Genomic DNA, 56621 nt, shown 5'->3' on the forward strand with positions numbered 1-56621 from the left:
AGCCCGGCGCCTCCGTCGTGCGCTCTCCGCGTCCGCTGCCTCGGGATTACTCCTCGGCCGAGCCGCGTCGTCGAGTGATGAGGAGCGCTCCGGCCGCGAGGAGCGCCGCAGCGCCGAGCGTCAGGGGCAGGGCAAGATCCGGCCCGCCCGTCTCCGCGAGCCCGCCCGTGCCCGGAGCCCCGGGCTTCGGCTTCCCGGTCCCGCCGTCCGTACTGCCGTCGGTGCTGCCGTCGGTTCCGCCGTCGGTGCTGCCGTCGGTTCCGCCGTCGCCCGGATCGACCGGGGGCAGCTTGGCGTAGCTGATGGCGCCCGCCGCAATGCCCGCAGAGCCGCCCGCCTCGGCGTGCTCGCTCGGCTCGCTGAGCGCGACCGTGAATCCGCGCGCCGCGTCTCCCGCGAAGCCCGCCGTGGTCGGCACGCGCACCTGCTGCGGCGCATCGTCGCCCGCTTCCCAGCGGAGCTCGATGTCGACCGCGGTGAAGTGCATGCCCGCTCGCGCCGTGCCGTCGACCGTGGTGACGCGCACGGTCACCGGGCCAGTCCATGCGCGCTCGGCCGCGTCGCTCCGGGTCACCTCGAAGACGGCATCGCCGCCGGCGCGGACCGCAGCCGCATCGTGCACCGCGAGCAAGGTCGGCTCGGGCGTCTCGGCCGTGATCGTTCCGGTGGCGACCGCAGGATGGCCGAACTCGCCGTGCGCCCCCGGCGAGCTGAGCTCGACGCGGAAGCTGCGATCCGGATCCCCAGCGGGAACCGCCGAGGTGGGCACGCGCACCGTCTGGGGCGCGGTGTCGCCGGCTGCCCAGGTGAGCGTGGTGAGCGGCACCTCCTCGTAGTGCTCGCCCGCCTCCGCGCTCTCGTCGACCGTGCGGACGTCGACGCTCGTCGCGCCGAGCCAGGGCAGCTCCGCCGCGTTGATCCGGGCGACCTGGAACTCGATCGTGTCTCCCGCGACCCCGTGCTGGTCGCCGTCGAGCGCGAACACTGTGAGCTCGGGATCCGGGGCGACGATCTCGCCCGTGACGGCGCCGACCTCGCCGATCGCCGTGAACCGGCTCGGATCGCTGAGCTCCACGGAGAGCGTGCGCTCGGGGCCGCCCGCATCCGTCTCGAGGGTCTCCACGGCGAACGGCTTCGGGGCGAAGTCGTCGGCCGCCCAGGTGAGCGTCTCGGTGCGGGCCACGTAGTGCTCGCCGGCGACGGCGCTCGCGTCGCGCGTGCTCGCGGTGACGCTCGCCTCGCCCGTCCAGGGATTCACCGCCGCCTGGCTGCGGGAGACCTCGAAGGTGAGCTCGGATCCGGCGAGCGCCCGCTGCGGCCCGGTGAGTTCGAACGCGTTCTCCACGGGCACGGGCGCCTGGATCGTCGCGTCGGCGGAGACGCCCGCGCCGATCTGCACGTCGTTCTGCGGCTGCGGGTCGCGGAGCTCGAGCGTGAAGTGCCGGTCCGGATCCCCCGCGGCGGTCGGCAGCGTCTGCACGGTCACGGTGCGCGGGCTCATGTCCCCCGCCGCCCACGAAAGCGTCTCCTCGTGCGCTTCATAGTGCGTGCCCGCGAGTGCAGGATCCTCGCTCCCGGCGGGGCCGTCCTGGGTCGCGACGGTCACGTCGGCGGCGCCCGAGTAGCTGCCCGGCGTCGCGGGGGCGCGGGTCACGGTGAACGTGAGCGTGTCCCCTGCGAGCCCGGTCTGGTCCTCACCAAGTTCGACGATCGAGGGGTCCGGCTGGGGCACGCTCAGGTCCATGCGCTGCCGCATCTCATTGCCGAGGGCGTCGGCGACGCGGAGCTCGAACGTCCAGCTCCCGTAACTGACGGGCGTGCCGCTCAGGAGGCCGGTCGCACGGTCAATGCTCAGCCAGTCGGGGGCGTCGCTCCCCGCGAGCGGCGCGAGCTCGTGGCTGCTGGCCGGGAAGCCCGGCGTCACGGTCGTCTGCTGTTCCCAGGGCTCCCCGTACGGAATCGTCGCGCTGTCGGCGCTCGTGATCGTGCTCCACACGATCGGGTGGAACACGGTGCCCGTGAAGCGGTCGTTGTCGAGCGCGTTCGTCTGCGAGAAGGTGTACTCGGCGGTCGGGATCGCGGAGTATATCGTGATGTCAACGAAGGGCAGCCCCGGGGAGAGCGCCGGGGCCTGATTCCCGCCGAAGCTCGGGAACGTGGAGCCGTCGCGGAGCGAGAGCTCCCCCGTGATGTCGGCGCGGAACTTCTTCGCCCCGCGGGGCACGTGGACCTCGCCGAGGCGGATCTGCTGGGCCGTGACGGCAAGGGTGCCGTCGGCGCGGTTCGCGGGCGCCTCCGGCAGTCCGACGAGCGAGGAGATCTGATTGCCCTGCGCCTGCAGGCTGCGCAGCGCCGGAAGATCCCGCAGCGGCTCAAGCGTGGTCGCGCCGATCGCATCCATGTGGATCCGGTAGAGCTGCTGCTTCCCCGCGATCGCACCGATGTCGTCGCCGAGGCCGGGGTTGTGATCGATGTCGAGCGTCTTGAGCCCGTCGGCCCCCTCGATGCCGGCCAGGCTCGTGATCTTCGCGCGCGACACCGTGAGGTGGGCGAGCTTGTCGAGCGCGGCGAGCGGCTCCAGGCTGTCGACGTCGGTGAACGACACCGTGAGCGAGGTGAGCTCGGTGAGCCCCGCGAGCGGAGCAAGACTCGAGACCCCGGTCATCTGAGCGTTGATGGAGCTCAGCTTGGTGAGCCCGCGCAGCGGCTCCAGGTCTGCGAGCTGCGTGCTCTGGCCGAGGTTCAGGTCGCGGAGCGCCGTCAACTGCGCGAGCGCGCCGAAGTCGGTGAGGCCCGGGTTCCGGGACGCGTCGAGGTTCGTCAGCTTGGTCAGCGTGGCGAGGGAGCCGAGCGAGGTGAGCGCCGGGTTCCCCGCGATGGTGAGGCGCGAGAGGCTACCCGCTCCGCTGATCGTGCCGAGCGAGTCGTCCGTGAGCCCCGCATCGGTGAGGGTGAGGCTGGAGAGCTTCGGGAGCAGGATGAGGGCATTCAGCGCGCCGGGGCCGGAGAGGTCGTGCTTGCCGCCCAGGAACGTGAGCGTGCGCATCTCGACGGCGGCTTCGAAGCCGTCGAGACTCGTCACGGCGAAGTCGCTCGAGCAGCTCAGCACGGTGACGCTCTCGATCTCGGCGCGGGAGATCGGCGCGTCGGGTGCACGGCCCGAGCCGAGCTTCTTGTTGACGCACGCCGCGAGCTCGGGATCGGCGAGCGCGATGGCGTCCGCGCGAAGCTCCGCGCCGGATCGCGGTGCGGCTCCTGCGGTGGCGCCCGTACTCCCTCCCGGCGCGCCGCTCCCTGTGGCTTCGCTCGCTGTCGCTTCGCTCGCGGTCGCCAGTGCGGGCGTCGCAACTCCTGCGAGTCCCCCGACGAGCGCGAGTGCGGCCCCCGCCGCCAGAGCCCGCTTCCCCCAGAACTTCCCCATTGGTTCTCCTGTTCCTGCACGCACTTCTGCGATTCGATACACCACGAACTCAATGCGTTCGCTCAGCAAACGCATTCCGGGCGATCCTATCGAGTGGTGGGATGCGGGGTCTAGCGGGGTGGGGTGGGGAACTGGGTGGCTTGGCGGGCAATCTCGAACTAAGTGCGGGTTTGATCCAGAATGGCGTGGCTATACCGGATCAAACTGGGCCGAACTCGGCCAACCGAGCCACAGAGGCCTGATCCTCGCCGCGCCGGGCGGCCGAAACTGGGTCGAAAGCGGTCGTCTGGGGTGGACTCTGGATCAAACTCAAACAAAGTGCGAGTTTGGTCCGGAATGGCAGGGCTATACCGGATCAAACTCGGCCCGAACTTCCCGATCCGGCCCGAGGGGGCCGGCGATACTCTGCAGCGCACGCGGCGGGGCGTTCAGGCCGCACCGGAGGCGGCGCGGCGGAGCAATCTCGAACAAAAGTCGAGTTTGGTACAGATGGGCCGGCCGTTACCGGGGCAAACTCACACCAAGTTGCGGGAGCACCGTCGGGCGCACCACCAGCGCGACCCGCACTCAGCGCGCCCCCGCCCCCTCCTCCGCGAGAAGCGCCTCCACGCCGAGCACCACCGCGCGCACGCCACGCGAGAAGGCGGCGTCGCCGTGCGACTCGGCCGCAGCCGCCGCACCGCCCTCCGCGCGGATCGCCGTGCGCACGCGCACCACCAGGAAGCCGGTCGCGAACGCGTCGGCCGTGCCGAGCACCCAGCGCGCCTCCGTGGGCGCGAGCCCGGCCGCAATGAACGCGCGCTCCGCCGACGCCAGGTGCGGGGCGACCGGCCCGTCCGCGTAGGGCGCGAGCGCGAGCAGCTCGAACGAACGCGGGAAGCGGTCCGCGAGCTCGCAGTAGGCGCCGAGCACGGCCTCGATCAGCGCACGCCAGTCCCCCGCCGCCCGGGCCACGACGCCCGGCATGTCGAGCGACACGATGAGCTGCTCCACGATTGCGGAGAGCAGATCGTCCCGTCCGCGCACGTGCGTGTAGAGGGTCATCGTCCCGGCGCCGAGCTCGCCGGCGAGCCGTCGCATCGTGAGTTCCTCGACACCGTCGCGCTCCACGAGCTCGATCGCGGCCCGGGCGATCGCGGCGCGCGTCAAGCCCGTGCGCCGGGCGCCACCGCGGGCGGATCGTTCCCCGCCACCGCGGGCGGATCGTTCGCCAAGGCTGGGGGCGCTGCGCTCTGTCATGCCTGCTAGAGTACCCTCTCGTACGCTGTACCGTACAACGTACGGACCGCCGACACCCGTTCACAAACCACGCGGAGGGGCGACTGCGATCCGCCGAATCCGACATGCGGCACGCGGCACCCGGCACCCGGCACCCAGCGCGCCACACCCAGCGCGCCACACACCGCGCCGCACACCGAACACCGAACACCGAACACCGAACACCGCAACCATCGGGATCGCGAGGACGCGATCCAGCAAAGGAGCACCGTGGACCTGCACTATCTCACCGCCACCGAGTCGATCCGTCGCTTCACGGCGGGCGAGCTCTCCCCCGTCGAACTGCTCGACGCCGTCGTCGCGCGCACCGCCGCGACCGAGCCCCGCGTCGGCGCCGTGGCCGAGGAACTCCTCGACTCCGCCTACGCCGCCGCCCGCGAGGCGGAAGCGCGCTACCTGCGCGGGGAGGCTCGCCCGCTCGACGGTGTGCCGCTCATGCTCAAGGAGGAGCAGCCGATCGCGGGCCTGCGCGCCGAGGAGGGATCGCTGCTCGAGCGCGGCACGATCGCAGACGTGACGCACCCCATCGTGGAGCGCATCTTCGACGCGGGCGCCGCGGTGCACGGGCGCACGACGACGCCCGAGTTCTGCTGCGCCCCCGTGACGCACAGCGCGCTCTGGGGCACCACCCGCAACCCGCACAACACCGAGATGACACCGGGCGGCTCCTCGGGCGGCGCGGGTGCGGTGCTCGCGGCGGGCTCGACGATCCTCGCGACGGGATCCGACATCGGCGGTTCGATCCGGATCCCGTCGTCGTACTGCGGCGTCGTCGGCTTCAAGCCGCCGTTCGCGCGCGTGCCCGGGCTCCCGCCGTTCAACAGCGACACCTACTGCGCCGACGGGCCGATGGGCCGGAGCGTCGCCGACGTCGCGCTCCTCCAGAACGTGATCTCGGGCCCGTGGGCGGGCGACCCCGCCTCGCTCCGGCCGCAGCTGCGGGTCTCTGCCGAGGCGGGAAGCCTCGCCGGTGTGCGGATCGCGCTCAGCTACACGCTCGGCGGCTATGCCCCGGATCCCGAGGTCGTGGCGAACACGCGGGCGTTCGCGGACGCGCTCCGCGCCGCGGGCGCGGTGGTCGAGGAGGTGGATCTGCCTTGGACCCCCGAGGAGGTGCTTCGCATCGCGTGGGCCCACTTCGGTTCGGTGATGGGCCCGTTCATCGAGAGCGTCGGCAGCGGGGATCCCGAGCGCCTCGCGCAGCTCATGCCCTACACGCGGGCTTTCGTCGCGGCTGCCGACGGCGCGATGGGCGCCGTCGACGGCCTCATCGCCGAGAGCGCTTTCGCACGCCCGCTCGGTGAGCTGCTCGAGCGGTACGACGCCCTGCTGTGCCCCACGATCGCGAACACGGGGATGCCCGCGGACGCGGCGTGCACCGACAGTGCCGCGGTCTTCTCCGAGCTCATGACGCTGCCCTTCAACGTCGTGGGGCGCGTGCCCGTGCTCGCGCTGCCCTCGGGCCGCGCGGCGAACGGGGTGCCGACGGGCGTCCAGATCGTCGGGCGCAGCTTCGACGACCAGACGGTGTTCCGGATCGGCGCCGCGGCCGAGGCCGAGCTCGGGCTCTGGACCGATCCGACCTGGTGGCCCGCCGAGCTCACGGGAGCCGCGGCCGACGCCCACGCCGCGCGCTAGCCCGAGTCACCCGGGCCGCGCTAGCCCGACCCCCGGGCTGCGCGCTAGCCCGACTCGCCCGTGGGGCGCAGCCGCGCGGAGATGGCGAGATGATCGCTGTCTCCGCGCGGCTCCGTGGCCATCTCCCTGGCGTCGAAGCCGCGCACGAGGATGTGGTCGAGCCGCACGACGGGGAAGCTGCTCGGCCACGAGAAGCCGAAGCCGCCCGAGCTCTGCCGCGGCTCGGTGAGGAGCGCCGAGAGCGGGGTGAAGGACCGGTCGTCGGTGCTCGCGTTGAAATCACCCAGCGCGATGATCCGCGGGCTCCCGTCGGCGCGGATCACCTCCGCGAGCTCGGCGAGCATCTCGTCGCGCTGCCCGTGCCCGTCGAGGCGCGCCGATGCTGCGTGGACGACGTAGACGGTCGTGTCGCCGCCCGGCGTCTCGACCTCCGCCCGCAGGGCACGATCCCAGCCGAGGCCGAGGTCGAGGGGCTCGGACGAGCGGATCGGGAACCGGCTCCACAGGCCGACGGTGCTCGCCGTGGCGTCATACGGGTGGCTCGCGGCGAGCTCTGCCGCGAACGTCGCGCGCTGCTCGGGCGCGATCTCCTGCACGGCGACGAGGTCGGCGCCGCTGCCGCCGAGTTCCGCGCCCGCCGTGCGGGCGGCGGCGGTGTCCCCCGCCCCCAGCCGCACGTTCTGGCTCAGCACCGAGACGGTCGGCACGTTGCCGACCGCGGCGACGGGGTCGAGCGGCAGCACGCGCGGCACGAAGACGAACGCCCAGGCGGCCACCGCGATGAGGCTCACGAGGATCCCGAGCCAGGCACGCCGGGCCAGGGCCGCGATCAGGAGCAGCCCCGCGGCGATGCCGAGCCAGGGCAGCACGGCCTCGAACGGCAGCGCGAAGCCGAACGCGTCCGGGAAGCGGCCGGGCGCGAGGAACGCCGCGGTCAGCACCGCGGAGAGTGCGGCGATCAGGATCCCGACGCGTCGCCGTCCGATCCGTCGTGCCATTGCCCCTCGCTTCCCTCCGGGGCCCGCGGCCCGCGAAGCCACCGATGCTAGCAAGCGGCGCGCGCGAGCTCCTGACGATTCCCCGTGGGCGAGCTGAACCGCGGGTGCACTCGGCCGCGTTCGCGTGGTCTCCGCCGCGGAGGGGGTAGTCTGGACGTTGGCCCGCACGCAGCGCGCACCGAGCGTGTCGGCGCGAGCCACTCCGATCCGTCCCCGACCGAAGCGAGGTGATCCTGTGCCCAGTGACAGTTGCAGTCAGCAGCCGGACGCGGTGACCGGTCCCTCTTCTCGTTCGCGGAGGTAGCGTCCCGTCCGTCGTCCGGCACCCCTCGGGTGCCCCACCGGTGCACCCGAACCGTTTTCGACGCCGCAGCTCCGCGGCGCGCACCGGCAAGGAGCGACGTTATGACCTCACCCCAGTTCCAGACCACGGATGATCTGGCCACCACCATCGAGCAGCTGTTCGCGGCGCGGGATCTCACCGCGCTCACCCGGGTCCTCGCACCCGTCGGCGCGACCGAGCTGGTCCCTCTCTTCGAGCGCCTCAGCCGGAAGCAGCGCGCGGTGATCTATCGCCTGCTCCCGAAGGACAGCGCGGCCGAGGTCTTCGAGCTGCTCGACCCGCCGCTGCAGAGCGATCTGCTCCACGGGCTCCAGGACGCGGAGGTCGCGCAGCTCTTCGTCGATCTGGATCATGACGATCGGCTGTGGCTGCTCGACGAGGTGCCCGCGGCCCTCGCCACGCGCCTCCTCCGCGGGCTTCCGGAGCACGAGCGCGTGCTCACCTCCGCGCTGCTCGGCTACCCGCAGGGCAGCATCGGCCGGCGCATGTCGCTCGAGTACGTCTCGACCCGCGCCTCCTTCACCGTCGACGAGACGATGCAGCGGGTGCGCGAGCGCCTCCAGGACGCCGAGACGGTGTACACGATCCCCGTGCTCGACGACTCCCGGCACGTCGTCGGCGTCGTCAGCCTGCGCGAGCTGCTGAGCGCTCCGGGCGAGATGCCCGTGAGCGAGCTCATGCGGCCGGTGCACACCGCGGAAGCCGCCTCGGACGAGGAGGTCGCGGCCCGACGCTGCGCCGACCTCGCGCTCCTCGCCATGCCCGTCGTCGACCGGGAGAACCGGCTCGTCGGCATGCTGACGATCGACGACGCGATCCGCATCCTCGAGCACGAGGAGAGCGAGGACGCGGCGCGTCAGGGCGGCACGGAGCCCCTGCGGCGCCCCTATCTCTCAACGCCGGTGAGCACGCTCGTGCGCTCGCGCGTGGTCTGGCTGCTCGTCCTCGCGATCGGTGCGACGCTCACGGTGCAGGTGCTCTCGGTGTTCGAGGCGACGATCGAGCAGGTCACGGTGCTCGCGCTCTTCGTCCCCCTGCTCATCGGCACGGGCGGCAACACGGGCAACCAGGCCGCGACGACCGTGACGCGCGCGCTCGCGCTCGGCGACGTCGGTGCGCGCGATTTCATGCGCGTGCTCACGCGGGAGCTGCGCACGGGCGGCCTGCTCGGCCTCCTGCTCGGATCGATCGGCTTCGGGATCGCGACGATTGCCTACTCGGTGCAGATCGGTCTCGTCATCGGGCTCACGCTGCTCTGCGTGTGCACGCTCGCGGCGGCGGTCGGCGGCTGCATGCCGCTCATCGCGCGCGCGGTGAAGGTCGATCCCGCGGTCTTCTCGAACCCGTTCATCTCGACCTTCGTCGACGCCTCGGGCCTGATCATCTACTTCCTGATCGCGCGCGCCATCCTCGGCCTGTGATCGTCGACGCTGCTCGAGCCCCGTGCCGAGCTGCGCATCGTCCGCCTCGCGCACCCGCGGGAGGCGGAGCGGTGGCTCGCGGCCCTGCCCGCGCGCACGAGGTGCGGGCGGACAGGGCTCTGGCCTACCAGCCCTCGGTGAGCACCCGATCGAGCGCGGCGACGACGACATCGGCGCTCTCAGCCGTGAGGCACAGCGGCGGCTTCACCTTGAGCACGTTCGAGCGCTCGGAGGTGGTCAGCACGATCACGCCGAGCTCGCGGAGCCGCTCGCAGATCGCCGCGGCCTCGGCGGCGGCGGGCTCCATCGTCTCACGGTCGCGCACGAGCTCGACGCCGAGGTAGAGCCCCTCGCCGTGCACCGGCCCGATGAGCGCGTGCCGCTCGGCGAGCGCGCGGAAGCCCGCCGCGAGACGAGCCCCGACGACGCGAGCGTTCTCCTGCAGCCCCTCTTCGGCCATCGCATCGAGCACGGCGATGCCCACGCGGCAGCTCAGCGGGTTGCCGCCCGCCGAGGAGAAGAACTGCCCCTGCGAGGCGAGCGCGTCGGCGATCCGCTTCGAGGTGATCACGCCGCCGATCGGGAAACCGTTCCCCATCGGCTTGGCGATCGCGATGATGTCGGGTCGCACACCGGACTGCTCGAAGCCCCAGAACGAGGAGCCCATACGGCCGAAGCCGACCTGCACCTCGTCGGCAATGCAGAGCCCACCCGCGGCGCGGACGCGCGCGTAGGTGTCGCGGAGGTAGCCCTCGGGGAGCATCACGCCCCCGGCGTTGCCGAGCACCGACTCGCAGATGAAACCGGCGACGTCGCGCCCCTCTGCCGCGAGGCCGTCGAGGTCGGCGCCCAGGTCTGCTGCGTAGCGCGCACCCACGGTCGCGTCGTCCGCGGCGCCGCGGTAGGTCCCCCGGAAGCGATTCGGCACATCGGAGACGTGCACCCAGTCGGGCCGGTTCTCGAGAGCGAAGGGGTTATCGTAGGCGCTCGTCGTGACGGCGTCCGAGGCCATCGTCCAGCCGTGGTAGGCCTCCCGCAACGCGACGACCGTGCGGCGGCCCGTCGCGGCCTGCGCGAGACGCAGGGCCAGGTCGACCGCCTCCGATCCGCTGTTCACGAGCAGCACGGTGTCGAGCTCGGAGTCCGCGGGCAGCTGGGCGAGCAGGCGCTCGCTGTACTCAGCGAGCTCGCGGAACAGGAACCGGGAGTTCGTGTTGAGCACCCGGATCTGCCGGTTCACCGCGTCGGCCACGCCGGGGTGGCCGTGGCCGAGCCCCGTGACGTTGTTCACCATGTCGATGTACGCGCGGCCCGTCGTGTCGATCAGGTGGTGCCGCCAGCCGCGCTCGATCTGCATGGGGCGCTCGTAGTAGCGCTCCTGCGCGCTCGCGAAAATCTGCTCGCGGCGCGCCAGTTCGTCGCCGGCCTCGTCGCGCTGCGCGAGTTCCGGAAGGCCAAGCAGCCCGGCGGGGTCGTGCGTGAAGCGCCGCCACGCGGCCACGCGCTCGGGGGCGACGAGCTGCGCGCGTCCCGGCGCTGGCGTCGCGACCGCGAGGATCGGGGGCTCGGCGCCCGTCGCGGCGTCCGCCCGCAAGAGCGAGACGGCGATCGGCCGTGCGGAGGAGCCCGCAGCGAGCTCGGCGAGAGGATCACCCGCGGCGACCGCGGCGCCGGGCACGAGGCTGCCGATCGGGGCGACGCCGTCGATCGAGAGCAGCCAGCCCCCGGCGACCTCGAGCACGAGGCCCCGCTCGCTCACGGTGCGGAGCACGCCGGGCGCGGGCGCTGCGACGGGCTGTGCGTCGCCCGCGGCGATCCACAGTTCGGAGCCGAGCGGCCAGCTGGGGGCGGCATCGCTCGTGTCGACGATCGTGCGGGTGAGCCGGTAGACGCCGTACGGCAGCACTGCTGCGGTCACGGCGTCCGCGGAGCCCGCCGCTCCGGCCGGGCGGCCGGCGCCGGGGGCGAGGGCCGCGTCGACGAGCGTCTGCTCGGCGTCCGCAGCAAGCCAGGCGCCCGATGCGAGCGCCTCCGACTCGACGCCCGGATCGAGCATCTCGACCGCTCCGGTGAGGCCGGGCAGCAGCGCGCGGAGCGGCGCCCCCGTCGCTCGCTCGCGCCCCGTGCCGGGGGCGGCGATCAGCTGGAGCCCTGCGCCCGCCGCGACCCCGTGGAAGCCGAGCCGCGCGAGCACCTGCTCGGTGGCCTCGGCGAGCGGCACCGCGGTCGCGGCGTCGAAGATGGCCTGCTCCCCCGCGATGCGCTCGCGGGCGTACTCGTTGCCGCCGTCGATCTCGAGCTGGCGCCACCCGCTCGCCACGAGCACTGCGGCGCGCAGCACGATCAGCGGCCACACGGCCCGCGCCTCGGCCGCGGTGAGCGGGGCGTCGCGGTGGAACGCCGCGATCAGGTCGAGCAGCCGGAGCGGGCGCTCGGGCTCGTGGTGCAGCATCGAGGACGCCGTGACCGCGAGCTCGGACACCCGCCAGCCGTAGGCGAGGTCGCCGAGGTCGAGCACCGTGTGCGGGTGCACGCGCGCGTCGTCTCCCGGCAGACCCGTGACGTTGTCGTCGGTGAGGTCGCCGTGGATCGCCTGCGTGGGCAGCGCATCGGCGACCGCGTCGAGCGCGGCCTGGGCCGCGTCCGCTGCGCGCACCACGCGCTCCCGGATCTCCGCATCGGCGATCGCCGGGGCGAGCGCGATCGTCTGCTCGTGCGCGACCGCCATGACCCACATGTGGTCGCGGTCCAGGCCGGGGTGCGTGAGCTCGGCGAGCGCGCGCACGGAGGCCGCAGCCAGCGCACCGAACTCCTCGAGCACGCGCGGCGCGAAGTAGCCAAGGTCGACCATCGGAGCGCCGGGAGCGAACTCGCTGCGCCGCACGGCGAAGCCGCTGAAGCGCTGCGTTTCCGCCCCGTCGAGGCCGGGCAGCACGGAGGCGACCGGCACGCCCGCTGCGCGGTACGCGTCGAGCGCGGCGTGCTGCGCGTCTCGCTCGGGGTCGGTGAACACGGGGTTGTCGACGCGCAGCACGCTGCGCGAGCCGTCGGGCTCCGTGAGTACGAAGTTGCGGTCCTGGTTGCTCCCGAGCTCGCTCGCGATCGCCTCGATCCCGTAGCACTCGCGCGCGATCGTGGCGGCGTCCGCCTCCGATACCTGCGGGCGAACCAAGCCGCCCGTCTGCTCTTCCGTCATCGTGAGATCTCCATCTCTGGTGTCGAAATGATGTCGTGCGTGTGTTGGGTGCCAGCGTCGCGGGTGCGGGGCACTCGGGCTCGGGCCATGGGGCCACACAAGCCAGCGTCTGTGGGGTGCTTAGAGGCGGGTACGGATCTCCTCGGCCAGGGCGGTGAAAGCGCGCGTGCGGTGGGAGTGCTGATCCTTCTCGGCCGCCGTCATCTCCGCGGCGGAACGGCAGCTGCCCTCGGGCTGGAATACGGGGTCGTAACCGAAGCCGTCCTCCCCGACCGGCGCGCGGAGCACGGAGCCCTTCCAGACGCCGAGCTCGCAGATCTCCTCCGCCGGGGCACCGTCGGCGCCGGGCACGACGAGCGCCGCCGCGCAGACGAAGCCCGCGGCGCGGTGCTCATCGCCCAGGTCGCTCAGCTGCCAGAGCAGCAGCTCGACGTTCGCCGTGTCGCTGCGCGCGGGCCCGCCCCAGCGCGCCGAGAAGACCCCGGGGCAGCCGCCGAGCACGTCGACCGCGATCCCGGAGTCGTCAGCGATCGCGGGGAGACCCGTGTGGAGCGCCGCGGCGCGCGCCTTGAGGAGCGCGTTCTCCTCGAAGCTCGTGCCCGATTCGACGGGTTCGGGCCCGTCGTAGCCGATCAGCTCGACGCCCGGGATCAGCGGTCCGAGGATGCGCTGCAGTTCGACGAGTTTGTGCGCGTTGTGGGAGGCGAGGACGAGCTGGCGGGTCATGCGCCGCGCTCCTCGGCGAGCGCCGCGCGCTGCAGCTCGGCGAGCTCGCCGGCGCTCGCGAGCGCGAGGTCGAGCAGCGCGTTGAGCTCGTCGCGGGTGAACGGGACACCCTCGGCCGTGCCCTGCACCTCGACGAAGTCGCCCGAGCCGGTCACGACGACGTTCATATCGGTCTCCGCGCGCGAGTCCTCCACGTACGCGAGGTCGCTCATGGCGGTCTCGCCGACGATCCCGACGGAGACCGCCGCGACACTGTCCGTGAGCGGCTTCGCGTTCTTCGGGATGTGCCCCTTCGCGCGCGCCCACTCGACCGCGTCGGCGAGGGCAACGTAGGCTCCCGTGATCGAGGCGGTGCGCGTGCCACCGTCGGCCTGGAGCACGTCGCAGTCGATCACGATGGTGTTCTCACCAAGCGCCTTCGTATCGATGATCGCGCGGAGGCTGCGACCGATCAGCCGGGAGATCTCGTGCGTGCGGCCGCCGATCTTCCCCTTCACGGACTCGCGCTGCATGCGCTCGTTGGTCGAGCGGGGCAGCATCGAGTACTCGGCCGTGACCCAGCCGGTGCCCTTGCCGACGAGCCAGCGCGGCACGCCGGGCGTGAACGAGGCGGTGCAGAGCACCTTCGTGTTCCCGAAGGAGATGAGCGCGCTGCCCTCGGCCTGCGCGCTCCAGCCGCGTTCGATCGTGACGGGGCGCATCTCGGCCGGGGTGCGGCCGTCTACGCGGGAGGACTCGCTCATGTGCGGGAACCTTTCTCGGGGTGGTGCGGAAGGACGGTGGAGGAGGATCGGATTCGGGAGGCGATGGGGGCGGAACTGGGGCGGGTCTGCGGCAGCCGCATCGCGGCGCTGGTCGCTCCGTCCCGCGCGCGGCTTCGGCGGCTAGCCGAGCAGCTGGATTGCGCCCGTCTGCACGCGCTCCACGCGCTCGATGCTGTTGCCGAGCATGCGCCGGGCCAGCGCGACGAACGCGTCCGTGTCGGGGCCGGTCGCCTCGTAGCGGACGGTCGCTTCGCCCGCGTCATGCGGGCGAAGCAGGCCGCGCTCCGTGAGCGTGTGGAAGACCTCGCTCGCCGTCTCGAGATCACTCGACACGAGCGCGACATCGGGGCCGACGACCTGGCGGAGGGCCCCGCGGAGGAACGGGTAGTGGGTGCAGCCGAGCACGAGGGTATCGATCCCCTCCGCGACGAGGGGCGCGAGGTACTCCTGCGCCACGGCGTGCACGCGCTCGCCACTCGTCTCCCCCGCCTCGACGAGCTCGACGAAGCGGGGCGCCGCGGCGGAGCTCAGGGTGATGTCCGGACGCATGGCGAAGAGGTCGTCGTAGGCCCGCGACTGGATCGTGCCCTGCGTTCCGATGAGCCCGACCCTGCCGTTCCGCGTGATCGCCGCTGCGCTGCGCACCGTGGGCGCGATGACCTCGATCACGGGGACGTCGTAGCGCTCTCGCGCGTCGCGAAGCACCGCGGCGGAGGCCGTGTTGCACGCGATCACGAGCATCTTCACGCCCTGCGCGACGAGGTCGTCGAGGATCTCGAGCGCGAAGCGGCGCACTTCCGCGATCGGGCGCGGCCCGTACGGCGTGCGCGCGGTGTCGCCGACGTAGATCATCGACTCCCCGGGGAGCTGATCCCGGATCGCGCGCGCCACCGTCAGGCCGCCGACGCCGGAGTCGAAGACCCCGATCGGGGCGTCGGGGCTGAGCTCACGCGTCTGCATTCCCCCAGCTTACCGGAGCGCTCAGGCGGGGGTCTTGATCCAGGTGGTGCGGTGCATCTCGGTGAGCCCGGCCGTCGAGATCCCCGCGTAGTGCGCGGCCGAGCCGTAGCCCTTGTTCGATTCCCAGGCGTACTCGGGGTGCGCTTCGTGCGCGGCGCGCATGATCGCGTCGCGCTCCACCTTGGCGCGCACGGAGGCCGCTGCCACGCTCGCACACGCCCGATCCGCTCCCACGCGGGTGCGCACGTCGAGCGGCTGCCGCAGCACCGGGCTGAGCCAGTCGTGCGAGCCGTCGAGGATGATCACGGCATCGTTCACGGGGACGCCCGCCTCGTGGAGGGTGAGCAGCGCTCGCCGCGCTGCCGCGCCGAGCATCGCGGTGATCCCGTGCTCGTCGATCTCCTCGGCACTCGCGAAGCCGACAGCGCCCGATCCCCACTCGGCGACGAGCGGAGCGATCGCGTCGCGGCGCTTCTCGCTCAGCAGCTTCGAGTCGCGGAGCCCGGCGGGGAACTCGGCGGTGCCGCGCAGCACGGCATGGGCGCCGACCGCGACGGGACCGGCGATCGCCCCGCGGCCCACCTCGTCAAGACCGATCACGAGCGGGGCACCCGCGGCGAAGTACGCCGCTTCGACCTCGAGGGTCGGGTCCTTCGACGGCTTCGCGTCGGGCTCAGTCACCCTTGGCCCGATCGACCCCGGTGAAGGTGCCCTCGGGCACGCCGAGCCAGGTGAAGCGGTCGAGCGGCCAGTTCAGCACGAATGCGCGGCCGACGATCTCGGACTCCGGCACGAAGCCCTTACCCGGCTGATCCTGGTTGTAGCGCGAGTCCTTGCTCTGGTAGCGGTTGTCGCCCATCACCCAGACGGAGTTCTCGGGGACGGTGACGTCGAAGTCGATCTTCGAGGCCCGGGTCTCCCCCGGGGGGATGACGATGTACGTCTCGTCGAGCGGTACACCGTTCACCATGACGCGCCCCTGCGCGTCGCAGCACTGCACACGGTCGCCGCCCACGCCGATCACGCGCTTGACGACGTACTCGTTGCTCGTATCCGCCGCGAGGCCGAGCGTCTGGAGCACCTTCTCGACCCCCGTCGGCGGGTTCTCCGAGCGCGGGTAGAGCCACCCGCCCGGATCCTTGAAGACGACGATGTCGCCGCGCTGCACGTCCATCACGTTCGGTACGAGCTGGTTCACGAGGATCCGGTCGTTCACCTGCAGCGTCTGCTCCATCGACTGCGACGGGATGTAGAAGCTGCGCACCAGGAACGTCTTCAGCAGGAAGGAGACCAGGAAGGCGACGATCAGGATGACGAGCAGATCGCGGATGAAGCCGAGGAACCCGCCCCGTCGGCCGCCGCCCTCCGCGGTGCTCTCAGCGTTGCTCATCGGTGCTCCTTGCTCGGTGTGCTCGGTGGCTCGGTACGCCCGCGCGGGGCCGCGCGAGCACAATCTCAGGACAGACACTTCAGGCTCCCATACCCGAGCGGGAGGGAGCCTGAAAGCGTCACGGGCGTGTCGCGAGACGCGCCCGGGGATGGGCGCGGAACTTACGCGTCGCGCTTCTCCTTGATCTTGGCCTTCTTGCCGGTGAGGCCGCGGAGGTAGTACAGCTTCGCGCGGCGCACGTCGCCGCGGGTGACGACCTCGATCTTGTCGATCGCGGGCGAGTGCACGGGGAACTTACGCTCCACGCCCACCTGGAAGCTGATCTTGCGGACCGTGAAGGTCTCGCGCACGCCCTCGCCGTGACGCGAGATCACGACGCCCTGGAACACCTGGACACGCGAGCGGTTGCCCTCGACGATGTTGACGTGCACCTTGACGGTGTCGCCGGCACGGAAGGCGGGGATGTCGCTCTTGAGCGACGAGGCGTCGACGTGGTCGAGCTTCTGCATGATGTTCTCTCTCTGCGCCCGCCGCAAGTCGGTACGCGGATGTAATTTCGAAAAGTAGGAAGTGGGCTCACGGTGTGTGCGGACCCTCGCGGCAGTGCCGCACCGTGGCACAAGGATCAATTATGCCACATCTCCCGGAGGGGCCGCGCGCCCGCGCGGGAGACGCCGCGGGTATCGCCCCGCTTTGGGGAAACCGCGCGGCGATTCGCGGTTCATTTGACCGTTTGCACAAGCCCGCCCGGGGACGCCCCCAGAATACTGGGAGCGCACGGGGCGCCCGTCCGTTCAGGGCCGGGCCCGCCTCGCGTATTCACGGCGCAGCGGTCGACGACCACGTCACGGGCGACACGCAGACCCGCGCCGACTCGGAACAGGAAGATCACGCATGTCATCGACGACTGAAACGCAGCAGGAGACGCCCCGCACCCGCGAGCGCACGTTCCTCGGCCACCCCATCGGCCTCGCCAATCTGCTGGGGGTGGAACTCTGGGAGCGCTTCTCCTTCTACGGCATGGTCACGATCCTCGCCTACTACCTCTACTACTCGGTTGCGGACGGGGGGCTCGGACTCCCCCAGGGGGTCGCCACCGGGCTCGTCGGGGCCTACGGCGGGCTCGTCTACCTCTCGACCGTGCTGGGGAGCTGGCTCGCCGATCGCGCCTTCGGCATGGAGCGGATGGTCTTCTTCGGCGGCTTCGTCGTCATGGCCGGCCACATCGCCCTCGCGCTGATCCCCGGGCTCCTGGGTGTCGGGGTCGGGCTCGTTCTCGTCGCGCTCGGCGCGGGCGCGCTCAAGGCGAACGCCTCCTCGTTGCTCGGCACGCTCTACGCGAAGGGCGACACCCGGACCGACGGTGGCTTCTCGCTGTTCTACCTCGGTATCACGATCGGCTCGTTCTTCGGCCCGCTCCTCACGGGCGTGCTCAACGACGTCGCCGGATTCCACATCGCGTTCGGCGCCGCCGCCGTGGGCATGCTGATCGGCCTCATCCAGTACGTGGTGTTCCGGCGGAACCTCGGCACGGCCGGGAAGCTGCCGAGCAACCCGCTCGCCCCCGAGGAGCGCCGCCGCGCCTGGATCGTCGGCGCGATCGGCCTCGCCGTCCTCGTGCTGCTCATCGCCACCGGGGTACTCACGATCACGAACCTCGCCCCCGCGGCGAGCCTCGTCGTTGCGGCAGCCACCATCGCGTACTTCACCGTCATGCTGCGCAGCCCGAAGGTCACCGCTGAGGAGCGCCGGGGCGTGCGGGCCTTCATTCCCATGTTCATCGCGATCACCGCGTTCTGGGCGCTCTTCCAGCAGCTGTTCACGGCGCTCGCCGTCTATTCCGATGAGCGCGTCGACTGGAACATCTTCGGCTGGACCGCTCCGTCCTCCTTCCTCTTCCTCGCGCAGACCATCTGGGCGATGCCCCTCCTCGCCGTCGCGAGCGTCGTGTGGACGAAGCTCGGCGACCGCGCGCCCTCGACGCCCGTGAAGCTCGGCATCGGCGTGATCCTCACCGGCTTCGGCTACCTGCTCTTCCTCACGATGTCCGGCAGCGCGGGACGCACGAGCCCCGCGCTCGCGGTGTGCGGGGTCCTCCTGCTCTTCGCCGTGGCCGAGCTGCTCGTCTCCCCGATCGGGCTCTCCGTGAGCACGAAGCTCGCACCCGCCGCCTTCCGCGCGCAGATGATGGCGCTGTACTTCTTCGGGCCGGCGCTCGGATCCGCGCTCTCGGGCGTCCTCGCGAACTACTACTCGCCCGCGAACGAGGTCCCGTACTTCCTCATCTCGGGCGGGATCGCGATCGCGATCGGGCTCGGCATGATCGCCGTGAGCCGGTGGAGCCTCGCCCGCATGGGCGCGGTGCGCTAAGCACCCGGTCCCGTCAGCGCTCTGCGCGCCCCCTCGCCCCGCCGGCGTGGGCGCGCAGGGCGCTGACGCGCAACTGGAGATGCGCGAGCAGCAGGCTGTCCGCATCGGAGAGCTCGAGTCCGGAGATCTCGCGGATGCGCCGGAGCCGGTAGCGCAGCGTGTTGGGGTGCACGTGCAGCGCCTGCGCGGCGGCATCGACCGACCCGGCCGCGTCGAGATACGCGGTGAGCGAGGCCGTGAGGAGGCCGTCCTCGCCCTCGTGGGCGCGGAGCCGGGCGAGTGGGCCGCTCAGCAGGGGCAGCCCGAGCTCGTCGACCGCGTCGGAGAGGTGCAGGAGCATCACGGCGAGCGCGGCCTCGTCGACCGTACGCACGGCCGGGCCGCGGTCGGCCGGGTGACGTAGCGCGCGCAGCGAGACATCGGCCTGCGCGCGCAGCTGGGCGAGCTCTCCGAGGGTCTCCGCCGGGCCGCTCACGGCGACGATGAAGTGCTTCGTGAGCGGGGTGCGGGAGAGGAATCCCTGGGCGAGGCGCGCCGTCTCCGCGACGGGGTCGCCCGTGCTCGCCGACCACCCGACGATCGCGTACACGGCCCCCGTGCCCACGACGAACGAGGAGCTCGGGTGCACCGCCGTGAGGTAGTAGTCGAGCGTCTCGGCGAAGCGCTGCAGATCGGCCACGGTCGCGGCGTCGCTCGCAGCCGTGCGCTCGCTCGCCTCGGGAAGCCGCGGGGCCGCGGCGATCACGCAGTAGGGGCCCGCCCCCAGGCGAAGGCGGCTCGCTTCGGCGTGCCCCGCGGAGCCGCTCAGGACCGCGGCGGTGAGATCTCCTCGCTGCTTCCTGGCGTAGTTACTCTCGGTGCGGAGCGCCGCGAGGCGGAGCGCGACGCTCGGCGCGAACTCCGCGAAGCGGGCCGTCTGCTCGGGCGTGAACGGGGCCGAGGTCGCTGCCCAGATGTAGCCGAGCACCTCCGTACCCGCGCGCACCGCGACCGCGACGCGGGCGAGATGGTCGGGGATGAGCGCGGGCATATAGATTGGCTCCTCTGCGGCGTGCAGGCGCTCGAACTCGCCGCGCTGCCGCTGCCCCAGAAGCGTCTCCTGATCGACCGCGCGGCCGAGGATCGTGTCGATGCGTTCGGCGTCGCTGCGCTCCTGCCCCGCAGACCAGGCGACGAGGGCGGAGAAGCGGTCCTCGATCGTCACGGGAGCGGCGAACTCGGCGTAGATGGCGTTGGCGATGGCGAAGAGCTCCGACTGCACGCCGTCGGTGCGAATGCTGGCGCGGGCGTAGTCGAGCAGTTGCTCGCGGACGGTCGTCGCGACGTGCATCCACGACGCCTCCGCCGCGACCTCCACGACTGTGGTTCGACCGAAGTCGACGCCGGCCGGTCGCGGCCCCTTGACGAGCAGGACTCCGGCGCCGCCGGCGTCGAGGCTCTGGAGCAGCGCCGACAGCTCCTCCGCAGTGTGGACCCCGAGGCCCAGCACGATCGATTCCGCGTCGACCGGCTCGGACGCCCCGGGCGCGTGCAGCACCACCTCGCTCAGCGGCGCGTCGGCGAAGCCGCCCGCGTGGACGATCCGCAGGAGCGCCGGGCCGACGCTCGCAACGAGCTGCCGGGCGGTGAGGCGCTGTGCCCCCGGCTCCGCGTTTCCCCGCTGATCCGCCATCCTGCGCCCCTTCCCGCCCGCCGGGTCTATCCCGAACGACAAGCGAGCGTACGGGAGATTGCACTTTCCGACAACTCGGCGGGGGCGTCGTCTTGGGATCATGGGAACCATGCCGCACTCCGACGTCCCCTCCGCCCCCGCACCCACGATCACGGAGGGGGTGTCCGGTGGGGGCGTCTCCCCCGCAGCCGTCCTCATCCGCGGGGCGCGCGTGATCGACGGGACCGGCGCACCGGAGTACCCCGCGGATCTCTGGATCTGTGACGGCCGGATCGCCGCGATCGCCGCGGCCGGCGAGCTGGCGGTTCCCGCGGGCGCGCGGGAGGTGGATGCGACAGGCCTCGTGGTGGCGCCGGGCTTCATCGATGTGCACTCCCACGCGGACAACGCACCGGTGCTGGCGGACGACGACCTCACGAAGCTCGCGCAGGGCGTCACGACGGAGGTCACCGGGAACTGCGGGTACTCGCTCGCTCCGGTCGCCCCCTCCCGTGAGGAGGCGTTTCTCGCCGATAGCGAGCGGCTGTTTTCGTTCCCGTACTCGGGGTGGCGCAGTTCCGCCGAGTGGTTCGCGGAGATCGACCGGCGCGGCACCGTGGTGAATGTGTGCCCGCTCGTGGGACATGGCACACTCCGCATCGCGGCGGTGGGCGCGGAGGCGCGTGCGGCGACCCCCGCCGAGCTCGACGAGATGGGGCGGCTGCTCCGAGAGGCGCTCGAGGCCGGAGCGTTCGGGTTCTCGAGCGGGCTGATCTATGCCCCGGGCTGCTACAGCGACACGGGCGAACTGGCGCATCTTGCGCGGCAGCTTCCCGCCGACCGCGTGTACGCCACACACATGCGCGATGAGAGCGGCCGACTCCTGGAGAGCATCGACGAAGCGCTCGCCGTGGGCCGGGCGAGCGGCTGCCGCGTGCAGGTGTCGCACCTGAAGGCAGCGGGCCGGCAGAACTGGGGCGGGGTCGCGCGGGCGCTGGAGCGGCTCGACGCGGCGCGCGCAGCCGGGGTCGCGGTGACGCAGGACGTCTACCCCTATGCGGCCGCGTCGACCTCGCTCGGGATCTGCCTGCCGCCGTGGGCGCACGACGGGGGCACGGAGGCCACGCTTCGGCGCTTGGCGGACCCGGAGGATCGCGCGCGGATGCGCGCGCAGATCCTGGCGGGAGACGATGGCACCTGGGAGAACGTGCTCGATGGCGCGGGGGCGGACGGCATCATGATCGCCGACAGCCGGAGCCACCGCTTCGAGGGCCTCACACTGGTGGAGATCGCTGCGGAGCTCGACGTGGACGCGGTCGAAGCGCTCCTCACCGTGCTGCGCGAGGAGGCGCTCGACGTGCGCATGGTCGTCTTCGACATGTCCGAGGACGATCTGGTGGCGGCTCTCCGCTCACCGTTCACCGCGATCGGTTCCGATGGGCTCCCGCCAGGCCGGGCCGGGCGCCAGCACCCGCGCCTGTACGGCACGTTCCCTCGCGTGCTCGGCCGCTTCGTGCGCGAACTCGGGGTGCTGTCGCTGCCGGAGGCGATCCGGCGTATGACGTCGCTCCCCGCGGAGATCTTCGGGGTGCCTGAGCGCGGCACGATCGAGGTGGGCTGCATCGCGGACCTCGTCTGCTTCGACCCCGCGGAGATCGCTCACCCGGGAAGCTACACCGAGCCGGAGCTCCCGCCGACCGGTATCCGCTGGGTGATGCAGCGCGGACACCTCGGCCTGGTGGACGGTGTGTGGTCCGGGCACCGCCACGGCGAACGACTGCGTCCCGCGTCGAACCCCGGTGGCGGCGCAATCGCGAGCCCGACGAGCGCGACTCGGTAGCGGCCACGAAGGTCTGCGGCGAGCGCCGCTCGGGAGCAGCCGGGCCTGCGGCGAGCGCTGCGCCTTACTCGGCGGATCTGCGCCCGTCTCCCGGGAGTACCCGGTGCCGCGAAGTGACGAATGCCCCATTCTGTCCGATCTCGAGCAGTTCGAGTTCGAGCCTGCGTGGGAGGAGCGGGCGCCCCGCGCCGAGGGTAACCGGAGCGACGGAAAGGTGCACCTCGTCGAGCAGTCCGGCGTCCGCGAACTGACCCGCGAGCGCTCCCCCGCCGACCACCCACAGGTCGCGCCCACCCGCGGCGGCCTGCATCTCCTCGTACACGGGCGCAACATCTCCGCTCACGAAGCGGATTGCCGCCGGAGCGTGCTCCGGAGGGCTGAGCTCGCGCGATGTCAGCACCCAGGCGGGCACCTCGTAGCTCCACCCTCCGTTGGCGAGCACCCACTCGAAGGTGGTTGACCCCATGACGATCGCGCCGATGTTGGCGATGAACGCTTCGTAGTCGTTTCCTCCGCCCGGTTCTTGCGGCTGGGTGAGCAGCCAGTCCAGTGAATCACTCGGGTCCGCGATGAACCCGTCGAGTGACGCGGCCACGTAGTAGATGAGCTTCGACATATCTGCCTTTCGGTGAGTGGGGAGTTGGTTCGTCACAGGTGCTTGCTCTCCGTCACAGATGCTCGCTCGCCGCTGAGCGCTCTCCGCGGCGTTCTCGGACCCACAGGATCGGGTCGCCACCTGCCCGGGACAGTCCGAATTCGGAGAGGAGGCTGCGCGCGACCTCGCGTCGGTAGGCGGAGTAGTGCAGGACGTGCGCGACGACACTGCTCAGCTGGAAGCTCTCCGGCGGTTCGCACAGGGCGTCGATGAAGCGGTCGTCCCACCCGCCTCGCGCGTCGATGGCTCGCACCCGCGACAGCCAGCGCTCCGCTACGGCGTCGTGCTCACGGGCGAGCTCCGCGAACGACCCGAAGGGGAAGGGCTCCGGCGTGACGTCCCCCTCGATTGCGGCGAGCCACACGCGTTTCGCGCGAACGATCTGCACCAGCGTGGTCATCGCGCTCGCCTCCGGTGGCGACCACTCGTGCGGATCCGTATTCGGCACGATCACCCGTTCGACCTCGTCCGCGGGGAGCGACGCGGCGAAGCGGATCAGGGCGCTCGTGTCTGCGACATCGTGGAGGAGCATCTGCTCCACCATCGGGTTCACCCGTACCGGCTGATCCGTCACCCAGAGCGCGGACGGCGGATGGAAGTGGATCCCGTTCGTGCTGGGCAACCAGTGCGCCTCGCCGAGCTCGCTAGGAGGTACTCCATACGCTCGCGCAAACGCGCGGCTAAAGCCCTCCGCGGACTCGTACCCGGCTTCCAACCCGGCCTCGAGCACGCCTGCTCCGTTGCGCAGCCGCCAGGCGGCCCGTTCGAGCATGACACGCCGCCGCATGGCCGCAGGGGCCTCGCCCGCCTGCTCGGAGACCGTGCGGGCGAAGTGGAAGCGGGACGAGTGCGCAGCCCCGGCCATCTCGTCGAGAGTGCGGTGCTCCTCGTCCAGTACTGCGTCGAGCAGCTGCCGGAGGCGATCGGGTGCAGGTTCGGTCATGGCACCCAGTCTGCCCGCGAGTCGGGCATCGCGCATGACCGATCTTGCGGACTGCCGTGCTGTGTGTCGCCGACGTCGGTGGTCCCTGCCATCATCGGTACATGTCCTCCACCGCATCGCCCACGCTCGACCAGGCGCTCGCAGTCCTCCGCGAGCTCACCGGTGCTCCCGAGGCGCGCTTCCATCCCGGGCAGTTCGAAGCGATCAGCGCGCTCGTCGACGAGGGCCGCCGCGCACTCGTCGTGCAGCGGACCGGCTGGGGCAAGTCGGCGGTGTACTTCGTCGCGACGGCGCTGCTGCGGGCGCGGGGCGCCGGGCCCACCCTGCTCGTCTCGCCTCTCCTCGCGCTCATGCGGGATCAGGTGGCCGCTGCTGAGCGCGCCGGCGTGCGCGCAGCAGCTATCAACTCGGCGACCTCCGAGGAGTGGGAGTCGATCTCCGAGCGCCTCGCGCGTGACGAGATCGATGTGCTCCTCGTCTCCCCGGAGCGGCTGAACAATCCGCGGTTCCGCAGCGAGCAGCTGCCCGGCCTGCTGGCACGCATGGGCATGCTCGTGATCGATGAGGCGCACTGCATCTCCGACTGGGGGCACGACTTCCGCCCGGACTACCGGCGCATCGCGACCCTGCTCGCAGAGCTCGATCGGCACGTTCCCGTGCTCGCGACGACCGCGACGGCGAACGCGCGTGTGGTGGCCGATGTCGTGGATCAGCTCGGAGCAGACGTGCTGACGCTGCGCGGCTCCCTTGCCAGGCAGTCGCTCCGGCTCGGCTGCCTGACCCTGCCGAACGCGCAGGACCGCTTGGCCTGGCTCGTCGGCCATCTCGGATCGCTCCCCGGCAGCGGGATCGTGTACGCCCTCACCGTGTCCGCGGCCGAGGACACCGCTCAGCTGCTCCGCGACTCGGGGTACGAGGTCGCCGCGTACACGGGGCGCACCGACCCGGAGGAGCGCGAGCGTCTCGAGGCCGCCCTGCAGCGCAACGAGGTCAAGGCGCTCGTCGCGACAAGCGCGCTCGGCATGGGGTTCGACAAGCCCGATCTCGGCTTCGTGCTGCATCTCGGTGCGCCGTCCTCGCCCGTGGCCTATTACCAGCAGGTGGGGCGCGCGGGCCGCGGCACCGACCACGCCGACGTGCTCCTCCTCCCGGGCCCCGAGGACCGGGCGATCTGGCAGTACTTCGCCACCGCATCGATGCCGGACCCCGAGCGCGCCGCAGCGGTCATCGAGGCCCTCGGCTCACCCGACTCCGGCCCGGTCTCAACGCCGGCGCTCGAAGCCCGCGTCGATCTGCGCCGCACTCAGCTCGAGCTGCTCCTGAAAGTGCTCGACGTCGACGGGGCGGTCGCCCGCGTGGCGGGCGGCTGGGTCGCCACCGGCGCGCACTGGGTCTACGACGCCGAGCGTTACCGCAGGATCGCGGAGTCGCGTCTCGCGGAGCAGGCGGCGATGCTGAGCTACGAGCGCGGCGAGACCTGCCGCATGGCCCACCTCCAGCAGGAGCTCGACGATCCGACGGCCGCGCCGTGCGGTCGCTGCGACGTCTGCGCGGGCCCCTGGTACCCGAGCGAGGTCTCCGGGGCTGCCGTGAGCCAGGCGGGATCGACGCTCGCGCGCTCCGGGGTGCCGATCGACCCGCGCGGGCAGTGGCCGACGGGGGCCGACCGGCGCGGCGTCCCCGTGCGCGGGCGCATCGCCCCCGGGGAACGTGCGGAACCCGGCCGTGTGGTCGCTCGACTCACGGACCTCGGGTGGGGCGGCCCGCTGCGCGAACTGCTCGCCGCGGGGGCGTCCGATCAGCCCATCCCCGACGCGCTGCTCGGTGCGGTGCTCACCACGCTGCGCGACTGGCCGTGGGCGGAGCGCCCCGTCGGCGTCGTGGCGATGCCGTCGCTCAGCCGACCGCTCCTCGTGCGCAGCACGGCGGAGGCGATCGCGGAGCGCGGGCGGCTGCCGTTCCTCGGAGCGCTCACGGTCGATGAGCACCGTCCGTCCTCCGGGCCTGGCGGCAACAGCGCGTTCCGGCTCGCCTCCGTGTGGGGGCGCTGGCAGGTGGGCCCGGAGCTCGCCGCCGCGGTCGCCCAGGCCCCCGGCCCGCTGCTGCTGGTCGACGATCTCGTGGACAGCCGCTGGTCGCTCACCGTCGCGGCCCGAGAGCTCCGCTTGGCGGGCGCGCCCGCCGTGCTTCCCTTCGCGCTCGCGTCCGCCGGATAGGCGCGTCCAGCCGCAGCCCGGTGCGCGCCATCAGGCCGCAGCCGGGCGCGCACCGTGCAGCCGGGCGCGGCCCCTTCAGCGGGCTAGTGCTGGCAGCCGGGGCACCAGTACAGCTTGCGCGCGCCGAACTCCTCCAGGATGATGTTCGCTCCGCAGCGCTTGCATGGCGTGCCCTCGAGCTTGTACACCCAGTGGCGCTCGTCGCGATCCACGAGCGCCCGCTCGTACGCCTCGCCCTCAAGCCCGTCGATGGTGATCATCTGACCGACCGTGATCCCCACCTCGAGCAGTTCGGCCCAGTCGTCCCACAGCGCCTCCAGCACCGTGCGGTCGAGAGCGTTCGCGGGTGTGTGCGGGTTGAGCTCGGCGCGGAAAAGCATCTCGGCCCGGTACACGTTGCCGATCCCGGCGACGACCGCCTGGTCCATGAGGACGAGCCCGATCGGCGTCTTCTTCTTCCCGGCGCGCTCAACGAAGCGGGCGCGCTCTGCGGGGGTGTTCGCGTTCGCGGGGTCCGGTCCGAGCCGGAGCACCACGGCGTCGACCTCGGCGGGCGTGAGCACCTCGCACGCGGTCGGGCCGCGCAGGTCAGCGCACACGGCGTCGGTGAGGAGGCGCACACGCACCTGGCCGACAGGATCCGGCGGGAACGACTCGACGGCGTCCGACTCCTTGTCCGACTCGGCCATCCGCACACGGGTGCGCCGCGGCGCGCCGATCGACGTCACGGAATCCTCGGCGTCGCGGTCGACGGGGCCGCCGGGCCGCGAGTTCTCGCCGTTCTGCCCCAGTCGGGAGTGCCCGGGCGTCTGGCCGTGGATCTGGATCGACGGATCGATCCGCACCTCGCCCGAGAAGTCCCAGGCGCCGTAGATGCCGAGGTGCACGCGCAGCCAGTGATCACCCTCGAACTCGAGGAACATCTGCTTGCCGACGGCGCGCGCATCGAGCATCTCGCGCCCGCTCAGCAGCGCGGCGCCCTGGGCGAAGCGCCCCTGCGGACTCGTCACCTCCGGGCGCGAGCCCACGAAGTTGACGCCGAACTGCCGCGCGATGCGGTGGACGGAATGCCCCTCAGGCACGGCTAGCCCAGCTGGTCGACGTGCTTGCCGGCGATGTCGCCGGTGCGCTCGTACTCGCCCAGCTGCGCGATCCGGCGCACGTGGCGCTCATCGCCCGGGAAGGGCGTGTCGATGAAGAGCTCGATGAAGCGGATCGCGTCCTCGACGGGGTGCTGACGCGCACCGATCGAGATGACGTTCGCGTTGTTGTGCTCACGCGCGAGCGTCGCGGTCGAGTCGTTCCAGACGAGGGCCGCCCGGATCCCCTCCACCTTGTTCGCCGCCATCTGCTCGCCGTTGCCCGAGCCGCCAAACACGACGCCGAGCGCCTCGACGCCCGCGCGCTGGTCCTGCGCGACGCCGATAGCCGCGTTGATGCAGAACGAGGGGTAGTCGTCGAGCGCGTCGTACTCCGCGGGACCGTGGTCGATCACCTCGTGCCCCAGGCCCTGCAGATGCTGCTGCAGCTGCTGGCTGAATTCGAGTCCGGCATGGTCGGTGGCAACGTGGATGCGCATGGTGTCGATTCTAGCCGTCCCCGCACGCCTCGCCCGGCGCCCCGCGATCAGAACTGCGGGCCCGAGGTGCGCCCGCGCTTGAACTCGCTGAAGCCCGGAACGCTCGCGGCCATGACGATCCCGTCCCAGAGGCGGAGTGCGGTCTCCCCCGTGGGCGCCGGGGTGACGACGGGCCCGAAGAAGGCGTTGCCGTTCACGGAGATGATGGGCACCCCCACGTCGGGGCCCGCGATCCGCATAGCGTGATCGGTGTTCGCGCGGAGCTGCGCATCGGAGTCCGGGGCGTCGGCCGCTGCGGCGAGCGCAGCGTCGAGGCCGAGCTCCGCGAGCGACTCGGCGATGATCGCGTCGATGTCGCTGCGACCGCCGGGGTGGATGCGGGTGCCGAGGGCCGTGTAGAGCGGGCCGACCACGTCCTGGCCGTTCGCGACGCGCGCGGCCTCCACGACACGGCCCATGCGCTGGCCGGCGAGGTGGTGGGGGGTGTGGTCGTTGGGCTCGGTGCCCTCGTTCAGGATCGCGAGGCTGATCGGGTGCCAGGTGATCTCGAAGCCGCGTGCTTCGGAGACCTCGGTGGCCCAGCGGCTGGTCATCCAGCACCACGGGCAGATCGGGTCGAACCAGAACTCGACCTCTGGCGTCTCGGGAATCGGCTGCGCAGCGTTCATGTCACCAGCCTACCTCCGGCCCGCGGGCATAAGGTGGGAGTCGTCACCACCCATCACTCGTCAGGAGCAGTACGTGCCAGGAACGAACCTCACCCGCGCCGAGGCCCAGGAGCGGGCCGCGATCGTCGCGACGCAGCGCTACGAGGTGGCGCTGGATCTCACCACCGGCGCGGAGACCTTCGCCGCCGCCACCACGATCCACTTCACCGCGGCGGAGGGCGCCGCGACGTTCGTCGATCTCATCGCCGACTCGGTGGAGCGGATCGAGCTGAACGGCGTCGAGCTGGACCCTGCCGGCCTGTTCGCGGATTCGCGGGTGCAGCTGCCCGGTCTCGCCGCGGAGAACACGGTGCGGATCGAGTCGACGCAGCGGTACACGAACACGGGCGAAGGCCTGCATCGTTTCGTGGATCCCGCCGATGGCGAGGTCTACCTCTACTCGCAGTTCGAGGTGCCGGATTCGCGGCGCATGTTCGCGGTGTTCGAGCAGCCCGATCTGAAGGCAACGTTCGCGTTCACGATCACGGCGCCGGCGCGCTGGAAGGTCGTGTCGAACCAGCCGACGCCGGCTCCCGTCGCCGCGGGCGCGATGGCCGGGGCGCAGGGCGCCGATTGGGCCGAGCAGGAGATCGCGACGTGGACGTTCGAGCCCACCCCGGTGATGTCGAGCTACATCACGGCGCTCATCGCGGGGCCGTACGCGGAGGTGCGTGCGGAGCTCACGAGCCGGGACGGCCGCACGATCCCGCTCGGGGTCTTCTGCCGCGAGTCGCTCTCGGAGTACCTGGATGCCGACTACATCTTCGAGAAGACGCGCGAGGGCTTCGCCTTCTTCGAGGAGCAGTTCGACTTCCCCTACCCGTTTGACAAGTACGACCAGCTGTTCGTGCCCGAGTACAACATGGGTGCGATGGAGAACATCGGCGCGGTGACGTTCACCGAGGCGTACGTGTTCCGCAGCCAGGTCACCGACGCGATGCGCGAGCGCCGGGTGGTCACGATCCTGCACGAGCTCGCGCACATGTGGTTCGGCGATCTCGTGACGATGCGCTGGTGGAACGACCTCTGGCTGAACGAGTCGTTCGCCGAGTACATGTCGACGCTCGGCGTCGCCGAGGCGACCGAGTGGACCGAGTGCTGGACCACGTTCGTCGCGTCGGAGAAGTCGTGGGCGTACCGCCAGGATCAGCTGCCGTCGACGCACCCGATCGTCGCGGAGATCCGCGATCTCGAGGACGTGCTCGTCAACTTCGACGGGATCACGTACGCGAAGGGCGCCTCGGTACTCAAGCAGCTCGTGGCCTGGGTCGGGCGCGAGCCGTTCATGCGGGGCGTGCACGACTACTTCGTGAAGCACCAGTTCTCGAACACGGAGCTGCCGGACCTCATGCGCGAGCTCGAGGCCCAGTCGGGCCGCGATCTCTCGGAGTGGACGACGAAGTGGCTCGAGACGGCCGGCGTGAACACGCTCCGTCCCGTGTTCGAACTCGACGACGATGGAGCGTACCGCAGCTTCGCGATCGAGCAGACCGCGGTGGCCGAGTACCCGACCATCCGCCCGCACCGCATCGCGGTCGGCCTGTACGGGACGGGTGCGGACGGGGCGGTACGCCGGATCCAGCGCCTCGAGCTCGACATCGACGGCCCTCGCACGGAGGTGCCCGAGCTCGTCGGCGTCGCGCAGCCGGAGCTCCTGCTGCTGAACGATGACGACCTCACGTACGCGAAGATCCGTCTCGACGAGCGCTCGCTCGAGACGGCGGCGGCGAAGCTCGGCTCGGTCGAGGACTCGCTCGCTCGCGCGCTCCTCTGGGGCACGCTGTGGGATGCGACGCGTGACGCGGAGTTCCCGGCGTCGCGGTTCGTCGAGATCGTGCTCGCGCACGTGGGCAACGAGTCGGCGTCGACGACCCTGCGCACGCTCCTCGGCCAGCTGCTGCTCTCCGGGGCGAGCTACGTCGCCCCCGAGCGTCGCGCGGCCACGCTCGAGCGCGTGGCAGACGCCCTGTGGCGCCTCGCGGTCGACGCCGAGCCCGGCAGCGATCGCCAGTTCCAGTTCGTGAAGTCGTTCGGGCAGCTCGCGGAGAGCGATGAGCAGCTCGACACGGTGCAGGGCCTCTTCGACGGTTCGCTCCCCCTCGACGGGCTCGACATCGACACCGACCTCGGCTGGGAGCTCCTCATCGCGCTCGCCGCGGGCGGGCGGGCCACGGCCGCGCAGATCGACGCGCGCCTCGCGGAGGATCGCACGGCGAGCGGCAACCAGTCGGCCGCGCACGCGCGCGCCGCACTGCCCACCGCCGCGGACAAGGAGGCCGCCTGGGTCTCCGTGTTCGACGATGCGAACCAGCCGAACGCGATCGTGCGCGCGACGGGCCTCGGCTTCACTCGCGCGCACGACGTCGCGCTGCTCGAGCCGTACGTGGAGCGCTTCTTCGCGGCGCTCACGCCCGTGTGGGAGTCCCGCAGCTACGCCATCGCGGAGGAGCTCATCGAGGGCTTCTACCCTGCCCCGCTCGCGCACGCCGCCCTCGGCGACGCGACCCGCGCCTGGCTCGACGCGCACGCGGACGCCCCCGCGGCGCTCCGCCGCATGATCTCGGAGCACCTGGCCGGGGTCGAGCGCGCGCTCCGCGCCCAGCAGGCCGATCGGGCGGTCGAGGGCCACTGATGGGCGAGTTCGGCGCAGCGCTCGGGAGCTTCTACGAGACCTACCGCACGGCGATCAACATCGCCGTGATCGTGATCGCGGCGGGGCTCCTCAACTGGGCGCTGCGCCGACTCCTCATGCGCACGGTCACGCAGGTGGTGCGCGGCGTGAAGCGTGCGCAGGACGTCGACACCACCTCGGAGATCATGGCGGCGCCCTACGTCAACGCGCGAGCCGTGCAGCGCACGCGCACGCTCGGCACCGTGGGGCGCCACGTGATCTCCTGGACCGTCGTCATCACCGCGCTGATCCTGATCCTTGCGCAGCTCGGCGTCGACCTCGGCGCCGTGCTGACCTCGGCCGGCATCGTCGCCGCCGGCCTCGCGTTCGGTGCGCAGAACATCGTGAAGGACATCCTGAACGGGATCTTCATGGTGTTCGAGGATCAGCTCGGTGTGGGCGACGTCGTGCAGATCAACACGATCAGCGGCACCGTCGAGGACGTGGGGATCCGCGTCACGCAGGTGCGCGCGCTCGACGGCACGCTCTGGCACGTGCGCAACGGCGAGATCCTCATGCTCGGCAACTCCTCGCAGGGGTGGGGGCGCGCGCTCATCGATGTGACCGTTGACGCGGATCAGGATCTCACCCACGTGTCCGAGGTCATGGTCGCCGCGGCACGGGCGCTCCTCACCTCCGAGCGCTACGCGCGCAAGGTGACGGGCGACCCCGAGGTGCTCGGCCTCGAGAGCGTCTTCGGCGATCGGGCGACACTGCGGCTCGCGGTGCGCACCCGGCCCGAGGCCCAGTGGGAAGTGCAGCGCGGCATTCGCGCAGAGATTCGTCGGGCGTTCGCCGAGGAGGGCATCGTGCTCTCCGACGAGCGCCCCAACCTGCCGGGAGGCACCGCATGACCGATCCGCAGACGCCGGATCCGGAGACGCCGGATCCGCAGAGCTCCGCGTCGCAGACCCCCGCGCCGCGCCTTACGCTGCGCGCCGGAGCCGAGGGTGCCGCCGTGACCGACACCGTCTGGGCGCAGATCGGGGGCACCGAGACCTTCGAGACGATCGCACGCGCGTTCTACCGGGGCATCCGCGAGGACGAAGTGCTCGCCCCCATGTACCCCCAGGACGACTGGGAGGGCGCGATCTGGCGCATGCGGGCGTTCCTCGAGCAGTACTGGGGTGGTCCGACGAGCTACTCGGAGGAGCGCGGGCACCCGCGCCTGCGGATGCGCCACCAGCCCTTCGCCGTGACGCCCGATGCGCGGGATCGCTGGCTACGGCACATGCACGCCGCACTCGACGAGGCGGCCCTGCCCCCCATGCACGACGCGGCGTTCCGCGACTACATCGAGCGGGCCGCGCTCGCGATGGTCAACCGCTTCGAATAGGTATCTCGCCCGCTCCGCCGGGAGAACACACAAACTGGGTGCGCGCCACGGAATCCCGACCTATACTCGCGCCATGACTCTCCGCCTGACCGACGATCCCGCAGCGGACGCGCTGCTGTCTGCGAACCCGCTGGCGCTGCTCATTGGCATGCTGCTCGACCAGCAGGTCGCGATGGAGGTCGCATTCTCCGGCCCGCGCAAGATCGAGCAGCGGCTCGGCAGCGTCGATGCGGCGGCCCTCGCCGCAGCCGACCCCGAGACGGTGGCGGCGGCCTTCGCCCAGACGCCCGCGGTGCACCGCTTCCCTGGCTCCATGGCGGGCCGCGTGCAGGCACTCTGCCAGGTGCTCGTCGAGTCGTGGGACGGCGACGCGGCGGCGCTCTGGACGCGCGACGCTCCCGACGGGCCGACCGTGCTCGCGCGACTGCAGACGCTTCCGGGATTCGGCCCGCAGAAGGCGAAGATCTTCCTCGCGCTGCTCGGTAAGCAGTGCGGCTTCACGGGCGCGGGCTGGCGCGAGGCCGCCGCTCCCTACGGCGAGGAGGGCTCCTTCCGCAGCGTCGCGGACATCACCTCACCCGAGACCCTGCAGCGCGTCCGAGAGACGAAGCGCGCCGCCAAGGCCGCGGCGAAGGCCACCTGAGCCCCGGCGCAGCATCACGTCGGCCCGCGCGCAGTGTACGCTCGTATGGTCGCCTCCGTAGCTCAGTGGATAGAGCAACGGCCTTCTAATCCGTCGGTCGCAGGTTCGAATCCTGCCGGGGGCACCCGCCACGCGGTGCCCGAGGATGACGCGGGCACCGCGCACCGCGCCTGAGTCGATTAGCCTGGTACGGTGCTTCCTGCTCATTCACCCGCAGTCGGCGCCGCAGCGCTCGCCCGCTCGGCGACCGCGACCGTCGCGCGCGCCATCGGTTCGGATCCGCTCTTCGAGTGGGCGAACCGCCCGCTCATGGCGCTCGCCGAGATGCAGCCGGTCACGGCGGCCTGGTGGCGCGAGCGCCGCACCCAGCCCGGCGAGTTCTTCTACCTCGCGCTCGGCGACTCCACCGCGCAGGGCATCGGCGCTTCGACGCCGGGGCGGAGCTACGTGGGGCAGCTGGCCGATCGCATCGAGGCCAGGCTGGGCGCGCCGATCGCCGTCACGAACCTCGGCGTCTCGGGCGCCCCGAGCAGGCTCTGCGTGCGCGACCAGCTGCCGCGCGCCCGGAAGGTGCTCGCGAAGCGCTCCCCCGATCTCGTCACGCTCGCGATCGGCGCGAACGACATCGCCGAGTGGGATCCGCGCGCGTTCCACCGCAACCTGAGCACCATTCTCGACGCCCTTCCCGCGGACACGATCGTGGGCGAGGTGCCCTGCTTCCACCTGCCCTGGAACGACCGCAAGGTGCGCGAGGCGAATCGCATCCTCCGCACGATCGCCGAGGCGCGCGACCTCACGGTCGTCCCGCTCTACGAGGCCACGCGCCGACGCGGGATCCCGGGGATCCTCACGGAGTTCGCGGAGGATGCGTTCCACCCGAACGATCGCGGCTACGAGATCTGGGCCGACACGTTCTGGCCGTTCGTGAGCGCGCGGCTCGCCGGTGAGGCTTCCGCCGCCGCATCGTCCGCCGCGCGCTGATCGCCGAGCGCCTCAGCATCGGCCCCGCTCGGCGCCGCGGGGGCGCCGAGACTGAGCATCAGCCGGTTCGCCCAGGCGAAGAACGCCGTTGCCTGGATCACGTCGGCGATGTCCGGATCGGAGAGGCCCGCCTCGCGGAGCGCCGCGACGTGGTGCGCGCCGAACGCGATCGGCGTCGCCGTGAGCGCGGCAGCCGCGTCCACGATCGCTCGGCTCCGCGCGGGGAGCTCCGCCTCCGGCCCCTCGCTGAGCAGGCGCTCGACGGCCTCGGCGTCGCGCAGGAAGGTCGCCGTGAAGCGCGCGTGCACGCTCGCGCACAGTTCGCAGCCGTTCACACGCGACGCGACGGTCGCCGCGAGCTCTCGGTCGCCGCGGGGCAGGCCGCCCCGGGTGAGGAAGATCGCCCGGTCGAGCGCGGTGCGCGCGGAGAGCGAGCCGGGGTGCCACGCAAGCAGCCGGAAGTAGGGCGAGTGCGGCCACACGCTCGTCTCGTAGGCCTCGCGCTGCGCGGCGCTCGCCGTGTCCGGCCCGGCCGGCTCCAGCCAGGCGTGCCAGGCGCGCTCCTCCATGGTGAAGTGGCGGCTCATGCGGTACCCCCGCCGAGCACGCGCAGGCCCGCGACGACGCGCGTCTGGTAGCTCACGAAGGAGACGATCTGCGAGAGGACCACGATCTCTGGGGTGCTCCAGCCGGCGATGCGGAGCGCGTCCACATCGTCAGGCGTGGCTGCCGCCGGTCGCAGCACGAGCAGGTCGACGTGCCGCAGCAGCGCACGCACGCGACGGCTCGCCGCGCGACCCGCGAGGCCGTCCGCCCCGTCTGCGACGAGCTCGGCGGCGACGGCTCCCTCCTCGTCGAGCAGCTCGCGGTAATACGCGAGCACCTCTTCGGCGCCGTCCACCCGCGCGGCCCGCGCCGCGGCGAGCAGACGGGTCGAGCGGTCGAGGCCCGCGGCCTCATCGTCGGCTGCGACGTCGAGGAGCGCGCCGAGGCTGGCCTCGGCCGCCGCCGTCGCGTCCGGCCGATGCCCGGTGAGTCGTGCCGCGGTCGCGGGGTCGAGCCCCGCGATCGCGGCGAGCGTGTCCTGCGTGGAAGTCGTCATGCTGCGTTCCTCTCGCTGCGCCCGGATGCGGGCGCTGTTCCGCCGTCGGCGCGGTCTGCGCCGTCGAGTCCCCGTCCGAGATAGGCCTCCTGAATGGCGGGGTTCGCCGCGAGCTCGCGCGCGGCTCCGGAGAGGACCACCTCGCCCGTGCGGAGCACGTAGCCGCGGCTCGCGATCGAGAGCGCGAGCTCGGCGTTCTGCTCCACCATCAGCACCGCGATCCCGAGCTCACGATTCAGCTCCGCGATGCGCTCGAGCACCTGCTCCACGATGATGGGGGCGAGCCCCATCGTCGGCTCGTCCATGCAGATCAGCCGCGGCCTGCTCATCAGCGCCCGCCCGAACGCGAGCATCTGCTGCTCCCCGCCCGAGAGGGTCCCCGCGCGCTGGGCCCGCCGCTCGCGGAGCCGCGGGAACGCGTCGTGCACCTCCGCGAGCGTGGCGCGGATCTCCCGGTCGCGACGGGTATGCGCGCCGACGAGGAGGTTGTCCTCGACCGACATGTCCGGGAAGACGCGCCGGGCCTCGGGCACCGAGGCGATCCCGGCTCGCACGCGCCGGGCCGTGGGCCAGCTCTGGATCTCCTCCCCGTCCCAGATGATGCGCCCGGCGTCGGGTCGCTTCAGACCGAGCACCGTCTTCATCGTGGTGGATTTCCCGGATGCGTTCCCGCCGAGCAGCGAGACGATCTCTCCCGGCCCGATCGTAAGGTCGAGGCCGCGGAGTGCGGGGCTCGGTCCGTAAGAGACCGAGATCCCCTCCAGTCGGAGTTCAGACATGGGTGCGCTCCTCTGCTGTTGCGGGCTCGGTCGTGCCAGTCGTCGCCGTGGTCCCGAGATACGCGGCGATGACGCGCGGGTCGCGCTGCACCTCGGCCGGAGTGCCCGCCGCGATGATCCGCCCCTCGTCCAGGACGATCACGCGATCGGAGAGCGTCATCACGAGATCGAGCTTGTGCTCGACGAGCAGCATGCTCTGCCCCTGGGCCTTCAGCTCGAGCAGCTGCTCGAGCACCTCGGCCGTCTCGGTCTGGTTCATGCCGGCGGTCGGCTCGTCGAGGACGAGGAGCCGGGGCTCCGCCACGAGGGCGCGCGCGATCTCGGTGCGCCGCCGGTTCGCGTAGGAGAGTGTGAACGCGAAGCGATCGCGGCGCGGCAGGAGGCGCTCGCCGAAGCGGGCGAGCTGCGCGTCGACGCGGGCGTCGTCCGCGGCCCGCCGCGCGTCGCCGCTGGAACCCCCGCCGCGCAGCAGCGCCGAGCCGGTCTCCGCGAGGAGCGGGAGCCAGCGCAGCCCCGGGATCTCACGCAGGCGCGAGCCGCGCTGACCGAGCCCGTCGCGCCCGACGAGCACGTTCTCGCGCACCGTGAGGTTTCCGATCACCCGGCCGTTCTGGAACGTGCGGGTGAGGCCGAGGCGCGCGATCTGGTGCGGCTTCCGACCCGAGATCCGCGCGCCGTCGAGGTGCACCTCGCCTCGGTCCGGCGCGAGGACGCCGCTCACGATGTTAAGCGTGCTCGTCTTCCCAGAGCCGTTCGGACCGATGATCGACAGCACCTCGCCCTCGGCAAGCGCGAAGCCCACATCGTTCACGACGGTCAGGCCGCCGAAGCGCTTCGTGATCCCCGTGACCCGGAGCAGTTCGCGGCTCATCGGAGTGCCTCCGCTCCGGCCGGTGCCACGTCCCCGGCGTTCGCGCCCGCGCCCGCGGACGCATCAGTCGAGGCGGACGGGCCGGATGGTCCGAGCGGTCCCGGCTCGGCGGCCTGCCGCCCGGCACACCGGCGCCGGAGAGCGCGGAGCCCCGGGATCTCCGCCCAGAGACCTTGCGGGCGGAGGAGGATGAGCCCAAGGAGCAGGACGCCGTAAAGCAGCAGGCGCCACTCGGCGAGGGGCCGGAACAGCTCGGGAACACCGACGAGGATCACGGCGCCGATGAGCACGCCGACGGGGGCGCGAAGGCCGCCGAGGATGGCGATCGTCACCGCGAGCACCGAGAGCGACACATCGAACTGCTTCGGCTCGAGGAACGTCACCTGGGCGGCGTAGAACGCGCCCGCGGTGCCCGCAAGCACGGCGGCGAGGCCGAAGGCGAGCGACTTGTAGGAGGCGGGGTGGAGCCCCGCGGAGGCGGCGGCGACCTCGTCCTCGCGCACCGCGGCCCAGACCCGACCGAGCCGCGACGCGCCGAGCCGGGTGACCAGCAGCACCGCGATGAGCAGCACTCCGAGCGTGAGCCAGTACATGGCCGAGGCGCCGCCCAGGCTCGCCCCGAAGAGCGTGGGGCGCGGGATCGCGGAGATGCCCCGCGATCCCCCCGTGAGCTGCGGGAGGATGAGCGCGGCCGCCGAGACGACGGCGCCGGCGGCGAGCGTGGCCATCGACACGTAGTGCCCGCGCAGGCGCCAGCTCGGCGCGGTGAGGAGCACCTGCAGGACCGCAGCGGCACCCGCGGCGGCGAGCACGCTCGGCCAGAAGCCCCAGTCGAAGCGGGTCACGAGGATCGCCGAGGTGTAGGCGCCGATCGCGAGCGCGCCCGCCTGGCCGAGCACGATCTGCCCGGCGAAGCCGCCCACGAGCGTGATCGAGAGCGCGAAGAGCGCCATGATCCACACCTGCGCGCCCGCGCGGAGCACGTAGTCGCTCGCGAGCAGGGGCACGGCGAGGAGCGCCGCGGCGGCCGCGGTCCCGGCCCACCGTGGCAGCCGGATGGGGCGCCCCGCCCCGAAGAAGGTGCCGGTCATCGGCTCCGCCGCGATCGTCGGCACGCGGCCGAGCAGACCGCCGGGCCGGATCCAGAGCACGAGGAGCAGCGAGCCGAAGGTGATGAGCTGCCGCACCGAGTCGCCCCAGAGCGACACGCCGAACGCCTCGGCCACCCCGAGCACGAGCCCGCCGATGACGGCTCCCGCGATCGATCCGAGCCCGCCGATCGTTGCGGCGGCGAAGCCCTGCAGCCCCGCGAGGAAACCCATGCCCGGGGCCACGTTCGAGGTGTACATGCCGACGAGCAGGCCGGCCGTGCCGCCGAGCGCGGACGCGATCACGAAGGAGAGCGCCTGGATCCGGGCGACGGGCACGCCCATCTGCTGCGCAGCTTCCGGGTCCTGCGCGGTCGCGCGGATCGCGCGGCCGGTCCGGGTGCGACTGAGCACGAGCGCGAGGATCGCCACGCAGAGCAGGCTGACGCCGATGATCACGAGCGAGAGCGTGCCGAAGCGGAAGCCGAAGAGCTCGAGGTTGTCGCGCGGGAACGCGCTCTCGAGGCGGCGGGTCTGCGCGCCGAACACGCGGAGCGAGAGCGCGTCGAGGATGACCCCGACGGCGAAGGTCGCGAGCAGCACCGCGATGCCCGGGGCGGAGCGCAGCGGCCGCACCGCGATGAGGTACACCGCCCAGCCGAGGAGCCCCGTGAGCACGATAACGGCCGGCGCCGCGAGCGCGAACGGCAGCTGCAGGGGGCCGGTGAGCCACCACGAGAGCATGGCGCCGACGGCGAACACGGCGCCGTGCGCGAAGTTGATGATGTTCGAGACCCCGAAGACGAGGGAGACACCCACGGCGATGAGCGCGTAGGTGCTTCCCCCGACGAGGCCGGAGAGCAGGATGTCCATGGGGCTCCGGGCGGGCTACTGCTGGATCGTGAATGCGCCGTCGGCGATCACGAGCGGGAACTGCTCGGCATCGCTCACGCGTCGCGTCTCGTCGAGCTGGAACTCGTCGTAGAGGATCGAGCTGAACGAGGAGCCGTCGTCGAGCGCGTCGCGCAGGCCGGAGCGGGTGAGCTCCGTGGCGCGCTCGGCGCCCTGCGCGACGGCGTTGAGGGCGTCGTAGGCGCGGATGGCGTAGTCGCTCGGGGTCGCCTCGCCGGTCGCCTCGGCGAACGCGGCGATGAACTCCTGCACGCGCGGCTCGGTGTTCGTCGGCGTGAAGTAGCTGAGCGTCTGGACGCCCTCGGCGGCATCCCCCGCGAGCTCGATGAACTGCTGGTTGTAGATCGAGCTGATCCCCACGATCGGGGTCTCGATGCCGAGCTCGCGAGCCTGGCTGGTGATGAGCGCGCCATCCGCCGCGTAGGAGATGAGCACGATCACCTCGGGGTTCTTCGCCTTCGCAGCGAGGAGGAGCGGCCGGAAATCGGTGCTCTCGGGATCGTAGGCGGTCGCGTAGACCTCCTCGAGCCCCGAGCGCTCCTCCCCGTCCTGGAAGAAGCCGAAGGTCTCCTGCCCCCAGTCGGTGTCGTGGTAGAACACGGCGGCGCGCGTGCCGGTCTCCGCGGCGAACGCGGCGAGGCGCGGGGCCTCGAACTCCTGCGAGACCCACGTCGCGAAGACGTAGTCGCCCGCATCGGTCACGTCGGGGCCGGAGGCCGAGAACGCGAACTGCACGAGCCCGCCGTCCTGGTAGATCGGGCTCGCCGCGGAGGTCGCGGGGGTGCCGAAGTCTCCGAGGACGGCGAGGATCGAGGCATCGTCGACGAACTTCTGCGCGATCTGCGGAGCCTGCGCGGGGTCCGCCTGCGTGTCCTCGTACACGAGCTCCACCGGGCGACCATCGATGCCGCCGTCGGCGTTGATCTCCGTGAGGGCAAGGTCGAGGCCCTGGCGGAAGTACTCGCCGTACTGCGCGGAGTTCCCGGTGTCGGGGAGCGCCACGCCAAAACGAACGGGGTCGGAGCCTCCGGCTTCGCCGGCTTCGGCCGCGGGTGAGCAGGCGGCGAGCCCGAACGACAGGGCGGCGACGGCGCCCGCGGCGAGCGCCGCACGAAGGCGTGATGACATGACGGATTCTCCTCGATGGGTGGGGTGCGGCGAGGGCCGGCGCACCGGTGGGCGAGCTCAGTCTGGCAGCGCGGCGCGCCTCGACTGAGAAGATGAAGCAATGTTACACATAAGCAAAGTTCACGCATTGCGGATTTGCCGCGGAGCCCGGCGGCATGGGATAACCGAGGGATGAGCACCGGAGCACTCGCCCTCGTCGGCTCCGGCGTGCGCGGCACCGCGGCGCTCGGGCGCCTCGCGGCGCGACTGCGCGCGCGGCCGGACGCGGAGCGCCTCGTCCTCGATCTCCACGTCATCGACCCGCACGCGCCCGGCTCGGGCCGGATCTGGCGCGATGGGCAGCCCCGCTCACTCGTGATGAACACCGTGCCCGCGCACTCGACCGTGTTCGACGACCCCTCGCTCGACTTCAGCGAGCCGCTCGGCGGGCCCTCCTTCGCGGAGTGGTGCGCGCGCGTGAGCGAGGGCACCGTTCCGCTCGACGACGCCTGGGCCCGCGAGGCGGCGGCCGACACCGCCCCCTGGAGCAGCCCCTCGCGCGCGCTCTACGGCCACTACCTGCGGTGGGCGTACGCGCAGTTCCGCGCCGCGCTGCCCGCCGGCGTGCGCGTGCATGAGCACCGGGCCGAGCTCACCTCGCTGAGCCGCGCCGACGGCCGCTTCCGGCTCCGGCTCGCTCCTCGCGCCGCCCCGGGGGCCGCGCCCCCCGCGCACGCGCACGCGCACAGCGTGCGGCTCCTCGTCGACGCGGTGCTCCTCGCCGTCGGCTGGCTGCCCCGCGATGCCGCGCACGGCGACGAGCTGCCCCACGACTCCCCCGCCCGCACGAACCGCGACCTCGGCGCCGAGCAGCCGATCGACCAGGGCATCGCCGAGATCGCTCCGGGCGAGCGCGTGGCCGTGCGCGGCGTGGGCATGGGCTTCACCGATCTGCTCGCGCTCGTCACCGAGGAGCGCGGCGGCCGCTTCGTGCCCCGCCCGGATGCGAGCCGCCCGGGCGAACTGGCGTACGAGCCGAGCGGGCGCGAGCCCGTGCTCCTCGCCGGCTCGCGCAGTGGACTGCCGTTCCTCGCGAAGCCCGAGTTCGGTGCGGCCCCGCCGCCCGTGCGCCTCGACGCGCTCACCGCGGCGCTGCCCGAGCTCGTGGCGCGCCGCCCCCTCGACTTCGCGCGGGACGTGCTGCCCCGCATCGTGCAGGACGCCGACGCCGAGCTGCAACGGGCTCGCCGGGAGCTCGGCGGGCCGCACTCGACTCCGGGGACGCCATTCGAGCCGGAGTGGCTCGCCCGTCCCTTCCGCGGCGGGAGCGGCGCGGAGCTCGACGCGGAGATCACCGCGCGCATCGACGCCGACGCCGCGGCGGCCGCGCTCGGAGCGCGGAGCCCGGAGAAGCGCGCGCTGCACGTGTTCCAGGCAGCGCGCGCGGCGATCATCCCCCTCACCGACTTCGGCGGCACCACGCCGGAGAGCGCGCCTGCGCTGCAGCGCTTCCTGACGCTCGCGGGACTCGCGGGCAGCGGCCCTCCGCGCTTCCGCGTCGAGCAGCTGCTTGCGGCGCAGCGTGCCGGAGTGGTCCGCTTCCTCGGACCGGGCCTCACGGTCGCGGAGGATCCGACCGAAGCCCGCGGCGCGCCGCGCTCCCGCGTGGTGTTCGGGGCGCTCGCCCCGGCGGAGCGCCTGCCGATCGACCGCGTGGTCGATGCGCACCTCCCGCTTCCGGCCCCCGGGCGCACCGCGCATCCGCTCCTCGATGCTCTCCTCGATTCAGGGCTGGCCCGGCTGTGGGCCGGCGCGGTGCCGGGCGACGCGCCCGCGCTCGAAATCACCGCCGCGGCGAGCGCGCTCGTCAGCGCCGGGGGCGCTGCGACGCCGGGCCTCCACTCGGTCGGCCCGCTCCACGAGGCGCAACGCCGCTTCACGATCATCGCCCCGATCCCGAACGCGCGGTCGACCGTACTGCGGGAGATCGATGCGGCGGTCGCCGCGATCCTCACCCACCTCGACGAACGGACAGCAGCATGACCGCGACCACGGACCACCTCATCATCGGCGGCGGGATCATGGGGCTCTCCGCTGCTTGGCAGCTCGCGCGGCGCGGGGCGCGCGTGCACCTGATCGAGCAGTTCCCCGCCCACCACACGCACGGGGCATCACATGGCTCGACGCGGAACCTGAACAACGCGTACGACGAGCCGGTGTATCTGGAGCTCTTCGACGAAGCGCTCGCGGAGTGGCGGGCGCTCGAAGCGGGCGCGCCCGCCCCGCTCATGCGCCTGCACGGGCTCGTCACCCAGGGCGACGAACCCGTCGTGCGGGCGACGCACGACGCGCTGCTCGCGCGCGGCGCCGACGTCGCGCTGCTCGCACCGTCGGAGGCTCAAGCGCGCTGGGCGGGCATGCGATTCGCGGGCCCCGTGCTGCTCAGCCGCGAAGCGGGGATCGGGTACGCGGCGCGCGCGCTCGACGCGCTCGAGGCGGCGGCGGTCGCGCACGGGGCGACGATCGAGCGGGGCGGGCGCGTGCGCGGGATCGCTGCGGACGCGCGCGGGGTGCAGATCGAAGTGGAGACCACGGCGGGCGTGCGCACGGTGTCGGCGCCGCGGGCGATCGTCGCGGCGGGCGCGTGGTCGTCGCCCCTCCTCGACGGCCTCGTCGAGCTCCCGGCGCTGCGGGTCACGGAGGAGCACCCCGCGCACTTCGCGCCACGGGATCCCGCGCACGTGTGGCCGTCGTTCAATCACGTCTTCCCCGCCGATCAGCTCGACGCGCGCGGGGGCAACGTGTACGGAATGCCGAGCCCGGGCGAGGGCGTGAAGGTCGGCCTCCACCTCGTGGGCGATGAGGTGGATCCGGACGCTCGGCCCCACGCGGCGAGCCCCGATGTGCGCGCCGCGCTGCGCGCGCACGTGGCCGAGTGGTTCCCCGGGCTCGATCCCGATCGCGCGACGGACATCAGTTGCACGTACACGTCGACGGCATCGGGGCGCTTCGTGCTCGACCGAGTGGGGCCCCTCACGGTCGCCGCAGGCTTCTCCGGGCACGGGTACAAGTTCGCCCCGGCGATCGGCCGGATCCTCGCGGATGCGGCGAGCGGAGTGCGGCTTCCTCCCGAACCGTTCCGGCTGTCCGCACACACGGAGTGAGCGTCCGGCGCGGGCCCGGGGCGCGAGCGCGCGGCGGGCTCCGCGGGTCGCCGCGCACTCAGCGCGTCGCCGCGAGCCCGGCGATCGTCGTCTCGACGACGGCCCGATAGTACTCCCAGCGCATCTGCTCGGCCCGCTGCCCGCCCGCCGCGAACGGAGCGACGAGGTCGTCCGCCATCCCACGCAGTGAGGGTGAGGCGCTCGGGATGCCGTGCAGCTCGGCCATGAGCGCGGCGTGGTCGCGTGGCCCGTCGTCCTCGTGCTGTAGACGATCGTCGCTCAGAGAGATCGTCAGCATCGCCGTGTTGAGCAGCAGGGCGTAGGCGAGGTTCGCCCGATCGCCAAATCCTCCGGCTCGAAGCCGCTCGATCCCGGTCTCGAGGATCGGGAGGGCCCCGGGCAGCACGGGCCCGTGCATCAGCATCCACTTCGCTGTCCCCGGGTACGCGCCGGCGACGGGCCCGGCGCTCAGGAGGAGCTCGCGGAACCAGTCCTGCCAGGCGAGCTCGTGTGCGGGGGCGACGACCCCAGTGAGCATGTGCTCCACCACCCGGCGGCAGAGCAGCTCCTTGCCACCGACGTGGTGGTACACGACCGACGGCGCGACGCCGAGGCGCTTCGCGAGATCCCGGATGGACCAGCTCATCAGGTGCGATTCGCGCGTGAGCTCGGCCGCGGCTGCGACCACCGCGGCGGGCGTGAGACCCACGTGGAACGGGCCGGGATCCGGCATGCGCTGCCTCCTTCGTCCCGCCCATGCTATCCGGATCCGGTCCGGGCGATTGTGCCCGCACGGCCCGCGGAGTAGGCTCGACACCACCATTAGAACACTGTTTCAATAGCGAGGAATCGTATGTCGCACCCCATCCCGGATCCGCTCCCGCACGCCAGCGCGGCCGCCGAGCGCCGCACGCGTCCCGATCAGTCGGCGGCGCAGGGCGAGCCCCGGAGCGCCGCGCAGATCCGGCTCCTGCTCGCCGCAGTCTTCCTCATCTCGCTCGGACAGATGACGCTCAACCCGATCATCGCCCCGCTCTCGCGAGAGGTGGGGCTCGCCGAGTGGCAGGTGGGTGCGACGATCAGCGCCGCCGCGGTGATGGTCGTGCTCACGAGCCAGTTCTGGGGGCGCGCATCGCAATCCTGGGGCAGGAAGCCCGTGCTCGTCGCGGCCTTCGCGCTCGCCGCGACGGCGATGCTCCTGTTCGCCCTCGTCTCGTGGCTCGGCATGCGCGGGCTGCTCGCGGGAGCACCGCTGTTCGCCCTGTTCCTCCTGCTCCGCGGACTGGCGTTCGGCACCGCGGTCGCCGCAGTGCCGCCGACCGCGCAGGCGGCGATCGCGGACGCGACCCCGAGCGAGGCCGAGCGCGTGCGCGGCATGGCGGGCGTCGGCGCCGCACAGGGCATCGCCATGGTCGCGGGATCGGTGCTCGGCGGGCTGCTCGCTGCAGCGGGACTCCTGCTGCCGATCGCGGTCGTTCCCGTGATCCTCGGCAGCGGGCTGATCCTCCTCCTCACGCGACTCCGGCGCGACTCACCCCAGCACCTCGTCGCCCAGCCCGTGCGGGTACGCCCGGGCGACCCGCGGGTCTGGCCCTTCCTCCTCGCGGGTTTCGGCATGTTCACGGCCCTCGGCTTCATCCAGGTGATCACCGGCTTCCTCGTGCAGGACCGGCTCGGCCTCGACGGGGCGCAGACGGGACTCGTCGCGGGCGGCGCACTCCTCACCGCGGGCATCGGCATGATCCTCGCCCAGTCGATCATCGTGCCGCGCAGCGGCTGGTCGGCCCCCACGCTGCTCCGCGTCGGGAGCGCGACCGCGGTGCTCGGCTTCGCGGCACTCGTCCCCGAGGCGGGCGCGCTCCTCCTGTTCCTCGCCATCTTCGTCATCGGGCTCGGCCTCGGGATCGCGATGCCCGGGTACACGGCGGGGCCCACGCTCCTCGTCTCCCGGGAGGAGCAGGGCGGGATCACGGGCCTGATCGGGGCCACCACGGGGCTCACCTTCGTCGTCGCCCCGACCGCGAGCACCTGGCTCTACGGCCTCTGGCAGCCTCTCCCCGTGCTCGTCGGCGGCGCCGTCATGCTCGCGGTCACGATCTTCGTGCTCGTGCACCCGCGGTTCCGCGCCGCCCCGGGCTCGGGCGGCGCGGCCGAGGTCTGAGCACTCGCACCCGGAGCGCTCGCACCCGGAAGGGCCGCACCCCGGACACTCGCGGGGCTCTCCCAAGCGCCTCGTGTACCGTGTCGCCGAAGCGGCGCCGTCCGGGCGCCCCGAGCGACGGGAGGTCTGCATGCGGCTGCGCGCCCGTGCCACCGCCGTGCTCGGCGTCGTCCTCCTGCTCCTCCTCGGGCTGCTCGGGATGCACACGCTCTCCGTGAGCGCGCAGGGGCACCAGCTCCCCGACCTCGCATCGGTCGCCGAGAGCGCTCCTCCGAGCGATCCCGAGAGCCTCCCCCCGAGCGTCCACGCGAGCGCGCTCACGGGAATCGAAGCGAGCCGAGAATCGAGCCGGATCATCGGCGACGACGTGGCCGCCGAGGCCGCCCACCCAGCAGGCACCGCCGCCCCCGCAGCGCCGAGCGACTCCGAGGTGCTCGTCCTGTGCGCGCTCGCCGTTGCGATCGGTGTGCTCGTCCTGCTCCGGCCCCGGCGGGCGCGCGCGTCGTCGCCCCTCAGGGCCGAACGCGCGCCGCACCCTGCGCCGCTCATGCACGACCGGCGCCCGCCCGCGCCCTCCCTCCGCGCGCTCTCCATCAGTCGGACCTGAGCTTCCCCCGCTCACCGCGTCGCCCGCCCCGCGGACGGCGCGATCCCTCGCGCGCCTCGCCGCGCGCTCACCGACGTCCCGGAAGAACCGACATGCAGAATCCATCCCCCGAGCCCGCGCCGCGGGCAGACGCACACGACGACGCTGGCACCAGCACCCGCTGGACGCCGCTCCCCCGACCGCGCTTCGCGCACGAGGAGGCGCACCGCGACGCATCGCGCGCCGCACCCCACCCCGCACGTCCGCACACCTCTCGTCCGCGCGCCGGCCGCCGTACCGCCGCCGCCTGCGCCGCGCTGAGCCTCGGCGCAGCGGCCGTGCTCCCCGTGCTCCCCGTCGGCGCTGTACTCGGAGCCGACGCGGCGGGCGGCACGGCCCTCGCCTCCCGCTCCGCGAGCGCGGACGCGCAGCTCCTCACGGGCGCCGTGGCCGCAGCGCCGCTCGACGCCGTCGGAGAGGTCTCCGCCGTCGAGGTCCCGCCGCCGCCCGCGGCAACCGCGCCCGCAGCGAGCGGGATCCCCTCGTGGCTCCGGGGGCCGCAGGCCGGCTCCGGCGTCGTGGACTTCACCACGCTCGCTCCGACGACGCTCCGCTACCCGTTCGACCAGGAGATGCCGCTCACCGACGGCTTCGGCTACCGCACCGCGCCGGTCGCCCAGTTCCACGATGCCCAGGACATCGCCGCGCCGAACGGCACGCCGATCCGCGTCGTGGGCGACGGTGTCGTCGTGGAGGCCGGATGGTCCTCCGACGGCTGCGGCTTCGCCCTCCAGGTGCAGCACAACGTCGGCGGCGCGGACGTCACGAGCCGCTACTGCCACATGCAGTCCGACTCGCACGCGTATCAAGTGGGCGACGCGGTGCGCGCGGGCGACCCCGCGGGGCTCGTCGGCAACACCGGCATGTCGTTCGGCGCCCACCTGCACCTCGTGCTCCGGCGCGACGGCGAACCGGTCGATCCGCTTCCCTACATCGCGGCGGCCGCGGCGGCGCTCGGAGCGTCGGACGGCTGAGCCGCGGTGCGGCGCGCGGAGGGGTGCGGCACGAACATCGGGGTCCCCGCGAGCGGATCCGGGACGACCACGCCCTCGATCCCGAACACGGCGGCCACGAGCTCGCTCGTGAGCACCTCAGCGGGCGCCCCCTCCGCCACGATCGCGCCGTCGCGCATGACGATCAGGTGACTCGCGTAGCGCGCGGCCTGGTTGAGGTCGTGCAGCACCGCGACGAGGGTGCGCCCGCGCTCGCGGTGCAGCTCCGCGCAGAGGTCGAGCAGTTCGTACTGGTGGGCGATGTCGAGGAAGCTCGTCGGCTCGTCGAGGAGGATCAGCTCCGTCTCCTGCGCGAGCACCATCGCCACCCACACGCGCTGGCGCTGGCCACCGGAGAGCTCGTCGACGAGGCGCGCCGAGAGCTCGGTCGTGTTCGTCGCGGCGAGGGCGTGCGCCACGGCGGCCTCATCGCTGTCGCGCCACTGCCGCACGAGGCTCTGGTGCGGGAAGCGCCCGCGCGCGACGAGCTCGGCCACCGTGATGCCGTCGGGTGCGTAGGAAGTCTGGGGCAGCAGCCCGAGCGTGCGGGCGAGCTCTTTCCCGCGGAAGCTGGGCAGGGGGCGATCGTCGAGCAGCACGCGGCCCGTGCGTGCGGGCAGAAGATTCGCGAGCGAGCGGAGCAGCGTCGATTTCCCGCAGGCATTGGGCCCGATGATCACGGTGAACCCTCCGTCGGGGATCCTGACGCTCAGATCGTCGGCGATCACCCGGTCGTCGTAGCCGACCGTGATCCCCTCGGCCCGGAGCCGGGCGGGGAACGGCTCGCCCGGCTCCGCGGGGCGCCGCTCAGCGGCGCGGGGCGCCGCAGTTCGACTCGTCATCTCGGTCATCCTTTCCTGGCCTCGCGCACGAGGAGCCAGACGAAGTAGGCCCCGCCCAGGCAGACGGTCATGATGCCGACCGGCAGCGGAGTGGGGCTGAAGAGGCGCTGTGCGGCGACGTCGGCCGCGAGCAGGAGTGCGGCGCCGATCGCGGCGCTCGCGCCGATCGCGGGACCGGCCGCCCGGGTGAGTCTCCGCGCGATCTGCGGCGCGACGAGTGCCACGAACGCGATCGGCCCGGCGGCGGCCGTCGCGATCGCGGTCAGGGCGACGCCGAGGAGCATCAGCAGGAGCCGGCTCCGCTCGGCCCGGGTGCCGAGCGCCCGCGCCGCGTCGTCGCCCAGTTCGAGCTGGCGCAGCACCGGACCGCCCGCCATCGCGAGCGGTAGCAGTACGAGCGACAGCAGGGCGACCGGCACGAGCTGCTCCGCGCTGCTGCCGGAGAGGCTGCCCGCACCCCAGACCGCGGCGCGCAGCGCCACGTCGAGATCGGCGCGCACGATGAGGAGCGTGTTCACCGAGGCGAGCGTTGCGGAGACGCCGATGCCGACGATGATGAGCCGGAATCCCTGCAGCCCGCGCCGATACGCGAGCAGGGAGACAAGCCCCGCGGTGGCGATTCCGCCCGCGAGCGAGCCGGCCGCGGTGAGCAGGTACCCGCCGCCCGTGAGCACGATCGAGAGGAGCGCCCCCGTGTACGCGCCGGTGGAGAAGCCGATGATGTCCGGCGAGCCGAGCGGGTTCCGCGTGAGCGACTGGAAGATCGCGCCGCTCACCGCGAGGCAGGCGCCGAGCAGCAGCGCCAGGGCCACGCGCGGGAGACGCCACTCGAGCACCACGAGCCGTGCGCGCGGGCTGCCGCCGCCGAGGAGCGCCTGCACCACGTCGCCGAGCGGGAGGGTCACGTCGCCCCAGGCGAGCGCGAGCAGCGCGAGGGCGAGGCACGCGCCGAGCGCGATTCCCGTCACCCACACCGCGCGCCGGCGCACCCGGAGCGCGATCCCGCCCGCGCGGATGCGCACCAGCTCCGCCGCGGTCACAGCCCGCTCACCTTCGTCCGCCGCGCGAGCGCGACGAGCACGGGCGCGCCGATGAGCGCCGTGACAATGCCGACCTGGACCTCCTGGGGCGCCACGACGAGGCGACCGACCACGTCCGCGAGCGTGAGCAGCAGCGGCGCGAGCACGAGGGTGAACGCCAGGATCCACCGCTGGTCGGGCCCGACGAACCAGCGCGCGACGTGGGGCACCATGAGCCCAACGAAGCCGATGGGGCCCGCGGCCGCGGTGGCGGCGCCCGAGAGGACGGTCACCGCGACGATCACGAGGATCCGCGTGCGCAGCACCCGCGCCCCGAGCGCGCCCGCCAGCTCGTCGCCGAGCGCGACGATGTTGAGCGCCGGTCCGAGCAGGCAGGCGAGCACGAGTCCCACGACGAGGAAGGGAGCGACGCCAGCGAGCACCTCCCAGCCACGGCCGGAGAGCGTCCCCGCCCCCCAGCCGCGCATCTGGTCGAAGGCGCCGGGGTTCAGGAGCGTGATGCCCGAGGTGATGCCGCCGAGGAGCGCGCCCACCGCGACGCCGACGAGTGTGAGCTGGATCGGCGAGACGCTCCCCCGGCCCGCCGTGCCGAGCACGTACACGAGGACGGTCACGACGGCGGCGCCGATGAAGGCGAACCACACCGTGCCGACGATGGAGGTGACGCCGAAGCCCACGATGCCGATCGTCACGGCGAACGCGGCGCCCGCGTTCACGCCGAGGATGCCCGGGTCCGCGAGCGGGTTCCGGGTGAACGCCTGGATCAGCGCCCCGGCGACGCCGAGGGCCGCCCCGACGAGGACGCCGAGCAGGGCACGCGGCGCCCGCGTCTCACGCACGATGAACGCGTCGCCGCCGTCGAGCCCGCCGCGCAGCGCGTCGACGACGTGCTCGAGCGGGATCGGCTTCGCCCCGATCGCGATGCTCGCGGCGCACGCCAGTACGAGGGCGGCGAGCGCGACGAGCAGCCAGACGAGCCGCAGCGGCACCGCCCGGGCGATCACACGCGGCATCAGCCGACGTCGGCGGACATGTCGCCCGTGCGGTCCTGCGTCCAGTACCCGATCGCGTGGTGCCGGTCGCGCGCGAGGCCGAGGCGGCTGCGCAGATCCGAGCGGATGGCCCGGCTGGTGGCCGCCTCGCAGGCGATCCACGCGTACCAGGGGGTGCCCGGATCCGCGACGCGAGCGACCTCCGCGCCGAGCGCGCTCGGCGCGAGGCCGTTGCCGGTCCCGGTGCGCCAGATCATCTCGACGTCGCCGCGGGTCTCGTACTCCTGGATGTCGGCGGCTGTCGGCACCTCGGCGATCACGCGGGCGCGCGCTCCCGCGGGGAGCTGTTCGAGGATCCGCCCGAGCCCCGGCACGCCGGTGGCATCGGCGACGAGGAGCTGGAACTCCGCGTCCGCGGGCGGCGCATAGTAGGACGAGGGCTCGTCGTGCGTGCCGCCGCCGAAGACGCCGATGATGTGGCCGGGCTCCGCGCGCTCGGCCCACGCGGACGCAAGCCCGCCCTCGTGCACGACGAAGTCGATGTCGAGCTGCCGGCCGCCCTCGTGCACGTCGCGCACGGTGTAGTGACGCCAGGGCGGTTCCTCGCCCGTCCAGCCGCGCCCGTACTCGGGGAGGTTGAAGATGTCCAGGCGCGCCTCGGTCTCGCCGGGCGCGGGGAGCGCGATGTCGATGCGCTCGTCGCCGCGGCCGTCGACGTGCCAGCGCCAGTCGCCGACGGCCTCGAAGCGGATCCGCAGCATGTGCGGGGTGATGCGCCGCGTTTCGACGACGCGGGCGGGTGCGCAGGGGATGGCCATGGCTCAGACTCCCGTCACCTGGTCGAGGATCCCGGCGATCTCGTCGAGATTGTCGAGGCCCCAGCGGAATGACGACGTCGCGGGCGCGGAGAAGCCGGCGAACGCGTTCCCGGCCTGCACGGCGGGGAGCGCCTCCCAGAGGGCGTTGCCCGTGAGCCGGTCCATCAGTTCGTCCTCGAGCACGACGATGATGCCCGCGTTGTCGAGCTTCCCGAGCTGCTCCTCGGAGATCCAGGCCCACTCGTCACTCGTCCGCGCTTCGCCCTCGGTCGGCGTGCGGAACTGGGCGTCGATGTCGACCCACGCTGGCGTCGGCCAGCCGCCGGGGGCGTAGCTCGCCCAGGTCGCCTCGCTCGGGTGGAGCGATACGACCGCGAGGGGTGCGGCGTCGAGCACGTCGCGGTACTCGCGCGAGACCTCTGCCGCGCGCGCCTCGTACTCGGCCTGCTGCGCCTCGGCCTCGTCGAGCCGGTTCGCCGCGTCGGCGATGCTCAGCGCGCGCTCCGACCAGGAGCCGGTGAGGTCCACGTGGAAGAGCGGCGCGATCTGCGCGAGGCGCTCGATCGTCTCGGGCTCGGGGAACGCGGCGTCGACGATGATGAGGTCGGGATCGAGCTCGAGCACCTGTTCGACGTTGATCTCGGCGTAGGTGCTCACCTGCTCCACGCCGTCGAGCGCGTCGATGTAGCGCTCGGGGCGGCTGCCGGGCTGCTCGATCCCCTGCATGACGCCGACGGGCGTCACCCCGACGTCGACGAGCACGCTCGACGAGAAGAAGTCGGTGGCGACGATCCGCTCCGGTGCGACGGGGATCTCCTGCTCGCCGAGCGCGTCGCGGACGACACGGGTCTCGCCGCTCGCGGCTCCCGAGGCGGCGGCCCCGTCGGTCGAGCAGGCGGCGAGCCCGGCTGCCGCGAGCGCCATGGCGGCGACGGCTCCGAGGAGCCGGAGCGAGCCGCGGCTCGCGGGGGTGTGGGGGCGAATCTTCGACAGCACAGTAGTCCTCTTGCGTAAATATGATCTAAGTAAGGTGGCCCTTGCCTAGATCAGACTACTGAGGACGAATATCGCTATGTTGCCACGTTGTGATGCTTTTTGTCGCGTCCCGGGGCGAAATAGGCCGCGGGGGTCACCCCGAGCACCGAGCGGAAGTGCGCGATGAACGTGCTCGCGCTCGCGTAGCCGAGCGTGCGCGCGGTTGCCACGACGGGCTGCCCGGAGCCGAGCGGCACGAGTGACGCCCGCACGCGCGCCCGAATGCGCCACTGCGTCACGGAGAGCCCAGTCTCGGCGGCAAAGGCGCGGGAGAGCTCGCGCGCGGGCAGCCCCACGCGATCGGCCCATGCGGCGGTGGAGTCCGCGGCGGCCAGATCCGCGAGCACCCCCTCCGCGACATGCCGCAACCGCGGAGTCTCCGGCATCCGGAGATCGACCTGCGCCGTGGGCGCGGGCACGAGGAGCTCGATCGCGAGCTCCTGGAGGCGCATCCGCGTGGCGGGCGGCAGCGGGGAGGCCGTGTTGAGCAGCAGCAGCTCGCGCACCGCGGGGAGCAGCTCGACCACGACCGGCCCCCGGGGCAGCTGCGGCGCGGCGCCGCGCGCGAAGTAGGTGGCGTGGAGCACGGTGTCGGCCGACACCTCGATCGCGTGCGGCTGCCCGGCGGGGAGCCAGACCGCACGGTGCGCAGGGACCGTCCAGAGCTGATCCCCCGCGGCCACGCGCATCACTCCCGAGGTGCTCCAGACGAGCTCGTCCCGCGCGTGGCGCGCCTCGGCCCAGCTTCGGGTCCGGTGCGCGGTGTGGCGCTCCGTCGTGAAGAGGAATCCCCGGATCCGGTCGCCCGGGTGAGCCGGAGGCCTCGGGGCCACGGCCCCCGTCGCTCGAATCGCTGCGTCCACGTGGCCAGCGTAGCGAGCGGCCCCGGGCGGCACAGGATCCGGCGAGCTTTTGCACTTTCAGCTTGATCGTGCATAATTGCACTTCATGAGCGATAGTGCATCGAATTCCGGCCGGGCGGCACGTATGCGGCGCACCCGGATCGCGATCACGGAGCACGCGCGGAAGCTCACGGCCGAGCACGGCCTCGCCGGCTTCACGATCGAGGACGTCTGTGAGCCCGCAGGGATCTCGCGCCGCACCTTCTTCAACTACTTCCCCTCGAAGGAGGCCGCGGTGATCGGCTCCCCCGCCGACCCGTTCGAGAGCGAGGCCGTGCAGCGCTTCGCCGCGGCGGGCGCGCGAGACGGCCGCATCAGCCCCACGCTGCTCGACGAGATGGTCGAGGTCGCGATCGAGATGATGGACGAGGTCTTCGACGTCGCCGGCACGATCACGCACGTCAACGCGATCGTCGCCCGCGAGCCCGAGTTCATGGAGAAGTTCATGCAGGACTCGGAGGAGGTGCACCAGCGGTTCACGGCCCTCGTCGAGGAGCGCGAGGGCCTCGCCCCCGGCGACCCTCGGGCGGCGATCGCGATCCAGCTCCTCGGCGGGTTGCTCCACCACGCCGCGCACGCGTTCTTCGGCCGCAACGCGACGGGCAGCATCGGCCCCGAGCTGCGGCGAGCGCTCGCCCTCGGCCGAGAGCTCTTCACGGGCTCCGCATCGCGGGAGGCGGGCGCATGACTCGGTAGTCCGCCGACACTCTGCCCCGCATCCCTGGTCGCTTCCGCGTCTTCCCGCGAGCGCACGAACCCTCTCGCGCGCTCGATCCCCGCTCTTCCGGCTCGGCCCACTCCGGGGCCGCGCCCGCCCGACCCCGAAAGGCACGTCGCATGACTGCTGCTCCCCCGACCGCGGCCGCTCCGGCCCCGCTGCTCCTCACGCAGCGCAGAATCTGGATCATCTTCTCCGCCCTGATCGCCGGCATGATGCTCTCGAGCCTCGACCAGACGATCGTCTCCACCGCCATGCCCACGATCGTGGGGCAGCTCGGCGGCGTCGAGCACCAGGCCTGGATCACGACGGCGTACCTGCTCGCCACGACGATCGTCATGCCGATCTACGGCAAGTTCGGCGACGTGCTCGGGCGGCGCACGCTCTTCCTCATCGCGATCGCGCTGTTCACGCTCGCCTCGGTGGGCGCCGCATTCGCCCCGTCCTTCCTCTGGTTCGTGATCTTCCGCGCCATGCAGGGGCTCGGCGGTGGCGGCCTCATGATCCTCTCGCAAGCGATCATCGCCGACATCGTCCCCGCGTCCGAGCGCGGCAAGTACATGGGTCCGCTGGGCGCGATCTTCGGGCTCTCGGCGGTCGCCGGGCCGCTCCTCGGCGGCTTCTTCGTCGATCACCTCACCTGGCAGTGGGCGTTCTACATCAACATCCCCGTCGGAATCGCGGCGTTCGCGATCGCCTGGTTCGCGCTCACGCTGCCGAGCAAGAAGGCCGAGAAGAAGATCGACATCCTCGGCGTGCTCACGCTGTCGATCGCGACGACCTGCCTGATCTTCTTCACCGACTTCGGCGGCAAGGCCGACTACGGCTGGGGCTCGGCGACGACCTGGCTCTGGGGCGCGGGCCTCGTCCTCTCGGCGCTCGCCTTCGTGCTCGTCGAGGCGCGGGCGGAGGATCCCATCATCCCGCTCGGCCTCTTCAAGAACCCGATCTTCATCAACGCGACGGCCATCGGTTTCACGCTCGGCCTGGGCATGTTCTCCGCGATCGCGTTCGTTCCGACGTTCCTGCAGATGTCCTCGGGCGCCTCGGCGGCGGCCTCCGGGCTCCTGATGCTGCCCATGATGGCGGGCATGATGGGCACCTCCATCTGGTCCGGCATCATGATCACGAAGCGCCAGAAGTACCGGATCTACCCGATCGTCGGGACGCTCGTCACCGCGGCGGCGATGACCGCGATGACCACGCTCGCGGCGGACACCCCGATCTGGCTCATCTGCGTGTACCTGTTCGTGTTCGGTGCGGGGCTCGGCCTCATCATGCAGGTCGTCGTGCTCGTGGTACAGAACGCGGTCGACCCGGCCATGGTCGGCACCGCGACGAGCACCAACAACTACTTCCGCGAGGTGGGCGCCTCGCTCGGCGTCGCGATCTTCGGCGCCATGTTCACGACGCGGCTCAGCGAGAAGCTCGGCGAGGTCTTCGCGGGCGCGGGAGTTCCCGATGCGGGCGAGGCCGTCGCGACGATCGATCCGCAGAAGCTCGCCGAGATGCCCGATGCGATCCGCGATGGCGTCGTGAACGCGTACGCCGACTCGCTCGCCCCGGTGTTCTGGTACCTCATCCCGTTCATCCTCATCGCGTTCGTGCTCGCGCTCTTCCTGAAGCAGATCCCGCTGTCGGATCAGTCGGGCATGGTGGCGCGCGGCGAGGCCGTGTCCGGGGCCGAGGCCGAGGCGCTCGAGGCGGCGCAGCGCGCGGGCACCGATCCTGCGGCGACGAGTCCCGCTCCGAGCTCCGGCCGCGACTGATCGCGCGCGATCGCGCGCCTCGGTTCGGGCCTGCCCTCCCCGCAGCGGGAGGGCAGGCCCGAGCCGTGCGCGGGGCCCGGCCGAGTAGACTCGTGGGGTGACTGCCCCCTCCCGCGCCCGCCTCCCCTTCGAGGTCTGGGCGCTCGTCGCCGGTGGCTTCACCGTCGCCCTCGGCTACGGCGTCGTGGCCCCCGCGATCCCCCAGTTCGCCCTCGAATTCGGCGTCTCGACCTTCGCCGCCTCGGCGATCGTGAGCGCGTTCGCGTTCATGCGCCTCGTCTCGGCTCCGCTCGCGGGCTGGCTCGTCGGCCGCTTCGGCGAGCGGCGGAGCTATACCGCAGGCATCCTCATCGTCGCCGGCTCGACGGGAGCCGCCGCGCTCGCGGCCGACTACACGCAGTTCGTCGTGCTGCGCGGCCTGGGCGGGATCGGCTCGACCATGTTCACCGTCGCCTCGACCGCGCTCCTCATCAAGGTCAGCCCACCGCAGGCACGCGGCCGGGTGGCGAGCCTCAACGCGGCGGGGTTCCTCCTCGGCGGCCTCCTCGGCCCCGTCTTCGGCGGCCTGGTCGCGGGCTTCGGCCTGCGCGCGCCGTTCGTCTTCTACTTCCTCACCCTCATCGCGGCGGCGATCGTCGTCACGATCGCGCTGCGCCGCTCGCGAGCTGCCGGCAGCCCGAGCGAGGACAGCGGGGCCGTCCCCGCGATGACGCTCCGCGCGGCCCTCGGCGTGCCCCAGTACCGCACGCTGCTGCTGTCGGTGTTCGCGTTCGGATGGACCTCGTTCGGGGTGCGAGTCTCGGTGATCCCGATCTTCATCGCCGTCGCGTTCCAGGGCGACGCGGCGACGGCGGCCTGGATCCTCGCAGCCTACGCCGCGGGCAACGCGATCCTCATCTTCCCCTCCGGCCGCTGGAACGACACCGTGGGGCGCAAGCCGATGCTCATCATCGGGATGCTCACGCTCGCCGCGACCTACGCGGTCTTCCCCGCGTCGCCGACGCTGTGGGTGGCCGCGGCGCTGATGTTCGTCGCGGGCGCCGGCTCCGCGCTCGTCAATCCCGGGCAGCAGGCCGTGCTCGCCGACGTGCTCGCCCAGCGCCGCGGCGGCAACGTGGTCGCCGCCTACTCGATGACGAGCGACCTCGGCGGAGTGCTCGGCCCGCTCGTCGCGGGCGCCATCGTCGACTGGGCCGGCTTCGGCTGGGCGTTCGCGGTCACGGCCGCGCTCGTGGCGGTCGCGGGGATCGCGTGGACGCTCGTGCCCGACTCGCGCCGCCTCGCCTAGCCCTCCAGGTCGTCGACGCCGGGCAGCCAGCTCAGGCCGGGGCGGCCCCAACCGTTCTTCCGCTGCGCCTTCTGCGCGCCCCGGTTCTCGGGGTGCACGAGCCGGTCGACGTAGAGCAGCCCGTTCAGGTGGTCGAACTCGTGCTGCAGGATGCGGGCGAACCAGCCGCTCGCCTGGATCTCAAAGGGCTTCCCGTCGATGTCCTGGGCGCGCAGCAGGGCGCGCGGCGAGCGGCGGAGCGCGAAGCGCTCGCCGGGGAACGACAGGCACCCCTCGACCTCGTCCTCGTCCGGGAGACCCGGCTCGAGCGGCGCGATCCACAGCTCGGGGTTGATGGCGACGCCCTGCGCGGGCGCTTCGTCCTGGTCCTCGTACATCCAGACGAACACGCGCTTCCCCACGCCCACCTGGGGAGCGGCGAGCCCCACGCCCGGAGCCGCGACGGTCGTCTCGAACATGTCGTCGACGAGGGTGCGGAGCTCCGCATCGAACTCGGTCACGGGCTCGGCGGGGCGGTGGAGAACGGGTTCACCGGAGATCACGATGGGAAGAACAGCCATGCAGGCCAGTGTATTGCGTCGCCGAGGCCCGTCCGCTCCTACCGCCGATAGACTGGGGAGGTTGCGGCACGCACCGGCCGCGATCCGGATCGAGAGGACCCCGCCATG

Annotated in this window: 49 protein-coding genes and 1 tRNA gene (1 of these 50 running past the window's edge); 20 read left to right on the forward strand and 30 right to left on the reverse strand. The window is 72.3% G+C overall.

What is annotated here, in order from left to right; translation table 11 throughout:
• Positions 1–46: 46 nt before the first annotated feature.
• Entirely contained in the window at positions 47–3421 is a 3375-nt protein-coding gene (locus U874_RS0101055; protein ID WP_025132698.1) for a Calx-beta domain-containing protein, read from the reverse strand.
• Between the two features lie 567 nt (positions 3422–3988).
• A complete protein-coding gene (locus tag U874_RS14570) occupies positions 3989–4660 on the reverse strand; it encodes a TetR/AcrR family transcriptional regulator (RefSeq protein WP_025132699.1) in 672 nt (223 codons plus the stop codon).
• Between the two features lie 249 nt (positions 4661–4909).
• Here U874_RS14570 and U874_RS0101065 point away from each other — a divergent pair, with 249 nt between their 5' ends.
• A complete protein-coding gene (locus U874_RS0101065) occupies positions 4910–6337 on the forward strand; it encodes an amidase (RefSeq protein ID WP_025132700.1) in 1428 nt (475 codons plus the stop codon).
• Between the two features lie 44 nt (positions 6338–6381).
• Here U874_RS0101065 and U874_RS0101070 read toward each other — a convergent pair whose 3' ends face one another.
• Entirely contained in the window at positions 6382–7335 is a 954-nt protein-coding gene (locus tag U874_RS0101070; protein WP_025132701.1) for an endonuclease/exonuclease/phosphatase family protein, read from the reverse strand.
• A gap of 405 nt (positions 7336–7740) precedes the next feature.
• Here U874_RS0101070 and mgtE point away from each other — a divergent pair, with 405 nt between their 5' ends.
• The gene (gene mgtE, locus U874_RS0101075; RefSeq protein WP_025132702.1) at positions 7741–9099 is read left to right on the forward strand and encodes a magnesium transporter; all 1359 of its coding nucleotides are present in this window, start codon (positions 7741–7743) and stop codon (positions 9097–9099) included.
• Between the two features lie 124 nt (positions 9100–9223).
• On the opposite strand, the gene U874_RS0101080 is transcribed toward mgtE, so the two are convergent.
• From U874_RS0101080 to rplS, 7 genes are all read right to left on the reverse strand, one after another.
• Positions 9224–12295, reverse strand: a complete 3072-nt coding sequence (locus U874_RS0101080; RefSeq protein ID WP_025132703.1) for an aminotransferase — start codon at positions 12293–12295, stop codon at positions 9224–9226.
• A 120-nt stretch (positions 12296–12415) separates the two neighbouring features.
• On the reverse strand, positions 12416–13021 hold the full coding sequence (locus U874_RS0101085) for a non-canonical purine NTP pyrophosphatase (protein ID WP_025132704.1): 606 nt from the start codon (positions 13019–13021) through the stop codon (positions 12416–12418).
• Positions 13018–13764 (reverse strand): ribonuclease PH, encoded by a 747-nt coding sequence (gene rph, locus U874_RS0101090; RefSeq protein ID WP_025132705.1) that lies wholly within the window; start codon positions 13762–13764, stop codon positions 13018–13020. Before rph ends, U874_RS0101085 begins: the two co-directional genes overlap by 4 nt.
• A 141-nt stretch (positions 13765–13905) precedes the next feature.
• Positions 13906–14745, reverse strand: coding sequence for a glutamate racemase (gene murI, locus U874_RS0101095; RefSeq protein WP_025132706.1), 840 nt, complete (start codon positions 14743–14745; stop codon positions 13906–13908).
• 21 nt (positions 14746–14766) lie between these two features.
• Entirely contained in the window at positions 14767–15426 is a 660-nt protein-coding gene (locus U874_RS0101100) for a ribonuclease HII (RefSeq protein WP_025132707.1), read from the reverse strand.
• Positions 15419–16135 (reverse strand): signal peptidase I, encoded by a 717-nt coding sequence (lepB, locus tag U874_RS0101105; protein WP_025132708.1) that lies wholly within the window; start codon positions 16133–16135, stop codon positions 15419–15421. Before lepB ends, U874_RS0101100 begins: the two co-directional genes overlap by 8 nt.
• Before the next feature lie 161 nt (positions 16136–16296).
• Positions 16297–16644: a 50S ribosomal protein L19 gene (gene rplS, locus U874_RS0101110; protein ID WP_025132709.1), complete on the reverse strand. Its 348-nt coding sequence runs from the start codon at positions 16642–16644 to the stop codon at positions 16297–16299.
• Between the two features lie 385 nt (positions 16645–17029).
• On the opposite strand from rplS, the gene U874_RS0101115 reads away from it, so the two are divergent.
• The gene (locus tag U874_RS0101115) at positions 17030–18505 is read left to right on the forward strand and encodes a peptide MFS transporter (protein ID WP_025132710.1); all 1476 of its coding nucleotides are present in this window, start codon (positions 17030–17032) and stop codon (positions 18503–18505) included.
• Between the two features lie 13 nt (positions 18506–18518).
• Here the strand turns inward: U874_RS0101115 and U874_RS0101120 are convergent, their stop codons facing one another.
• A complete protein-coding gene (locus U874_RS0101120; RefSeq protein ID WP_025132711.1) occupies positions 18519–20177 on the reverse strand; it encodes a CdaR family transcriptional regulator in 1659 nt (552 codons plus the stop codon).
• A gap of 109 nt (positions 20178–20286) precedes the next feature.
• On the opposite strand from U874_RS0101120, the gene U874_RS0101125 reads away from it, so the two are divergent.
• On the forward strand, positions 20287–21996 hold the full coding sequence (locus U874_RS0101125; protein ID WP_025132712.1) for an amidohydrolase family protein: 1710 nt from the start codon (positions 20287–20289) through the stop codon (positions 21994–21996).
• A gap of 64 nt (positions 21997–22060) precedes the next feature.
• On the opposite strand, the gene U874_RS0101130 is transcribed toward U874_RS0101125, so the two are convergent.
• A complete protein-coding gene (locus tag U874_RS0101130) occupies positions 22061–22612 on the reverse strand; it encodes a dihydrofolate reductase family protein (protein ID WP_025132713.1) in 552 nt (183 codons plus the stop codon).
• Positions 22613–22664: 52 nt separating this feature from the next.
• Positions 22665–23594 (reverse strand): helix-turn-helix transcriptional regulator, encoded by a 930-nt coding sequence (locus tag U874_RS0101135; RefSeq protein WP_025132714.1) that lies wholly within the window; start codon positions 23592–23594, stop codon positions 22665–22667.
• Between the two features lie 101 nt (positions 23595–23695).
• Between U874_RS0101135 and U874_RS0101140 the strand changes: the two genes are divergently transcribed.
• Positions 23696–25810: an ATP-dependent DNA helicase RecQ gene (locus tag U874_RS0101140; protein WP_025132715.1), complete on the forward strand. Its 2115-nt coding sequence runs from the start codon at positions 23696–23698 to the stop codon at positions 25808–25810.
• 83 nt (positions 25811–25893) lie between these two features.
• Here U874_RS0101140 and U874_RS0101145 read toward each other — a convergent pair whose 3' ends face one another.
• Genes U874_RS0101145 through U874_RS0101155 form a run of 3 tightly spaced genes read right to left on the reverse strand, consistent with a single transcriptional unit; the run spans position 25894 to position 28057 of the window.
• On the reverse strand, positions 25894–26892 hold the full coding sequence (locus tag U874_RS0101145; RefSeq protein ID WP_025132716.1) for an Fpg/Nei family DNA glycosylase: 999 nt from the start codon (positions 26890–26892) through the stop codon (positions 25894–25896).
• A gap of 2 nt (positions 26893–26894) precedes the next feature.
• Complete coding sequence (locus U874_RS0101150; RefSeq protein WP_025132717.1) at positions 26895–27389, reverse strand: ribose-5-phosphate isomerase; 495 nt, start codon at positions 27387–27389, stop codon at positions 26895–26897.
• Positions 27390–27436: 47 nt separating this feature from the next.
• Positions 27437–28057 (reverse strand): DsbA family protein, encoded by a 621-nt coding sequence (locus tag U874_RS0101155; RefSeq protein ID WP_025132718.1) that lies wholly within the window; start codon positions 28055–28057, stop codon positions 27437–27439.
• A gap of 73 nt (positions 28058–28130) precedes the next feature.
• On the opposite strand from U874_RS0101155, the gene pepN reads away from it, so the two are divergent.
• From pepN to U874_RS14005, 6 genes are all read left to right on the forward strand, one after another.
• A complete protein-coding gene (gene pepN, locus U874_RS0101160; protein ID WP_025132719.1) occupies positions 28131–30728 on the forward strand; it encodes an aminopeptidase N in 2598 nt (865 codons plus the stop codon).
• Positions 30728–31621, forward strand: a complete 894-nt coding sequence (locus U874_RS0101165; protein ID WP_025132720.1) for a mechanosensitive ion channel family protein — start codon at positions 30728–30730, stop codon at positions 31619–31621. Before pepN ends, U874_RS0101165 begins: the two co-directional genes overlap by 1 nt.
• On the forward strand, positions 31618–32103 hold the full coding sequence (locus U874_RS14000; RefSeq protein ID WP_025132721.1) for a globin: 486 nt from the start codon (positions 31618–31620) through the stop codon (positions 32101–32103). Before U874_RS0101165 ends, U874_RS14000 begins: the two co-directional genes overlap by 4 nt.
• Before the next feature lie 73 nt (positions 32104–32176).
• Complete coding sequence (locus tag U874_RS0101175) at positions 32177–32746, forward strand: HhH-GPD-type base excision DNA repair protein (protein WP_025132722.1); 570 nt, start codon at positions 32177–32179, stop codon at positions 32744–32746.
• A gap of 51 nt (positions 32747–32797) precedes the next feature.
• Positions 32798–32870, forward strand: a tRNA-Arg gene (locus U874_RS0101180).
• A gap of 68 nt (positions 32871–32938) precedes the next feature.
• The gene (locus U874_RS14005; protein WP_025132723.1) at positions 32939–33727 is read left to right on the forward strand and encodes an SGNH/GDSL hydrolase family protein; all 789 of its coding nucleotides are present in this window, start codon (positions 32939–32941) and stop codon (positions 33725–33727) included.
• Here the strand turns inward: U874_RS14005 and U874_RS0101190 are convergent.
• From U874_RS0101190 to U874_RS0101215, 6 genes are read right to left on the reverse strand one after another with little or no spacing between them, the layout of a single operon-like run.
• The gene (locus U874_RS0101190; protein ID WP_081809843.1) at positions 33637–34314 is read right to left on the reverse strand and encodes a peroxidase-related enzyme; all 678 of its coding nucleotides are present in this window, start codon (positions 34312–34314) and stop codon (positions 33637–33639) included. The genes U874_RS14005 and U874_RS0101190 overlap by 91 nt on opposite strands.
• A complete protein-coding gene (locus tag U874_RS0101195) occupies positions 34311–34829 on the reverse strand; it encodes a hypothetical protein (protein WP_051582748.1) in 519 nt (172 codons plus the stop codon). The genes U874_RS0101190 and U874_RS0101195 overlap by 4 nt, the downstream gene beginning before the upstream one ends.
• Positions 34826–35608 (reverse strand): ABC transporter ATP-binding protein, encoded by a 783-nt coding sequence (locus U874_RS0101200; RefSeq protein WP_025132724.1) that lies wholly within the window; start codon positions 35606–35608, stop codon positions 34826–34828. The genes U874_RS0101195 and U874_RS0101200 overlap by 4 nt, the downstream gene beginning before the upstream one ends.
• The gene (locus U874_RS0101205) at positions 35601–36479 is read right to left on the reverse strand and encodes an ABC transporter ATP-binding protein (RefSeq protein ID WP_025132725.1); all 879 of its coding nucleotides are present in this window, start codon (positions 36477–36479) and stop codon (positions 35601–35603) included. Before U874_RS0101205 ends, U874_RS0101200 begins: the two co-directional genes overlap by 8 nt.
• Complete coding sequence (locus U874_RS0101210; RefSeq protein WP_025132726.1) at positions 36476–38440, reverse strand: ABC transporter permease; 1965 nt, start codon at positions 38438–38440, stop codon at positions 36476–36478. The genes U874_RS0101205 and U874_RS0101210 overlap by 4 nt, the downstream gene beginning before the upstream one ends.
• 15 nt (positions 38441–38455) lie before the next feature.
• Positions 38456–39607: an ABC transporter substrate-binding protein gene (locus U874_RS0101215; protein ID WP_025132727.1), complete on the reverse strand. Its 1152-nt coding sequence runs from the start codon at positions 39605–39607 to the stop codon at positions 38456–38458.
• Between the two features lie 171 nt (positions 39608–39778).
• Here U874_RS0101215 and U874_RS0101220 point away from each other — a divergent pair, with 171 nt between their 5' ends.
• Positions 39779–41629, forward strand: coding sequence for an FAD/NAD(P)-binding domain-containing protein (locus U874_RS0101220; RefSeq protein WP_025132728.1), 1851 nt, complete (start codon positions 39779–39781; stop codon positions 41627–41629).
• Positions 41626–42750, forward strand: coding sequence for an FAD-dependent oxidoreductase (locus U874_RS0101225; protein WP_025132729.1), 1125 nt, complete (start codon positions 41626–41628; stop codon positions 42748–42750). The genes U874_RS0101220 and U874_RS0101225 overlap by 4 nt, the downstream gene beginning before the upstream one ends.
• A gap of 58 nt (positions 42751–42808) precedes the next feature.
• On the opposite strand, the gene U874_RS0101230 is transcribed toward U874_RS0101225, so the two are convergent.
• Positions 42809–43483, reverse strand: coding sequence for a TetR/AcrR family transcriptional regulator (locus U874_RS0101230; protein WP_025132730.1), 675 nt, complete (start codon positions 43481–43483; stop codon positions 42809–42811).
• A gap of 120 nt (positions 43484–43603) precedes the next feature.
• Here U874_RS0101230 and U874_RS0101235 point away from each other — a divergent pair, with 120 nt between their 5' ends.
• The 3 genes from U874_RS0101235 (at position 43604) to U874_RS15610 (ending at position 46531) form a co-directional block, all read left to right on the forward strand.
• Positions 43604–44911: an MFS transporter gene (locus U874_RS0101235; protein ID WP_025132731.1), complete on the forward strand. Its 1308-nt coding sequence runs from the start codon at positions 43604–43606 to the stop codon at positions 44909–44911.
• Between the two features lie 130 nt (positions 44912–45041).
• Positions 45042–45518 carry a hypothetical protein gene (locus U874_RS0101240; protein WP_025132732.1) on the forward strand — a complete coding sequence of 159 codons (477 nt, stop codon included), beginning with the start codon at positions 45042–45044 and terminating at the stop codon, positions 45516–45518.
• Positions 45519–45610: 92 nt separating this feature from the next.
• Positions 45611–46531, forward strand: a complete 921-nt coding sequence (locus U874_RS15610; protein ID WP_025132733.1) for a M23 family metallopeptidase — start codon at positions 45611–45613, stop codon at positions 46529–46531.
• Here the strand turns inward: U874_RS15610 and U874_RS0101250 are convergent.
• From U874_RS0101250 to U874_RS0101275, 6 genes are all read right to left on the reverse strand, one after another.
• Positions 46486–47391: an ABC transporter ATP-binding protein gene (locus U874_RS0101250; protein ID WP_115651474.1), complete on the reverse strand. Its 906-nt coding sequence runs from the start codon at positions 47389–47391 to the stop codon at positions 46486–46488. The two genes, U874_RS15610 and U874_RS0101250, sit on opposite strands and share 46 nt — an antisense overlap.
• Positions 47392–47396: 5 nt before the next feature.
• Positions 47397–48431, reverse strand: a complete 1035-nt coding sequence (locus U874_RS0101255; protein WP_025132735.1) for an iron chelate uptake ABC transporter family permease subunit — start codon at positions 48429–48431, stop codon at positions 47397–47399.
• Positions 48428–49444: an iron ABC transporter permease gene (locus tag U874_RS0101260; RefSeq protein WP_081809844.1), complete on the reverse strand. Its 1017-nt coding sequence runs from the start codon at positions 49442–49444 to the stop codon at positions 48428–48430. Before U874_RS0101260 ends, U874_RS0101255 begins: the two co-directional genes overlap by 4 nt.
• Positions 49444–50241, reverse strand: a complete 798-nt coding sequence (locus U874_RS0101265; protein ID WP_025132737.1) for a siderophore-interacting protein — start codon at positions 50239–50241, stop codon at positions 49444–49446. The genes U874_RS0101260 and U874_RS0101265 overlap by 1 nt, the downstream gene beginning before the upstream one ends.
• Before the next feature lie 3 nt (positions 50242–50244).
• Positions 50245–51237, reverse strand: coding sequence for an ABC transporter substrate-binding protein (locus tag U874_RS0101270; RefSeq protein WP_025132738.1), 993 nt, complete (start codon positions 51235–51237; stop codon positions 50245–50247).
• Positions 51238–51311: 74 nt separating this feature from the next.
• The gene (locus U874_RS0101275) at positions 51312–52139 is read right to left on the reverse strand and encodes a helix-turn-helix transcriptional regulator (protein ID WP_198525796.1); all 828 of its coding nucleotides are present in this window, start codon (positions 52137–52139) and stop codon (positions 51312–51314) included.
• Between the two features lie 85 nt (positions 52140–52224).
• Between U874_RS0101275 and U874_RS0101280 the strand changes: the two genes are divergently transcribed.
• From U874_RS0101280 to U874_RS0101290, 3 genes are all read left to right on the forward strand, one after another.
• Positions 52225–52866 carry a TetR/AcrR family transcriptional regulator gene (locus U874_RS0101280; protein WP_025132740.1) on the forward strand — a complete coding sequence of 214 codons (642 nt, stop codon included), beginning with the start codon at positions 52225–52227 and terminating at the stop codon, positions 52864–52866.
• Positions 52867–53015: 149 nt separating this feature from the next.
• Positions 53016–54665, forward strand: a complete 1650-nt coding sequence (locus U874_RS0101285) for an MDR family MFS transporter (protein ID WP_025132741.1) — start codon at positions 53016–53018, stop codon at positions 54663–54665.
• A gap of 97 nt (positions 54666–54762) precedes the next feature.
• On the forward strand, positions 54763–55953 hold the full coding sequence (locus tag U874_RS0101290; protein WP_025132742.1) for an MFS transporter: 1191 nt from the start codon (positions 54763–54765) through the stop codon (positions 55951–55953).
• On the opposite strand, the gene def is transcribed toward U874_RS0101290, so the two are convergent.
• Complete coding sequence (gene def / locus U874_RS0101295; protein WP_025132743.1) at positions 55950–56513, reverse strand: peptide deformylase; 564 nt, start codon at positions 56511–56513, stop codon at positions 55950–55952. The genes U874_RS0101290 and def overlap by 4 nt on opposite strands.
• Before the next feature lie 105 nt (positions 56514–56618).
• On the opposite strand from def, the gene orn reads away from it, so the two are divergent.
• Positions 56619–56621, forward strand: the beginning of a protein-coding gene (orn, locus tag U874_RS0101300; RefSeq protein ID WP_025132744.1) for an oligoribonuclease. The gene runs 636 nt beyond the window's last position; the window shows 3 of its 639 coding nt (coding positions 1–3); the start codon lies at positions 56619–56621; its stop codon lies beyond the right edge, outside the window.

Origin of the sequence: Leucobacter sp. PH1c (assembly GCF_000633415.1) — a bacterium.
GTDB lineage: Bacteria > Actinomycetota > Actinomycetes > Actinomycetales > Microbacteriaceae > Leucobacter.

Coding starts and splice junctions, on each gene's coding strand:
- U874_RS0101055 (WP_025132698.1), bottom strand. CDS start 3,421: ATGGGGAAGTTCTGGGGGAAGCGGGCTCTGGCGGCGGGGGCCGCACTC.
- U874_RS14570 (WP_025132699.1), bottom strand. CDS start 4,660: ATGACAGAGCGCAGCGCCCCCAGCCTTGGCGAACGATCCGCCCGCGGT.
- U874_RS0101070 (WP_025132701.1), bottom strand. CDS start 7,335: ATGGCACGACGGATCGGACGGCGACGCGTCGGGATCCTGATCGCCGCA.
- mgtE (WP_025132702.1), top strand. CDS start 7,741: ATGACCTCACCCCAGTTCCAGACCACGGATGATCTGGCCACCACCATC.
- U874_RS0101080 (WP_025132703.1), bottom strand. CDS start 12,295: ATGACGGAAGAGCAGACGGGCGGCTTGGTTCGCCCGCAGGTATCGGAG.
- U874_RS0101085 (WP_025132704.1), bottom strand. CDS start 13,021: ATGACCCGCCAGCTCGTCCTCGCCTCCCACAACGCGCACAAACTCGTC.
- rph (WP_025132705.1), bottom strand. CDS start 13,764: ATGAGCGAGTCCTCCCGCGTAGACGGCCGCACCCCGGCCGAGATGCGC.
- murI (WP_025132706.1), bottom strand. CDS start 14,745: ATGCAGACGCGTGAGCTCAGCCCCGACGCCCCGATCGGGGTCTTCGAC.
- lepB (WP_025132708.1), bottom strand. CDS start 16,135: ATGAGCAACGCTGAGAGCACCGCGGAGGGCGGCGGCCGACGGGGCGGG.
- rplS (WP_025132709.1), bottom strand. CDS start 16,644: ATGCAGAAGCTCGACCACGTCGACGCCTCGTCGCTCAAGAGCGACATC.
- U874_RS0101115 (WP_025132710.1), top strand. CDS start 17,030: ATGTCATCGACGACTGAAACGCAGCAGGAGACGCCCCGCACCCGCGAG.
- U874_RS0101120 (WP_025132711.1), bottom strand. CDS start 20,177: ATGGCGGATCAGCGGGGAAACGCGGAGCCGGGGGCACAGCGCCTCACC.
- U874_RS0101125 (WP_025132712.1), top strand. CDS start 20,287: ATGCCGCACTCCGACGTCCCCTCCGCCCCCGCACCCACGATCACGGAG.
- U874_RS0101130 (WP_025132713.1), bottom strand. CDS start 22,612: ATGTCGAAGCTCATCTACTACGTGGCCGCGTCACTCGACGGGTTCATC.
- U874_RS0101135 (WP_025132714.1), bottom strand. CDS start 23,594: ATGACCGAACCTGCACCCGATCGCCTCCGGCAGCTGCTCGACGCAGTA.
- U874_RS0101140 (WP_025132715.1), top strand. CDS start 23,696: ATGTCCTCCACCGCATCGCCCACGCTCGACCAGGCGCTCGCAGTCCTC.
- U874_RS0101150 (WP_025132717.1), bottom strand. CDS start 27,389: ATGCGCATCCACGTTGCCACCGACCATGCCGGACTCGAATTCAGCCAG.
- U874_RS0101155 (WP_025132718.1), bottom strand. CDS start 28,057: ATGAACGCTGCGCAGCCGATTCCCGAGACGCCAGAGGTCGAGTTCTGG.
- U874_RS0101165 (WP_025132720.1), top strand. CDS start 30,728: ATGGGCGAGTTCGGCGCAGCGCTCGGGAGCTTCTACGAGACCTACCGC.
- U874_RS14000 (WP_025132721.1), top strand. CDS start 31,618: ATGACCGATCCGCAGACGCCGGATCCGGAGACGCCGGATCCGCAGAGC.
- U874_RS0101175 (WP_025132722.1), top strand. CDS start 32,177: ATGACTCTCCGCCTGACCGACGATCCCGCAGCGGACGCGCTGCTGTCT.
- U874_RS0101190 (WP_081809843.1), bottom strand. CDS start 34,314: ATGAGCCGCCACTTCACCATGGAGGAGCGCGCCTGGCACGCCTGGCTG.
- U874_RS0101195 (WP_051582748.1), bottom strand. CDS start 34,829: ATGACGACTTCCACGCAGGACACGCTCGCCGCGATCGCGGGGCTCGAC.
- U874_RS0101200 (WP_025132724.1), bottom strand. CDS start 35,608: ATGTCTGAACTCCGACTGGAGGGGATCTCGGTCTCTTACGGACCGAGC.
- U874_RS0101205 (WP_025132725.1), bottom strand. CDS start 36,479: ATGAGCCGCGAACTGCTCCGGGTCACGGGGATCACGAAGCGCTTCGGC.
- U874_RS0101210 (WP_025132726.1), bottom strand. CDS start 38,440: ATGGACATCCTGCTCTCCGGCCTCGTCGGGGGAAGCACCTACGCGCTC.
- U874_RS0101215 (WP_025132727.1), bottom strand. CDS start 39,607: ATGTCATCACGCCTTCGTGCGGCGCTCGCCGCGGGCGCCGTCGCCGCC.
- U874_RS0101220 (WP_025132728.1), top strand. CDS start 39,779: ATGAGCACCGGAGCACTCGCCCTCGTCGGCTCCGGCGTGCGCGGCACC.
- U874_RS0101225 (WP_025132729.1), top strand. CDS start 41,626: ATGACCGCGACCACGGACCACCTCATCATCGGCGGCGGGATCATGGGG.
- U874_RS0101230 (WP_025132730.1), bottom strand. CDS start 43,483: ATGCCGGATCCCGGCCCGTTCCACGTGGGTCTCACGCCCGCCGCGGTG.
- U874_RS0101235 (WP_025132731.1), top strand. CDS start 43,604: ATGTCGCACCCCATCCCGGATCCGCTCCCGCACGCCAGCGCGGCCGCC.
- U874_RS0101240 (WP_025132732.1), top strand. CDS start 45,042: ATGCGGCTGCGCGCCCGTGCCACCGCCGTGCTCGGCGTCGTCCTCCTG.
- U874_RS15610 (WP_025132733.1), top strand. CDS start 45,611: ATGCAGAATCCATCCCCCGAGCCCGCGCCGCGGGCAGACGCACACGAC.
- U874_RS0101250 (WP_115651474.1), bottom strand. CDS start 47,391: ATGACGAGTCGAACTGCGGCGCCCCGCGCCGCTGAGCGGCGCCCCGCG.
- U874_RS0101260 (WP_081809844.1), bottom strand. CDS start 49,444: ATGCCGCGTGTGATCGCCCGGGCGGTGCCGCTGCGGCTCGTCTGGCTG.
- U874_RS0101265 (WP_025132737.1), bottom strand. CDS start 50,241: ATGGCCATCCCCTGCGCACCCGCCCGCGTCGTCGAAACGCGGCGCATC.
- U874_RS0101280 (WP_025132740.1), top strand. CDS start 52,225: ATGAGCGATAGTGCATCGAATTCCGGCCGGGCGGCACGTATGCGGCGC.
- U874_RS0101285 (WP_025132741.1), top strand. CDS start 53,016: ATGACTGCTGCTCCCCCGACCGCGGCCGCTCCGGCCCCGCTGCTCCTC.
- def (WP_025132743.1), bottom strand. CDS start 56,513: ATGGCTGTTCTTCCCATCGTGATCTCCGGTGAACCCGTTCTCCACCGC.